The organism is Streptomyces sp. NBC_00569 (assembly GCF_036345255.1).
GTDB lineage: Bacteria > Actinomycetota > Actinomycetes > Streptomycetales > Streptomycetaceae > Streptomyces.
This window is the reverse complement of sequence record NZ_CP107783.1, coordinates 2570778-2628448: the sequence shown is the minus strand read 5'-3', so window position 1 is coordinate 2628448 and position 57671 is coordinate 2570778. Positions and strand designations below refer to the sequence as shown.

48 protein-coding genes and 1 tRNA gene (2 of these 49 cut by a window edge) are annotated in these 57671 nt (G+C 71.0%); 33 read left to right on the top strand and 16 right to left on the bottom strand.

Annotated features, from left to right (window positions below; all coding sequences use genetic code 11):
* The 3 genes in view from OHO83_RS11905 to OHO83_RS11895 are tightly spaced (at most 8 nt apart) and all read right to left on the bottom strand, a layout consistent with a single transcriptional unit that may run on beyond the window.
* Positions 1–669, bottom strand: the 5' end (the start) of a protein-coding gene (locus tag OHO83_RS11905; RefSeq protein ID WP_330279424.1) for an NAD(P)H-dependent oxidoreductase subunit E. It extends 1236 nt beyond the left edge of the window; 669 of the gene's 1905 nt are visible here — the first part of the coding sequence; it begins with the start codon at positions 667–669; the stop codon falls past the left edge of the window.
* Between the two features lie 8 nt (positions 670–677).
* Positions 678–2618, bottom strand: coding sequence for a molybdopterin oxidoreductase family protein (locus OHO83_RS11900; RefSeq protein ID WP_266675381.1), 1941 nt, complete (start codon positions 2616–2618; stop codon positions 678–680).
* Complete coding sequence (locus OHO83_RS11895) at positions 2615–3592, bottom strand: 2-dehydropantoate 2-reductase (RefSeq protein ID WP_330279423.1); 978 nt, start codon at positions 3590–3592, stop codon at positions 2615–2617. The genes OHO83_RS11900 and OHO83_RS11895 overlap by 4 nt, the downstream gene beginning before the upstream one ends.
* 191 nt (positions 3593–3783) lie before the next feature.
* Between OHO83_RS11895 and OHO83_RS11890 the strand changes: the two genes are divergently transcribed.
* From OHO83_RS11890 to OHO83_RS11875, 4 genes are all read left to right on the top strand, one after another.
* Complete coding sequence (locus OHO83_RS11890) at positions 3784–5121, top strand: OFA family MFS transporter (protein WP_329433418.1); 1338 nt, start codon at positions 3784–3786, stop codon at positions 5119–5121.
* Entirely contained in the window at positions 5087–5224 is a 138-nt protein-coding gene (locus OHO83_RS11885) for an MFS transporter small subunit (RefSeq protein ID WP_165914588.1), read from the top strand. Before OHO83_RS11890 ends, OHO83_RS11885 begins: the two co-directional genes overlap by 35 nt.
* A gap of 145 nt (positions 5225–5369) precedes the next feature.
* Positions 5370–6317 (top strand): beta-ketoacyl-ACP synthase III, encoded by a 948-nt coding sequence (locus OHO83_RS11880; protein ID WP_330279422.1) that lies wholly within the window; start codon positions 5370–5372, stop codon positions 6315–6317.
* A gap of 131 nt (positions 6318–6448) precedes the next feature.
* On the top strand, positions 6449–7126 hold the full coding sequence (locus OHO83_RS11875; protein ID WP_116507849.1) for a GntR family transcriptional regulator: 678 nt from the start codon (positions 6449–6451) through the stop codon (positions 7124–7126).
* A 57-nt stretch (positions 7127–7183) separates the two neighbouring features.
* Here the strand turns inward: OHO83_RS11875 and OHO83_RS11870 are convergent, their stop codons facing one another.
* Positions 7184–8440 (bottom strand): low temperature requirement protein A, encoded by a 1257-nt coding sequence (locus OHO83_RS11870; RefSeq protein WP_330279421.1) that lies wholly within the window; start codon positions 8438–8440, stop codon positions 7184–7186.
* Positions 8441–8649: 209 nt separating this feature from the next.
* Here OHO83_RS11870 and OHO83_RS11865 point away from each other — a divergent pair, with 209 nt between their 5' ends.
* From OHO83_RS11865 to OHO83_RS11790, 16 genes are all read left to right on the top strand, one after another.
* Entirely contained in the window at positions 8650–9831 is a 1182-nt protein-coding gene (locus OHO83_RS11865) for an ROK family transcriptional regulator (RefSeq protein ID WP_330279420.1), read from the top strand.
* A gap of 98 nt (positions 9832–9929) precedes the next feature.
* On the top strand, positions 9930–11438 hold the full coding sequence (locus OHO83_RS11860) for a sugar ABC transporter ATP-binding protein (RefSeq protein ID WP_330279419.1): 1509 nt from the start codon (positions 9930–9932) through the stop codon (positions 11436–11438).
* Positions 11439–11583: 145 nt separating this feature from the next.
* The gene (locus tag OHO83_RS11855) at positions 11584–12594 is read left to right on the top strand and encodes an ABC transporter permease (RefSeq protein ID WP_266675388.1); all 1011 of its coding nucleotides are present in this window, start codon (positions 11584–11586) and stop codon (positions 12592–12594) included.
* Positions 12595–12613: 19 nt separating this feature from the next.
* Positions 12614–13657, top strand: coding sequence for a substrate-binding domain-containing protein (locus OHO83_RS11850; RefSeq protein ID WP_266675389.1), 1044 nt, complete (start codon positions 12614–12616; stop codon positions 13655–13657).
* A gap of 55 nt (positions 13658–13712) precedes the next feature.
* On the top strand, positions 13713–14915 hold the full coding sequence (locus OHO83_RS11845; protein WP_266675390.1) for a Gfo/Idh/MocA family protein: 1203 nt from the start codon (positions 13713–13715) through the stop codon (positions 14913–14915).
* A 13-nt stretch (positions 14916–14928) separates the two neighbouring features.
* On the top strand, positions 14929–15933 hold the full coding sequence (locus tag OHO83_RS11840; protein ID WP_266675391.1) for a sugar phosphate isomerase/epimerase family protein: 1005 nt from the start codon (positions 14929–14931) through the stop codon (positions 15931–15933).
* Between the two features lie 215 nt (positions 15934–16148).
* Positions 16149–18605 (top strand): PQQ-dependent sugar dehydrogenase, encoded by a 2457-nt coding sequence (locus OHO83_RS11835; protein ID WP_330279418.1) that lies wholly within the window; start codon positions 16149–16151, stop codon positions 18603–18605.
* Positions 18606–18620: 15 nt separating this feature from the next.
* Complete coding sequence (locus tag OHO83_RS11830) at positions 18621–19979, top strand: ThuA domain-containing protein (RefSeq protein ID WP_266675393.1); 1359 nt, start codon at positions 18621–18623, stop codon at positions 19977–19979.
* Positions 19980–20074: 95 nt separating this feature from the next.
* Complete coding sequence (locus tag OHO83_RS11825) at positions 20075–21193, top strand: inositol-3-phosphate synthase (protein WP_266675394.1); 1119 nt, start codon at positions 20075–20077, stop codon at positions 21191–21193.
* Positions 21190–22098 (top strand): SCO3242 family prenyltransferase, encoded by a 909-nt coding sequence (locus tag OHO83_RS11820; RefSeq protein WP_266675395.1) that lies wholly within the window; start codon positions 21190–21192, stop codon positions 22096–22098. The genes OHO83_RS11825 and OHO83_RS11820 overlap by 4 nt, the downstream gene beginning before the upstream one ends.
* On the top strand, positions 22095–22943 hold the full coding sequence (locus tag OHO83_RS11815) for a sugar phosphate isomerase/epimerase family protein (protein WP_329433408.1): 849 nt from the start codon (positions 22095–22097) through the stop codon (positions 22941–22943). Before OHO83_RS11820 ends, OHO83_RS11815 begins: the two co-directional genes overlap by 4 nt.
* Entirely contained in the window at positions 22940–23587 is a 648-nt protein-coding gene (locus OHO83_RS11810; protein ID WP_330279417.1) for an EboA domain-containing protein, read from the top strand. The genes OHO83_RS11815 and OHO83_RS11810 overlap by 4 nt, the downstream gene beginning before the upstream one ends.
* Positions 23587–24435, top strand: a complete 849-nt coding sequence (locus OHO83_RS11805; protein WP_329433405.1) for a TatD family hydrolase — start codon at positions 23587–23589, stop codon at positions 24433–24435. Before OHO83_RS11810 ends, OHO83_RS11805 begins: the two co-directional genes overlap by 1 nt.
* A gap of 3 nt (positions 24436–24438) precedes the next feature.
* The gene (gene eboE / locus OHO83_RS11800; protein WP_266675399.1) at positions 24439–25608 is read left to right on the top strand and encodes a metabolite traffic protein EboE; all 1170 of its coding nucleotides are present in this window, start codon (positions 24439–24441) and stop codon (positions 25606–25608) included.
* Positions 25605–27029 carry a nucleotide pyrophosphatase/phosphodiesterase family protein gene (locus OHO83_RS11795; protein WP_330279416.1) on the top strand — a complete coding sequence of 475 codons (1425 nt, stop codon included), beginning with the start codon at positions 25605–25607 and terminating at the stop codon, positions 27027–27029. The genes eboE and OHO83_RS11795 overlap by 4 nt, the downstream gene beginning before the upstream one ends.
* 52 nt (positions 27030–27081) lie before the next feature.
* Entirely contained in the window at positions 27082–28239 is a 1158-nt protein-coding gene (locus OHO83_RS11790; RefSeq protein WP_266675401.1) for a sugar phosphate isomerase/epimerase family protein, read from the top strand.
* 67 nt (positions 28240–28306) lie between these two features.
* On the opposite strand, the gene OHO83_RS11785 is transcribed toward OHO83_RS11790, so the two are convergent.
* From OHO83_RS11785 to OHO83_RS11765, 5 genes are all read right to left on the bottom strand, one after another.
* A complete protein-coding gene (locus OHO83_RS11785; RefSeq protein ID WP_266675402.1) occupies positions 28307–29701 on the bottom strand; it encodes an OFA family MFS transporter in 1395 nt (464 codons plus the stop codon).
* 1 nt (position 29702) lies between these two features.
* On the bottom strand, positions 29703–31088 hold the full coding sequence (locus tag OHO83_RS11780) for an OFA family MFS transporter (protein ID WP_266675403.1): 1386 nt from the start codon (positions 31086–31088) through the stop codon (positions 29703–29705).
* Between the two features lie 122 nt (positions 31089–31210).
* Complete coding sequence (locus OHO83_RS11775) at positions 31211–33364, bottom strand: acetate--CoA ligase family protein (protein WP_266675404.1); 2154 nt, start codon at positions 33362–33364, stop codon at positions 31211–31213.
* 3 nt (positions 33365–33367) lie between these two features.
* On the bottom strand, positions 33368–34609 hold the full coding sequence (frc, locus tag OHO83_RS11770; RefSeq protein WP_266675405.1) for a formyl-CoA transferase: 1242 nt from the start codon (positions 34607–34609) through the stop codon (positions 33368–33370).
* Positions 34610–34620: 11 nt separating this feature from the next.
* The gene (locus OHO83_RS11765; RefSeq protein WP_266675406.1) at positions 34621–36303 is read right to left on the bottom strand and encodes a thiamine pyrophosphate-binding protein; all 1683 of its coding nucleotides are present in this window, start codon (positions 36301–36303) and stop codon (positions 34621–34623) included.
* A gap of 144 nt (positions 36304–36447) precedes the next feature.
* Here OHO83_RS11765 and sucC point away from each other — a divergent pair, with 144 nt between their 5' ends.
* The 4 genes from sucC to OHO83_RS11745 all read left to right on the top strand — a co-directional run bounded on the left by sucC (position 36448) and on the right by OHO83_RS11745 (position 40463).
* A complete protein-coding gene (gene sucC, locus OHO83_RS11760) occupies positions 36448–37578 on the top strand; it encodes an ADP-forming succinate--CoA ligase subunit beta (RefSeq protein WP_329433402.1) in 1131 nt (376 codons plus the stop codon).
* Positions 37579–37622: 44 nt separating this feature from the next.
* Positions 37623–38501 (top strand): succinate--CoA ligase subunit alpha, encoded by an 879-nt coding sequence (sucD, locus tag OHO83_RS11755; RefSeq protein ID WP_266675408.1) that lies wholly within the window; start codon positions 37623–37625, stop codon positions 38499–38501.
* Positions 38502–38611: 110 nt separating this feature from the next.
* The gene (locus OHO83_RS11750; RefSeq protein ID WP_330279415.1) at positions 38612–40207 is read left to right on the top strand and encodes an aldehyde dehydrogenase family protein; all 1596 of its coding nucleotides are present in this window, start codon (positions 38612–38614) and stop codon (positions 40205–40207) included.
* Between the two features lie 171 nt (positions 40208–40378).
* Positions 40379–40463 (top strand) — tRNA-Leu (locus OHO83_RS11745).
* A gap of 82 nt (positions 40464–40545) precedes the next feature.
* Here OHO83_RS11745 and OHO83_RS11740 read toward each other — a convergent pair.
* Entirely contained in the window at positions 40546–41784 is a 1239-nt protein-coding gene (locus OHO83_RS11740) for a L,D-transpeptidase (protein ID WP_266676770.1), read from the bottom strand.
* 119 nt (positions 41785–41903) lie between these two features.
* On the opposite strand from OHO83_RS11740, the gene OHO83_RS11735 reads away from it, so the two are divergent.
* From OHO83_RS11735 to OHO83_RS11725, 3 genes are all read left to right on the top strand, one after another.
* A complete protein-coding gene (locus OHO83_RS11735) occupies positions 41904–42116 on the top strand; it encodes a hypothetical protein (protein WP_330279414.1) in 213 nt (70 codons plus the stop codon).
* Between the two features lie 142 nt (positions 42117–42258).
* On the top strand, positions 42259–42780 hold the full coding sequence (locus OHO83_RS11730) for a hypothetical protein (protein ID WP_443066042.1): 522 nt from the start codon (positions 42259–42261) through the stop codon (positions 42778–42780).
* 274 nt (positions 42781–43054) lie between these two features.
* Positions 43055–43783 (top strand): Mut7-C RNAse domain-containing protein, encoded by a 729-nt coding sequence (locus OHO83_RS11725; protein WP_330279412.1) that lies wholly within the window; start codon positions 43055–43057, stop codon positions 43781–43783.
* Here the strand turns inward: OHO83_RS11725 and OHO83_RS11720 are convergent.
* Positions 43729–45195, bottom strand: coding sequence for an APC family permease (locus OHO83_RS11720; protein ID WP_266675412.1), 1467 nt, complete (start codon positions 45193–45195; stop codon positions 43729–43731). The genes OHO83_RS11725 and OHO83_RS11720 overlap by 55 nt on opposite strands.
* A gap of 196 nt (positions 45196–45391) precedes the next feature.
* Between OHO83_RS11720 and OHO83_RS11715 the strand changes: the two genes are divergently transcribed.
* Positions 45392–46000: a TetR/AcrR family transcriptional regulator gene (locus OHO83_RS11715; protein ID WP_329433398.1), complete on the top strand. Its 609-nt coding sequence runs from the start codon at positions 45392–45394 to the stop codon at positions 45998–46000.
* A gap of 57 nt (positions 46001–46057) precedes the next feature.
* On the top strand, positions 46058–48025 hold the full coding sequence (locus OHO83_RS11710; protein WP_266675414.1) for an oxidoreductase: 1968 nt from the start codon (positions 46058–46060) through the stop codon (positions 48023–48025).
* A 42-nt stretch (positions 48026–48067) separates the two neighbouring features.
* On the opposite strand, the gene OHO83_RS11705 is transcribed toward OHO83_RS11710, so the two are convergent.
* From OHO83_RS11705 to OHO83_RS11690, 4 genes are all read right to left on the bottom strand, one after another.
* Entirely contained in the window at positions 48068–48811 is a 744-nt protein-coding gene (locus OHO83_RS11705; protein WP_266675415.1) for a GntR family transcriptional regulator, read from the bottom strand.
* A 104-nt stretch (positions 48812–48915) separates the two neighbouring features.
* Entirely contained in the window at positions 48916–50082 is a 1167-nt protein-coding gene (locus OHO83_RS11700; RefSeq protein WP_266675416.1) for an acyl-CoA dehydrogenase family protein, read from the bottom strand.
* Entirely contained in the window at positions 50079–51311 is a 1233-nt protein-coding gene (locus OHO83_RS11695; RefSeq protein ID WP_266675417.1) for a CaiB/BaiF CoA transferase family protein, read from the bottom strand. Before OHO83_RS11695 ends, OHO83_RS11700 begins: the two co-directional genes overlap by 4 nt.
* Positions 51308–52531, bottom strand: a complete 1224-nt coding sequence (locus OHO83_RS11690) for an MmgE/PrpD family protein (protein ID WP_266675418.1) — start codon at positions 52529–52531, stop codon at positions 51308–51310. The genes OHO83_RS11695 and OHO83_RS11690 overlap by 4 nt, the downstream gene beginning before the upstream one ends.
* 282 nt (positions 52532–52813) lie before the next feature.
* On the opposite strand from OHO83_RS11690, the gene OHO83_RS11685 reads away from it, so the two are divergent.
* From OHO83_RS11685 to OHO83_RS11675, 3 genes are read left to right on the top strand one after another with little or no spacing between them, the layout of a single operon-like run.
* On the top strand, positions 52814–54199 hold the full coding sequence (locus OHO83_RS11685; RefSeq protein WP_266675419.1) for an MFS transporter: 1386 nt from the start codon (positions 52814–52816) through the stop codon (positions 54197–54199).
* 5 nt (positions 54200–54204) lie between these two features.
* Entirely contained in the window at positions 54205–55098 is an 894-nt protein-coding gene (locus OHO83_RS11680; RefSeq protein ID WP_329433394.1) for an FAS1-like dehydratase domain-containing protein, read from the top strand.
* Positions 55095–56009, top strand: coding sequence for an HpcH/HpaI aldolase/citrate lyase family protein (locus tag OHO83_RS11675; RefSeq protein WP_330279411.1), 915 nt, complete (start codon positions 55095–55097; stop codon positions 56007–56009). The genes OHO83_RS11680 and OHO83_RS11675 overlap by 4 nt, the downstream gene beginning before the upstream one ends.
* A 29-nt stretch (positions 56010–56038) precedes the next feature.
* Here the strand turns inward: OHO83_RS11675 and OHO83_RS11670 are convergent, their stop codons facing one another.
* Complete coding sequence (locus tag OHO83_RS11670; RefSeq protein ID WP_329433391.1) at positions 56039–56944, bottom strand: LysR substrate-binding domain-containing protein; 906 nt, start codon at positions 56942–56944, stop codon at positions 56039–56041.
* 278 nt (positions 56945–57222) lie between these two features.
* On the opposite strand from OHO83_RS11670, the gene OHO83_RS11665 reads away from it, so the two are divergent.
* On the top strand, positions 57223–57671 hold the 5' portion of the coding sequence (locus OHO83_RS11665) for an MFS transporter (RefSeq protein ID WP_330279410.1). Its footprint extends 853 nt past the window's final position; the window shows 449 of its 1302 coding nt (coding positions 1–449); the start codon lies at positions 57223–57225; its stop codon lies off the right edge, out of view.

Sequence of the window (57671 nt, the reverse complement as noted above, 5' to 3'; positions counted from 1 at the left end):
GGCGAGGGAGGCGGGCGGTTCGGGCTCTGCGGTCTCGGGGGCGGAGGCGGCGAGGACGGCGGCCTCGGGGGTGGCGGGGGCCACCACGGCTGTCGCATGAGCCTTTTCAGCCTCTCCGGCGTGCGAGGAGCGCGAGTCGGGAGGCGGGTCGCCGAGGCCCGCCGCAGGTGAACCCGCCCGCACGACGAGCGCAGCCGGAGCCCGCTCGCACAGACCCAGACAGGGACTCCGCTCGACCGAGACCCCGCTGCCGAGCCCAAGGCGTCCCTCCACCCCCGCGCAGAGCTCCGCCGACCCCTTCGCCGCGCACGCCACGTCCGTGCACACGTGCAGCACGGTCGCCGGGCGCGGTTTCACAGAGAACATCGAGTAGAACGTCGCCACCCCGTACGCCTCCGCCGGCGGCACCGTCAGCCGCCGGCACAGATAGTCGAGGGCGCCCTCGCTGATCCAGCCGACCCGGTCGTTGACCGCGTGCAGCCCCGGCAACAGCAGGTCCCGCCGCTCCCGCGCCGCACGTCCGCCGCGCGCCCAGCGCAGATCCGCGTCCGAACGGACCGTCGAGTCACCGAAGGCCGTCTCCCACGCCGACCCGGGCGGGCCGAGCAGCGCGTCCACCGCCTCGCGTTCCTCGTCGGTGGGCTTGCTGTCACCGAAGTGCAGATCCATTTCCTGCCTCAGCTCCTCACGGCCGCGACGGGCAGCTTCTCGATGCGGATCGCCGACGCCTTGAACTCCGCCGTCCCCGCGATCGGGCAGTTCGCCTCGATCGTCAGCTGGTTGGTGTCCACCTCGTCGGGAAAGTGCATGGTCATGAAGGCGAGACCGGGCCGCAGCGCCGGGTCGACCCACACGGGCGCCACCACGACGCCGCGCCGCGACGACACCCGCACCTCCTCGCCCACCACGACGCCGTACCGCTCCGCGTCCTCCGGGCACAGCTCGACGTACTCGCCGCGCCGCAGCGGAGAGGCGTAACCCCCGCTCTGGACACCGGTGTTGTACGAGTCGAGGCGCCGGCCCGTCGTCAGGCGGATCGGGAACGACTCGTCCGTCAGGTCCACCGGCGGGTCGTGCGCGACGAGCCCGAAGGGCGCCGCGGGACCACGCAGCGCCGGGTCCGACTCCCACAGCCTGCCGTGCAGGAAGCTCGACGGCAGGACCTCCAGATCGGGGCACGGCCACTGAAGGCCCTGGTGCTCCACCAGGCGGTCGTACGTCATGCCGAAGTGGTCAGGCGACAGCGAGCGCAGCTCGTTCCACACGGCCTCGGAGTCGGCGAACTTCCAGTCGTGGCCGAGCCGTGCGGCGACCTCGCAGATGATGTCGATGTCCTCACGGGCCTCGCCGGGCGGGGTGAGCGCGGCACGTACGCGCTGGACCCGCCGTTCGCTGTTGGTCGTCGTGCCGTCCGTCTCCGCCCAGGCGGCGGTCGCGGGCAGCACGACGTCGGCCATCTCCGCCGTCTTCGTCAGGAAGATGTCCTGCACGACCAGGTGGTCGAGGGCCGCGAGACGGCGTATCGCCTGCTCGCTGTCGGCCTCGGACTGGGCGGGGTTCTCGCCGATGCAGTACACGGCGTGCAGCTCGCCGTGCTCCATCGCCTCGAACATGTCGGTGAGCGTCATCCCGTACCGCGGCTGGATGGCCGCGCCCCACGCCTGCTCGAACTTGACGCGGTGCGCGGCGTCGAGGATGTCCTGGAAGCCGGGCAGGCGGTTGGGGATGGCGCCCATGTCGCCGCCGCCCTGGACGTTGTTCTGCCCGCGCAGGGGCTGGACGCCGGAGCCGTAGCGGCCGACATGCCCGGTGAGCAGCGACAGATTGATCAACGCCCGTACGTTGTCCGTGCCGTTGTGGTGCTCCGTGATGCCGAGGGTCCAGCACAACTGGGCGCGCTCGGCGGTGGCGTAGGCGTGCGCGAGGTCGCGGATGGCGGCGGCGGGGACGCCCGTGACCTTCTCGGCGAGGGAGAGGGTCCACGGCTCGACCAGCTCGGCGTACTCGTCGAAGCCGGTCGTGGCCCGCTCGATGAACGCCTTGTTGTGCAGGCCCGCGTGGATGATCTCGCGTCCGACGGCGTGGGCGAGCGGGATGTCCGTGCCGACGTTCAGGCCGAGCCAGCTCTCCGCCCACTCCGCGGTCGACGTGCGGCGCGGATCGACGGCGTACATCCGTGCCCCGTTCCTGATCCCCTTCAGGACGTGCTGGAAGAAGATCGGGTGCGCGAACCGGGCGTTGGAGCCCCACATCACGACGAGGTCGGTGTGCTCGACCTCCTCGTACGAGGAGGTGCCGCCGCCCGAGCCGAACGCGGCGGACAGGCCCGCGACGCTCGGGGCGTGACAGGTGCGGTTGCACGAGTCGACGTTGTTGGTGCCCATCACGACGCGCGTGAACTTCTGCGCCACGTAGTTCATCTCGTTCGTGGCGCGCGCGCAGGACAGCATCGCGAACGCGTCCGGGCCGTGCGTCTCCTTGGTGCGCCGGAACCCGTCCGCCGCCCTGGCGAGCGCCTCGTCCCAGGTGGCGCGGCGGAACGGCTCGTCGCGTGAGTCCCGGACGAGGGGATGGGTGAGGCGGGTGTACGTCTTCGGGGTGCGGTCCCGCTTCTTCATGCCGCGCTCCTCATGCGGTCGGCGAGCAGATCCGAGATGGCGTGGACGGTGCGGAGCGTCGGGACCGGGATGCCGGTGATCTCCGCGAGTTCCACGACGGCCGCGAGCAGCACGTCGAGTTCGAGCGGTTTGCCGCGCTCCAGGTCCTGGAGCGTCGAGGTGCGGTGGTCGCCGACGCGCTCGGCCCCGGCGAGGCGCCGTTCGACGGAGATGTCCGGCCGGCAGCCCAGCGCCCCGGCGACGGCGAGCGTCTCGGTCATCATGATCTCGATGACCCGGCGCGTGCCCCCGTGCAGACACATCTGCCGCATGGTCGCCCGGGACAGCGCGCTGATCGGGTTGAACGAGATGTTGCCGAGCAGCTTGATCCAGATGTCGCCGCGCAGTTCGGGCTCGACGGGGCACTTGAGGCCCCCGTCCTGCATCGCCCGGCTGAACGCGAGGCACCGGTCCGACACCGAGCGGTCGGGCTCCCCGATGGAGAACCTGGTTCCTTCGAGATGGCGTACGACACCCGGGCCTTCGAGCTCCGTCGCCGCGTAGACGACACAGCCGATGGCCCGCTCGGGCGCGAGCACCGCACTGACCGCGCCGCCCGGGTCCACGCTCTCGACACGCTGCCCGTCGTGCGGGCCGCCGTGCCGGTGGAAGTACCACCAGGGGATGCCGTTCTGGGCCGCGATCACGGCCGTCGAGCTGTGCAGCAGGGGCTCGATGAGCGGCCCGCACGCCGCGTACGAGTTTGCCTTGAGGCCGAGGAAGACATAGTCGACCGGGCCGATCCCCGAGGGGTCGTCGGTCGCGTGCACCCGGGCGGTGAAGTCACCGCGGGGGCTGCGCACTTGGACGCCGTGCTGCCTCATGGCCGCGAGGTGCGGTCCACGGGCTACGAGATGCACGTCGGCGCCGGCGCGGTGCAGCGCGGCTCCGACGTAGGCGCCGATCGCACCGGCGCCGAGGACTGCGACTTTCACGATGGCGAGCTCCGTTCGGTCGAGGGCTCCTGCTCTCACGGGAGGAGAGTGCGGAGGACCGTCGGACTGTCGATGGAATATTGTCTACAGTATGGAAGATGGGCCGACAAGAGGTGGCGCATCGCATACCGTGTACGGATTCCGGCGCATGCTCTTCCCAACTCCCCTACGGCTCCCTAACGTTCGGGATCATGAGGCCCCCCGTCGCGCCACCCGGCTGGAGCCGCTGGCTCGTTCCGCCCGCCGCTCTGTCCGTCCATCTCTCCATCGGCCAGGCCTACGCCTGGAGTGTCTTCAAGCCCCCGCTCGAGTCCGCCATGCACCTCAGCGGCACCGAGAGCGCCCTCCCCTTCCAGCTCGGCATCGTGATGCTCGGCCTCTCCGCGGCCTTCGGCGGCACGCTCGTCGAGCGCAACGGTCCGCGCTGGGCGATGACCGTCGCCCTCGTCTGCTTCTCCTCCGGCTTCCTGCTCTCCGCCCTCGGCGCCGCCACCGGGCAGTTCTGGCTGATCGTCCTCGGCTACGGCTTCGTCGGCGGGATCGGCCTCGGCATCGGCTACATCTCGCCCGTGTCGACCCTGATCAAGTGGTTCCCCGACCGGCCCGGCATGGCCACCGGCATCGCGATCATGGGCTTCGGCGGCGGTGCGCTGATCGCCTCGCCGTGGTCCGCGCAGATGCTGGAGTCCTTCGGCGCCGACTCCTCGGGCATCGCCCTCGCCTTCCTCGTGCACGGACTCGCGTACGCCGTGTTCATGTCGCTCGGCGTGCTGCTCGTGCGAGTTCCCCGTAGCGAGGCGGCGCCCACGCCAGGGGCGCCCGCACCGCTGGAAGGGGTGCAGGTGTCGGCCCGCAGCGCCGTGCGCACCCCCCAGTTCTGGTGCCTGTGGCTCGTGCTCTGCATGAACGTGACGGCGGGCATCGGCATCCTGGAGAAGGCCGCCCCGATGATCACGGACTTCTTCAAGGACAGCGGCACCCCGGTCAGCGTCTCAGCGGCCGCGGGCTTCGTCGCGCTCCTGTCGGCGGCGAACATGGCGGGCCGCATCGGCTGGTCCTCCGCCTCCGACCTGGTCGGCCGCAAGAACGTCTACCGCCTCTACCTGGGTGTGGGCGCTGTCATGTACCTGCTGATCGCCCGCTTCGGCGACTCCTCCAAGCCTCTGTTCATCGGCTGCGCGCTGGTGATCCTCTCCTTCTACGGTGGCGGCTTCGCCGCCGTCCCCGCGTACCTCAAGGACCTCTTCGGCACCTACCAGGTCGGCGCGATCCACGGCCGGCTGCTCACCGCGTGGTCCACCGCCGGAGTGCTCGGCCCGCTGATCGTCAACCGGGTCGCCGACAGCCAGGAAGAGGCCGGCAAGCACGGCCAGGACCTCTACAGCCTGTCCTTCACGATCATGATCGGTCTGCTCGTCGTCGGGTTCGTCGCCAACGAGCTGATCCGTCCCGTCCATGCCCGCCACCACATCCCCGCCCCGAGGGAGGCCACCGATGACGCAGCCGCAGAGCGCCGGCAGTCCGCCTAGCCGCCGCGCGCTCACCCTGTTCGCCTGGCTGTGGGTCGGGGTGCCGCTCGTGTACGGCCTGTACGAACTCGTCCAGAAGGCGAGGCAGCTCTTCACGGGATAGACCGGGGCAGACCCCGGACGCCGCAGGGTGATGTGGGGCACCCTCCAACCAGGGCGCCCCAATCCTGTCGCTTTACGTGCCCTCGTACCGGTGAGTCGCTCACCAGACTGGTGGATCCGCATCTCGAACACGAGGGGGCCCACCCATGACCGGTTCGCGCATCACCGCCGTAGGCCACTACCAGCCCGCCAGGATCCTCACCAACGAGGACCTGGTGGCCATGGTGGACACCGACGACGCGTGGATCCGCAGCCGCGTGGGCATCCGCACCCGTCATATCGCGGGTCCCGACGAGCCGGTCGACGAGCTGGCCGCGCACGCCGCGGCGAAGGCCCTCGCGACGGCGGGGCTGACGGCGAACGACATCGACCTCGTCGTGGTCGCCACCTCCACCGCCGTCGACCGCTCGCCGAACATGGCCGCCCGCGTCGCGCACCGCCTCGGCGTGCCCTCGCCCGCCGCACTCGACGTCAACGTGGTGTGCGCGGGCTTCACACACGCGCTCGCCACCGCCGACCACGCCGTTCGGGCCGGCGCCGCGACGCGGGCCCTGGTGATCGGCGCCGACAAGATGTCCGCCGTCACCGACTGGACGGACCGCACCACCTGCGTCCTCGTCGGCGACGGCGCGGGCGCCGTCGTGGTCGAGGCCTGCTCGCCCGGCGGCGAGCCGGGCATCGGCCCCGTCCTGTGGGGTTCCGTGCCCGAGATGGGCAACGCCGTGCGCATCGAGGGCGAGCCGGCGCGCTTCGCGCAGGAGGGCCAGAGCGTCTACCGCTGGGCGACACAGCAGCTGCCGCCGCTGGCCCGCGCGGCCTGCGAGCGGGCCGGGTACACGCCCGAGGATCTGGCCGCCGTCGTCCTGCACCAGGCGAATCTGCGGATCATCGAACCGCTCGCCGAGAAGATCGGCGCGGTGAACGCCGTCGTCGCGCGTGACGTCGTCGACTCGGGCAACACATCCGCCGCCAGCGTCCCGCTCGCCTTCTCCAAGCTCGTCGAGCGCGGCGAGATCCGCAGCGGCCAGCCGGTGCTGCTCTTCGGATTCGGGGGCAACCTGTCCTACGCGGGCCAGGTCGTCCACTGCCCCTGAGCAGGCGTGATTTCGCGGCGTTCACGGGTGTGACGAGCCCAACTCCCGCCCCTACTGGCCATTGTGCTCGGTAGACTGTAGACGAAAGCCAATTCATACTGGCTTCTCCGTTGCACAGGAGGGGGACCGCGATGTTGTCCACAGGACTGCCGCAGGGGGCGGTGCCCAAGCTCGAGCGCCCCGGGCCGCTGCGCGAGCGGGTCTACGAGGCGCTGCTCGAACTGATCACGACGCGTGCACTTCAGCCCGGTCAGCACCTGGTCGAGAGCGAACTCGCCGGGCACCTCGGAGTGTCGAGGCAACCCGTGCGCGAGGCGCTCCAGCGGCTGAACACGGAGGGCTGGGTCGATCTCCGGCCCGCGCAGGGCGCCTTCGTGCACGAGCCGACCGAGGACGAGGCGGACCAGCTCCTCACGGTCCGTACGCTCCTGGAGGCCGAGGCGGCCCGCCTTGCCGCAGCGAACGCCGGCAAGCCCGGGATCACCGCACTCGAAGAGCTCTGCGCCAGGGGCGAGCAGGCCGTCGCCGACGGCGACGTCGAGCTGGTCGTCGCCACGAACGCCGCCTTCCACGCCAAGGTCATGGAACTCGCGGGCAACGTCGTCCTGGGCGAGCTCGCCGGACAGGTCGACCGCCGTGTGCGCTGGTACTACCAGCCGGTGGCCCGTCAGCGCGGCAAGCAGTCCTGGATCGAGCACCGCGAGCTGATCGCGGCGATCGCGCAGCGGGACGAGGCACGCGCGACGGCGGTCATGCGGGCCCACACCGAGCACACCCGCGAGACGTACCACCGGCGCGACCAGTCGTAAGGCCGCGCCGCCCACGGATCACGGCCGGGGCGCGCCCCCGAAAGGGGCGCGGGACCGCTACATGTGCGGCTCCGCCGCGTGGGCGCGACCGGCCACGGACGACCCGTCGCCCGAAGGGACGCCCCGACAGGACCGCGCCTCCGCGGCCAGCATCGCCACCAGGATCACGACGAGCGCGACGAGTTCCGCCACGGCGGCCACGTGCGTCCCGAGCAGCGCCGCGCCGAGCACCACCGGCACGGCCGCCGCTCTGAAGGCCAGCGGGGAGAGCCGCATCGCGGTCCTGAACGCGACATCGCCGGCCAGGAACAGCGCGACACCTCCCGCGAGCGCGAGCGCGGGCCCGGTGTGCAGATGCTCACCGAGGTGCCCGAGGGACTTCTTCACGCCCGCCGCGAGGAACGCGACACCGAGCAGCATCGGCAGGAAGGCGTAGTAGTACGCGTTCATCGCGAGGCGGAACCGGCGGGCCGGTGACGTCGCCCGGAACGTCTCCTCGGCCGCGCCCTCGTCCCGTACGAAGTACGTCCACCACAGCGCGACCGCGACCGCCAGCGCCAGGAACGCGCCCCCGAACAGGCCCACCGTCAGCGGCCGGTCGCCGATACCGATGCCGATCGCGATGACGGATTCGCCGAACGCGATGATCAGGAGCAGGCCGTGGCGCTCCACGAAGTGCCCCGGCTCCAGTCCGCCGAGCTGGCCCCTGAGGTCGTCCGGCGTGCGCCCGCCCCGGCGGCGGGGGCCGGTCTGGGCGAGGAACGGCGTCACGATCTGGAGCACGATCGCGAGCACCCACCACGCGTCGGCGGCGAGCCCGTGGAAGAACCCGGCCGTCGTCACGGCGAGCGCGGCCAGCGCGTTCGGCACCGCGTACCAGATCACGTCACGGCCGTGGCTGCGCGTGTACAGCGCGCTGTGCACCACGACCACGAGCAGGAACCCGAGGCCGAAGAGCACGCCGCCGTCGGTGAAGGCGCGCGGGATGGCGAGCGCGCACACGAGGAACGCGCCCATCCCGACGATGAGCAGCAGCCGGCGTGAGGGCCGGTCGGGCGGCACCTGGTTGGTGAGGTAGGCGTAGGCGCCGTACATCCAGAACAGCACGACGAAGATGAGGACGACCCGCCCCGCCGTGGCGAACGACAGGTCGTGCGCGAGCAGCACGGTGATCTGCGTCAGGGTGAAGACGAAGACGAGGTCGAAGAAGAGCTCCAGCGTGCTGACCCGCAGTTCCGCGGCGGGCTGATCCGCTCGCCGAGCGGCGGGCCGTTCCTCTCCCCGGCCCGCCGGCGCGCGCGTGCTCTCCGTCATACCAACCCCCTTGTGACGTCCGTCAGTTGTGCGAGCGACAGGGTACGCGGATCCCCTCGCCCGACTCTTTGTCCTGTCACTGGAGAAAGTCATGGGCAATTGCTGCGCAACTTCTTCCCACTCCCGGCAAGCACTGCTACGTTCCACTCGAAAGCCCGAAGACGGGACGACAGGCGGCCCGGTGAGGCGGTGAGGGGCACGTGAGACGCATGACGGCTCGACCCGCGAACGCGCACCAGGCGCGTCTGCTGCGTCTGCTGCGTGACGGCGGACCCAACTCCCGTGCCCAGCTGGGCGATCAGATCGACCTCTCGCGGTCGAAGCTGGCCGTCGAGGTGGACCGGCTCCTGGAGACGGGCCTCGTCGTGGCCGACGGACTCGCCGCCTCGCGCGGCGGGCGCCGCTCCCACAACATCCGGCTCGCCCCCGAACTACGGTTCCTCGGCGTCGACATCGGCGCGACCTCGGTCGACGTCGCCGTCACCAACGCCGAACTGGAAGTCCTCGGGCACATCAACCAGCCCATGGACGTCCGCGAGGGACCGGTCGCCGTCTTCGAGCAAGTGCTCGCGATGGCGGCCAAGTTGAGGGCCTCCGGACTCGCCGAGGGGTTCGACGGAGCCGGGATCGGCGTCCCCGGACCCGTCCGGTTCCCCGAGGGCGTGCCGGTCGCGCCGCCGATCATGCCGGGCTGGGACGGGTTCCCCGTCCGCGAGGCCCTCAGCCAGGAACTCGGCTGCCCGGTCATGGTCGACAACGACGTGAACCTGATGGCGATGGGGGAGCAGCACGCGGGCGTCGCCCGCTCCGCGCGCGACTTCCTCTGCGTCAAGATCGGCACGGGCATCGGCTGCGGCATCGTCGTCGGCGGAGAGGTCTACCGCGGTACGACGGGCAGCGCCGGCGACATCGGCCACATCCAGGTCGAGCCCGAGGGACGCCAGTGCGCCTGCGGCAACAAGGGCTGCCTGGAGGCCTACTTCAGCGGCGCGGCACTCGCCCGCGACGCCGAGGAGGCCGCCCGCGAGGGCCGTTCCGGCGAACTCGCGGCCCTGCTCGAAGGGGCCGGGAAACTCAGCGCCGCCGACGTGGCCGTCGCGGCGGCCGCCGGTGACGCCACCGCACTCGATCTCATCCGCGAGGGCGGCAACCGCACCGGACAGGTCATCGCCTCACTCGTCAGCTTCTTCAATCCGGGCCTCGTGGTGATCGGGGGTGGCGTGACCGGCCTCGGCCACACGCTGCTCGCCGCCCTGCGGACCCAGGTCTACCGCCAGTCGCTGCCCCTGGCGACCGGCAACCTCCCCATCGTCCTGGGCGAGCTCGGCCCCACCGCCGGAGTCATCGGCGCGGCCCGCCTGATCAGCGACCACCTGTTCTCGCCGGCGTAACACCGCCCGGCACGACACCGCACGCGATCACCACACCAGTACGGCGTTCAGCTCCGCCCTGCCCTGACACCGGCCCGCATCCGCCGAGGGGATCACTCATGGCACCGGAACCACCCCTGCTCACCATGTCCGGCATCACCAAGTCGTTCCCCGGCGTCCGCGCCCTCGACGGCGTGGACCTGGAGGTCCTGGCCGGTGAGGTGCACTGCCTCCTCGGCCAGAACGGCGCGGGGAAGTCCACCCTCATCAAGGTCCTCGCCGGCGCCCACCAGCCCGACGACGGCACGATCACCTGGCGCGGCGAGCGCACGGTGCTCAAGTCGCCCATCGCCGCGATGCGCCTCGGCATCGCCACCATCTACCAGGAGCTCGACCTGGTGGAGGGGCTGTCCGTCGCCGAGAACGTCTACCTCGGACACGAGCCGACCACCGCCGGTTTCGTGGTCCGCGGACGCGACGCCCGCACCACAACTGCCGTACTCCTCAAGCGACTTGGACACGGCGAGATCGGTCCGGGCACGCTCGTCGGTGACCTCTCGGCGGCCCAGCAGCAGATCGTTTCCATGGCCCGCGCGCTCTCCCACGACGTCCGCCTCATCGTCATGGACGAACCCTCGGCCGCCCTCGACCCGGACGAGGTCGACAACCTCTTCCGCATCGTCGACTCCCTCACCGCCGACGGCGTCGCCGTCGTCTACATCTCGCACCGCCTGGAGGAGATCCGCCGGATCGGCGACCGCGTCACCGTCCTCAAGGACGGCCGCGCGGTCGCGGGCGGACTGCCCGCGAAGGAGACGCCGACCCGCGACGTGGTGGCCCTCATGACCGGCCGGAACGTCGAGTACGTGTTCCCCGAGCGACCCACGGGGCCCCCGCTCACCGATCCGGTCCTCACCGTCAAGAACCTCTCCCGGAAGGGCGAGTTCGCGCCGCTCGATCTCGAACTGCGGCCCGGCGAGATCGTCGGCCTGGCGGGCCTCGTCGGCTCGGGACGCTCCGAGATCCTGGAGACGATCTACGGGGCGCGCAAGGCCAGTACCGGACACGTCGTCGTCGACGGACAGGTGTTGCGGCCCGGCAGCGTACGCGCCGCCGTCCGCGCCGGTCTCGGCCTGGCCCCGGAGGAACGCAAGGCGCAGGCCCTCCTCATGCTGGAGTCCGTCACCCGCAATGTCTCCGTCTCCTCCATGTCCCGCTTCTCGTACGGAGGCTGGCTCGACCGCGGCAAGGAACTGGAGGCCGCGCGGGCCGCGACCCGCGAGCTGTCCCTGCGCCCCGACAACCCGTCCGCGCCGGTACGCACCCTCTCCGGGGGCAACCAGCAAAAGGCCGTCCTCGCCCGCTGGCTCCTGCGCGGCTGCCGTGTCCTCCTCCTCGACGAGCCGACCCGGGGCGTGGACGTCGGCGCCCGCGCCGAGCTCTACGCCGTCATCCGCCGCCTCGCCGACGACGGCCTCGCGGTCCTCCTGGTCTCCAGCGAGGTCCCCGAGGTCCTCGGCCTCGCGGACCGGGTCCTGGTGCTGAGGGAGGGCGCGGTGGTCCACGAGTCGCCGGCGGCGGACCTGGACGAACACAGGGTCCTGGACCTGGTACTGGCGGGGGCATGAGGCGCCCCGTCAGGGGCGCGGGGAACTGCGCGCTCAGCGACGACGAACCCGCACTCGTGCAACGGCGAGTGAGCCCCGACGGGGGCGCGGGGAACTGCGCAAACGCCCGCCACAACCGACTCGCACCCGAAGGGAGCCCGGCACCATGACCCAGCCCGCATCCCCCGCCCGGCCCGCCACCTCGAAGACCACGCCCGCCGGCCCCCGCCCGAGAGGGTTCCGCCCGGACGTGCGGACCCTGTCGCTGGTGGGCGTGCTCGCCGTCCTGGTCCTGATCGGCGGCATCACCCAGCCCGACTCGTTCCTCGACACCAACAACGTGCAGCTGATCCTCACGCAGGCGTCCGTCATCGGTGTCGTCACCGTCGGCATGACCTTCGTGATCATCTCCGGCGGCATCGACCTGTCGGTCGGCGCGATCGTCGCCCTCGCGAGCGTCTGGGCGACCACCGTCGCGACGCAGGACTACGGCTTCGCCGGAATCCTGTTCACCGCCGTCGTCGTGGGCGTCGGCTGCGGACTGGTCAACGGGCTGCTGATCGCGTACGGCGGCATGGTCCCCTTCATCGCCACCCTCGCGATGCTCGCCTCGGGCCGCGGCCTCGCCCTCCAGATCACCGACGGCAAGACGCAGACGGTGTCCGTGGAGAGCGTCCTCAAGCTCGGCGAGCGCGACGCCTACATCCTCGGCATCCCGCCGCTCGTCCTCGTCTTCGCCGCCGTCACGGTCATCGGCTGGCTGGTCCTGAACCGTACGACGTTCGGCCGCCGCTCCGTCGCCGTCGGCGGCAACGCCGAGGCCGCGCGGCTCGCCGGCATCGACGTACGCCGCCAGCGCCTCTACCTCTACCTCCTGTCGGGCCTGTGCTGCGGCATCGCGGCCTTCCTCCTGATCGTCCTCGCCGGTTCCGGACAGAACACCAACGGCAACCTCTACGAACTCGACGCCATCGCCGCCGCGATCATCGGCGGCACCCTGCTGACCGGCGGCCGGGGCACCATCACCGGCTCCGTGCTCGGCGTACTGATCTTCACCACGATCACCAACATCTTCGCGCTCAACAATCTGCAGAGCGACGTCCAGGAGATCGCCAAGGGGGCGATCATCGTCGCCGCGGTCCTGGTCCAGCGACGCACCTCCACCACCACCTCTTGACCCGGGAAGGGCCATCGACATGCCAGAGACCACGAGCCGCAGAGGACTGCTCTTCGGGGCGGCAGCCGCCGTCACCACGGGCGGACTGCTCACCGCCTGCACGAGCAACGAGCCCAAGGACGCGAAGCCCGCGGCGAACGACAAGCCCGCCGCGGACGACAAGCCGGGCAAGCACGTCACCATCGGGTTCGCGGGACCCCAGGCCGACCACGGCTGGCTGAACGCGATCAACGACAACGCCACGGAACGCGCCAAGAAGTACTCCGACGTCACCCTGGAGGCCACGGAGGGCTCGAACGACACCGCCGCGCAGATCGGGCAGGTCGAGACGCTCATCAACAAGAAGGTCGACGTCCTGGTGATCCTGCCGGCCGACGGCAAGGCCCTCACCCAGGTCGGCCTGAAGGCGATGCGCGCAGGGATCCCCGTCGTCAACCTCGACCGGATCTTCAACACCCCGCAGGCGTACCGCTGCTGGATCGGCGGCGACAACTACGGCATGGGCCTGAGCGCCGGCAACTACATCGGCGAGCAGCTCAAGGACAAGAAGAACGCCAAGGTCGTCGAGCTCGCGGGCCTCGACAACCTGGAGCTCACCAAGCAGCGCTCCCAGGGCTTCGACGACGCCCTGAAGAACTTCCCGAACATCAAGAAGGTCGCCCGCCAGGCCGCCGAGTTCACCGTGGAGTCGGGCCAGGCGAAGATGTCGCAGCTCCTCCAGGCGCAGAAGAACTTCGACGCCGTGTGGAACCACGACGACGACCAGGGTGTCGGCGCCCTGCGCGCCATCAAGCAGGCCGGCCGCGACGACTTCCTGATGGTCGGCGGCGCGGGAGCCCTCTCCGCCATGCAGGCCATCGAGGCCGGCAACAGCGTCCTCAAGGCGACCGTCCTCTACCCGCCGACCATGGCCGCCTCCGCGATCGACCTCGCGCGCGCCCTCGGCCAGGGAAAGGGCGTCAGCGGCATGGCCGAGTTCGAGATCCCGGCCCACGTGACGCTCTTCTCGGCGGTCGTCGACAAGGACAACGTCGCCCAGTACATGCCGACCGGCTTCAAGTGATGGATGCCCCCACAGAGCATCTCGCGGGACCGGCGTCGACGAGGAGGACTACTGCATGGGCACGACTCAGGAGCCCGGGGCCGGACCGCGCCCCCTGGGTGTCGGCATGGTCGGCTACGCCTTCATGGGCGCCGCCCACTCCCAGGGCTGGCGCACCGTGGGCCGCGTCTTCGACCTGCCGCTGCGACCGGTCCTCGCGGCCGTCTGCGGCAGGGACGGACAGGCCGTCCGAGCCGCGGCCGACCGGCTCGGCTGGGCCGCGGCCGAGACGGACTGGCGGGCGCTGATCGCCCGGGACGACGTCGACGTCGTCGACATCTGCACCCCGGGCGACAGCCACGCGGAGATCGCCGTCGCGGCCCTGGAGGCGGGCAAGCACGTGCTGTGCGAGAAGCCGCTGGCCAACACGGTGGACGAGGCCGAGGCGATGCTCGAAGCGGCCGAACGGGCCCGCGCCCACGGTCAGCTGGCGATGACCGGCTTCAACTACCGGCGCGTCCCCGCCACCGCGCTCGCCCGCCGCATGGTCGAGGAGGGCCGCCTCGGCGCCCTGCGCCACGTCCGCGTCTCCTACCTCCAGGACTGGCTCGTCGACCCCGACTTCCCGCTCACCTGGCGGCTGAAGAAGGAGTACGCGGGCTCGGGCGCCCTCGGCGACCTGGGCGCGCACGCCGTCGACCTCGCGCAGTACCTGGCGGGGGAGCCCCTCGTCGGGGTCTCCGCGCTCACCGAGACGTTCGTGCGGGAACGGCCGATCCTGGAAGGGGCGTCGGCCGGACTCGCGGCGGGCGGCGGCGGGGCCGGGCGCGGGCCCGTGACGGTGGACGACGCGGCGCTGTTCACGGCCCGCTTCGCCTCCGGGGCGCTCGGCTCCTTCGAGGCGACCCGCTTCGCCTCCGGCCGTAAGAACGCCCTGCGCATCGAACTCAACGGTGAGAAGGGCTCGCTGGCCTTCGACTTGGAGCGCCTCAACGAGCTCTCGTTCCACGACCACACCGAACCCGGGGACAGCGCCGGCTTCCGCCGCATCCTCGTCACCGAGCCCGGCCACCCCTACCTGGAAGCCTGGTGGCCGCCGGGCCACGGTCTCGGCTACGAGCACACCTTCGTGCACCAGGCCCGCGATCTGGTCCATGCCATCGCGGCCGGCCGGCAGCCCGAGCCGTCCTTCGCCGAGGGCCTGCGCGTGCAGCGCGTGCTCGCCGCCGTGGAGGAGAGCGCGCTCAAGAACTCCGTCTACACCCCCATCCCGGTCTGAGGAGGCACGGCTCATGCCACGCCAGTTCACCCTGTTCACCGGACAGTGGGCCGACCTGCCGCTCGAAGAGGTGTGCAGGCTGGCCCGCGACTTCGGCTACGACGGCCTCGAACTCGCCTGCTGGGGCGACCACTTCGAGGTCGACAAGGCCCTCGCGGACCCCGGCTACCTCGACTCGCGCCGCGCCCTGCTCGACAAGTACGGCCTCAAGTGCTGGGCGATCTCCAACCACCTGGTGGGTCAGGCGGTGTGCGACGCGATCATCGACGAGCGCCACCGGGCGATCCTGCCGGCCCGTATCTGGGGCGACGGCGAGGCCGAGGGCGTACGACGGCGGGCCGCGGCCGAGATGGAGGACACCGCCCGGGCTGCGGCGGCCTTCGGTGTCGACACCGTCATCGGTTTCACCGGCTCGTCCATCTGGCATCTGGTCGCCATGTTCCCGCCCGCGCCCGAGTCGATGATCGAGCGCGGCTACCAGGACTTCGCCGACCGGTGGAACCCCATCCTCGACGTCTTCGACGAGAACGGCGTCCTGTTCGCGCACGAGGTCCACCCGTCGGAGATCGCGTACGACTACTGGACCACGCAGCGCGCTCTCGACGCCGTCGACCACCGGGCCGCCTTCGGCCTGAACTTCGACCCCAGCCACTTCGTGTGGCAGGACCTCGACCCGGTCGGCTTCCTGTGGGACTTCCGTGACCGGATCTACCACGTCGACTGCAAGGAGGCCCGGCGCCGCCTGGACGGCCGCAACGGCCGCCTCGGCTCCCACCTGCCCTGGGGCGACCCGCGGCGCGGCTGGGACTTCGTCTCCGCGGGCCACGGCGACGTGCCCTGGGAGGACGTCTTCCGGATGCTGCGCTCCATCGACTACGAGGGGCCCGTCTCGGTCGAATGGGAGGACGCCGGGATGGACCGGCTCCAGGGCGCCCCGGAGGCGCTCAGGCACCTCAAGGCCTTCGACTTCGAGCCGCCCACGGCGTCCTTCGACGCGGCCTTCGGCGGCTCGGACTGACAGACCGTCGGCCACGTTTGTCCTGCACGGGGAGAAAGTCGACTCCTTTGCTGTGCAAGGGCTTTCCGTCCCGGACAAACGTGGCTACGGTCGCATGTTGTACAGGACACGCACAGTTCCGGGGTGACGGCGCACCCCGGCGTACCGATCGCACCCGCAGAGCGCATGCGCGACACGCCCCCGTCCGTACGCACGCCCTTTTCCGGAGGAACTCCGTGCACAGGAAACGCCCGAGATTCCGCAAGGCACTCGCACTCCTCACCGGCTCACTTCTCGCCGGAGCCTCACTCGCGATCGGCGCCCCGCACGCCGGCGCGGCGCCCGCGCCCGACGCCGCGGTCGCCGCCGCGGAGGACTTCCAGCAGGTCACCCTCGCCAAGGGCGCCGAAGAGGTCGGCGAGCCCATGTCGCTCGCCGTCCTGCCGGACCGCAAGGTCCTGCACACCTCGCGCGACGGCATCCTGCGCCTGACCGACGAGAACGGCACCACCAAGGTCGCCGGCAAGCTCGACGTCTACTCCCACGACGAAGAGGGCCTCCAAGGCGTCGGCGTGGACCCGAAGTTCAGCGACAACCGCTTCATCTACCTCTACTACGCGCCGCCGCTCGACACCCCCGCGGGCGACGCCCCGAACGACGGCACGGCCGCGGACTTCAAGCCCTTCGACGGCCACAACCAGCTCTCGCGCTTCGTGCTCAACGCGGACGGCACGCTCGACAACGCCAGCGAGAAGAAGATCCTGGAGATCCCCACCTCGCGCGGCATCTGCTGCCACGTGGGCGGCGACATCGACTTCGACAAGGAGGGCAACCTCTACCTGTCGACGGGCGACGACTCCAACCCCTTCTCCTCCGACGGCTACACGCCGATCGACGAGCAGCCCACCCGCAACCCGGCCTACGACGCCCGGCGTTCGGCCGGCAACAGCAACGACCTGCGCGGCAAGGTCCTGCGCATCAAGGTCAACGACGACGCCACGTACTCCATACCCGACGGCAACCTCTTCGCCCCGGGCACGGACAAGACCCGCCCCGAGATCTACGCGATGGGCTTCCGCAACCCGTTCCGGATCAGCGTCGACAAGCCGACCGGCATCGTCTACGTCGGTGACTACGGACCCGACGCCGGCACCGCCGACCCGAAGCGCGGCCCCGCGGGCCAGGTCGAGTTCAACCGCATCACCAAGGCCGGCAACTTCGGCTGGCCGTACTGCACCGGCGACAACGACGCCTACATCGACTACGACTTCGCCACCAAGACGTCCGGCGCCGCCTTCGACTGCGCCGCGCCGAAGAACACCTCGCCCCACAACACGGGCATCGTCGACCTGCCGCCCGCGCAGCCGGCCTGGATCCCCTACGACGGCGGCTCCGTGCCCGAGTTCGGCACCGGCTCCGAGTCCCCGATGGGCGGCCCGGTCTACCGCTACGACGCGGCGAGCACCTCGCCCGTGAAGTTCCCCGAGGCCTACGACGGCGACTTCTTCGCCGGTGAGTTCGGCCGGCAGTGGATCAAGCGGATCGAGCAGGACGGGGACGGCAAGGTCACCTCGATCAACCCGTTCCCGTGGACCGGCACGCAGGTCATGGACATGGCCTTCGGACCGGACGGCGCACTGTACGTCCTGGACTACGGCCTGTCCTGGTTCGGCGGCGACGAGAACTCCGGCCTCTACCGCATCGAGAACGCCACCGACGGCCACTCGCCGGTCGTCGACGCCAAGGTCGACAAGACCTCGGGCCAGGCCCCGCTGAAGGCCCGCTTCTCCTCGACCGCGACCGACGCCGACAGCGACGCGCTGACGTACTCCTGGAACTTCGGTGACGGCACCACCGGCACCGGCGCCGCGCCCAGCCACACGTACAAGAAGAACGGCACCTACACCGCGACCGTCACCGCCAAGGACGCGACGGGCCGCACCGGCAGCGCCGACACCCACCTCGTCGTCGGCAACACCGCGCCCACGGTGACCCTCGAACTCCCCGCGGACGGCCAGCTGTTCACCTTCGGTGACGAGGTGCCCTTCAAGGTGAAGGTCACCGACCCCGAGGACGGGACGATCGACTGCTCCAAGGTCAAGGTCACGCACATCCTCGGCCACGACAGCCACGGCCACCCGATCACCTCGGCCAACGGCTGCTCCGGCACCATCAAGACCTCCGCGGACAGCGAGCACGACCCGAACGCCAACATCTTCGGGGTCTTCGACGCCGAGTACACCGACAAGGGCGCCAACGGCCAGCCCGCGCTGACCACCCACGACCAGAACGTCACCCAGCAGAAGCACCGCCAGGCCGAGCACTACGGCGACTCCAAGGGCGTCAGCATCGTCGCCCACACCCCGGCGGAGGGCGGCAAGACCGTCGGCGACATCAACAACGGCGACTGGATCTCCTTCAAGCCGTACGTCCTGAGCAACGTCAAGTCGTTCACCGCGAGCGTCGCGTCCGCCGGCAAGGGCGGCACGCTGGAGATCCGCAGCGGCTCCGCCACCGGACGCCTCCTCGGCAGCGCCAAGGTCGAACCCACCGGGTCCTGGGAGACGTACAAGGACGTCACCGGCACCATCAGCAAGGCGCCCGCCAAGACCACGACGCTCTTCCTGGTCTTCAAGGGTTCGGGCACCGACGCCCTCTTCGACGTGGACGACTTCACCTTCACCACCGGCTGAGGAAGGAGCAGGACTGTGCGCACCTCCACCCGTATCGCGCTCGCGGCCTCCGCGGCCGCCCTGCTCATCGGCTGTGTCTCCGCTCCCGCGTCCTCCTCACCGGGGGACGCGGGGGCGGGGGGCCGGGTCCTGGTCTTCTCCAAGACCGCGGGCTTCCGCCACGACTCGATCCCCGAGGGGATCGCCGCCGTGCAGGAACTGGGCGCGGCAAGCGGCTTCGCCGTCGACGCCACCGAGGACGCCGGCGCCTTCACCGACGCCAATCTGCGCCGCTACGACGCCGTCGTCTTCCTCTCCACCACCGGTGACGTGCTCGGCGCCGACCAGCAGAAGGCCTTCGAGCACTACATCGCGAAGGGCGGCGGCTACGTCGGCGTCCACGCGGCCGCCGACACCGAGTACGACTGGCCCTTCTACGGCGGCCTCGCCGGCGCCTACTTCCAGAATCACCCGGCGATCCAGCCCGCCACGGTCAAGGTCGAGGACCGGGGCAACCCGGCCACCGCCCACCTCGCCCCGACGTGGAACCGCACCGACGAGTGGTACAACTACCGCACCAACCCGCGCGAGCACGCCCACGTCCTCGCCTCGCTCGACGAGTCGTCGTACACCGGCGGCACCATGGCGGGCGACCACCCCATCTCCTGGTGCCAGAACTACCGGGGCGGCCGCTCCTTCTACACCGGCGCGGGCCACACCAAGGAGTCGTACGCCGACCCGGCCTTCCGGCAGCACCTGCTCGGCGGGATCCGCTGGGCGAGCGGTGCCGCGCAGGCCGACTGCCGTCCCGAGAGCGGCTACACGTCCCTGTTCGACGGGACCGCCGAGTCGCTCAAGGACTGGAAGCAGGCCGGACCCGGCTCCTTCGCGCTCTCGGACGACGGCACGCTCACCTCGTCCGGCGGCATGGGAATGCTCTGGTACGCGGGCCGCTCGCTCGGCTCGTACTCCCTGAAGCTCGACTGGAAGATGGCCGGGGACGACAACTCCGGTGTCTTCGTGGGCTTCCCGGAATCCGACGACCCCTGGTCGGCCGTGAACAACGGCTACGAGGTCCAGATCGACGCGACCGACGCACCCGACCGCACCACCGGGTCCGTCTACAGCTTCCAGTCGGCCGACGTGAAGAAGCGCGACCGCGCGCTGAACCCGCCGGGGGAGTGGAACACGTACGAGATCCGGGTCGAGGGCGAGCACCTGCGGATCTGGCTCAACGGCGTGAAGGTCAACGACTTCACCAACACCGACCCCGCCCGGAGCCTGCGCGACGGGTACGTCGGGATCCAGAACCACGGCAACGACGACCAGGTGTCCTTCCGTGACATCCGGGTCAAGGACCTGCCCGTGAAGCCGGGCGCCGGGTCCGGCCACTAGACGACGGCGGGCGGGGGACGCCGGACCCCCGCCCGTCGTCCCGCACCACCACCGCAACTCCGGCTCCAGGTTCGCGTACGACAAGGAGGCTGCCCATGTCCGCCGAACCCACTTCCCCCACCGCCCGCTTCGGAATCTGGCTCATCGGGGCCCGTGGCTCCGTCGCCACCACCGCGGTCGCGGGCTGCGCCGCCGTCGGCGCGGGCCTGCACCCCCCGACCGGCATGGTCACCGAGACCGAACCCTTCGCGGGCGCCGGTCTGCCAACGTTGTCGTCGCTCGTCTTCGGCGGGCACGACACGGTCGACTGTCCCCTGCCCAAACGTGCCGAGCACCTCGCCGCCGGAGGCGTCCTGCCGCACGGCCTGCCGACCGCGGTCGGCGCCGAACTCGCCGCCGCCGACCGGGAGATACGCCCTGGAGGCCCTCAGCCGGGGGACTCCCGGTCCGACGACGAACTCATCGCCGACTTCGCCGCCGACATCCGTGACTTCGCCGACCGCGGCGGCCTCGCCGGCGCCGTCGTCGTGAACGTGGCGTCCACGGAACCCGCCCCCGACAGCAGCCGGCTGCCCGCCAGCTCCCTCTACGCGGCGGCCGCCCTCCGCGCGGGCTGCCCGTACGTCAACTTCACGCCCTCCACCGGCCTGCACCACCCCTCGCTCGCGGATCTCGCCGCCACCAGCGGCCTGCCCCACGCGGGGCGCGACGGCAAGACCGGCCAGACCCTCCTGCGGTCCGTGCTCGCGCCGATGTTCCTCCAGCGTTCCCTGTCCGTGCGGGCCTGGTCCGGCACGAACCTCCTCGGCGGCGGCGACGGTGCCGCGCTCGCCGACCCCGGCGCCGCCGCGGCGAAGAACGCGGGCAAGGAACGCGTCCTCGCCGACGCGCTCGGGGCCGCGCCCGAGGGCGAGGTCCACATCGACGACGTGCCCGCGCTCGGCGACTGGAAGACGGCCTGGGACCACATCGCCTTCGACGGGTTCCTCGGCTCCCGCATGATCCTCCAGACGATCTGGCAGGGCTGCGACTCCGCGCTCGCCGCCCCCCTCGTCCTCGACCTGGCCCGCCTTCTCCTGCGCGCCCACGAGAAGGGAGTCGAGGGGCCCCTGCCCGAACTCGGCTTCTACTTCAAGGACCCCGACGGCGACGCGTCCCCCGCGCTCGCCGAGCAGTACGCGACGCTGGTCGCTTTCGCGGGAAGCCTGCGGTGACCGGCCGCGCGCAGCACCTGCGGGCCTGGGCCGAACTCCTGCGTCTGCCCGCCCTGTTCACGGTCCCCGGCGACGCGCTCGCGGGCGCGTCCGCGGTGGGCCTGCGCCCCGGCCGAGGCACCTTCCTCGCCATCGGGTCGTCCCTGTGCCTCTACGAGGCGGGGATGGCCCTCAACGACTGGGCGGACCGCGCCGAGGACGCCGTGGACCGCCCGCACCGCCCGCTGCCGTCAGGGCGAATCCGCCCCGCAGCGGCCCTCGCGGCAGCGGGCGGCCTCACCGCCGCGGGCCTGGCCCTCGCGGCCCGGGCGGGCCGCCCCGCGGCCCTGGCCGCGGGCGCGCTCGCGGCGACGGTGTGGGGTTACGACCTGGGCCTGAAGAAGACACCGGCGGGACCCGTGGCGATGGCGGCGGCGAGAGGGCTCGACGTGCTGCTGGGAGCGGCGGCGACCTCCGGCCGTCTGCATCGCAGGGCTCTGCCCGCGGCCACGACGCTGGCCGCCCACACGCTCGCCGTCACCGCGGTGTCCCGCAACGAAACCCAGGGCGGCGACGTCAAAGCCCCCCTGGGCGCGCTCGCCGCGACCCTCGCGCTGACCCGGATCACCGGGCGCGCCCCACGACTCCCGGCAGGCCGGCGGGTAGCAGCCGCCCCCGGCCTGCCGGGTACCACCACCGCCGCCCTGGCCGCCGCCTACGCGGCCACCGCGGCCCGCCCCTACTTCCACGCCGCCCTCAACCCCTCGCCGCCCCTGACCCAGCGGGCGGTGGGCGGCGGCATCCGCGCCATGATCCCCCTCCAGGCCGCCCTCGCGGCCAGGGCCGGCGCCCCCGGGACGGCTCTGATCACCGCCGCCCTCGCGCCGCTCGCGCAGCGCATCGCACCGAAGGTGAGCGTCACATGAGCATCCGCTGGGGATACGGCACGAACGGCCTGACCGACCTCCGCCTGGAGGACGCCCTCGCGGTCCTCGCCGACCTGGGCTACGACGGCGTCGGCCTCACCCTCGACCACATGCACCTGGACCCCCTGGTCCCCGACCTGCCCACCCGCACCCGGCAGGTGGCGCGCGTCCTCGACCGGCACGGCCTCGGCGTCACCGTCGAGACGGGCGCCCGCTACGTCCTCGACCCGCGCCGCAAGCACGGACCCTCGCTCCTCGACCCCGACCCGGACGCGAGGGCCGCCCGCACCCGGCTGCTCATCAGGGCCGTGCAGGTCGCCGCCGACCTCGGCGCCCACGCCGTGCACTGCTTCAGCGGCATCACCCCCGACGGCACGGACGACGGCACCGCGTGGAAGCGGCTCGCCGACGCGCTCGCCCCCGTCCTCGACGCGGCCTCCGCCGCCGGCGTCCCGCTCGCCATCGAGCCCGAGCCCGGCCACCTCCTGGCCACACTCGCCGACTTCCACTACCTCCGCGAGGAGTTCGGCGGCCCCGAAGCGCTCGGCCTCACCCTGGACATCGGCCACTGCCAGTGCCTGGAGCCGCTGCCGCCCGCCGACTGCGTGCGCGAGGCCGCTCCCTGGCTGAAGCACGTACAGATCGAGGACATGCGACGGGGCGTCCACGAACACCTCCCGTTCGGCGACGGCGAGATCGACTTCCCGCCGGTGCTCGAAGCCCTCGAAGCCACCGGCTACCAGGGACTGGCGGTCGTGGAACTGCCCCGCCACTCCCACGCGGGACCCCGACTCGCCGAGGAATCCCTGCGGTTCCTGCGCGCCGCCGAAAGGGGCACCCCATGACCGACACACCTCCCGGCATCGCGGCCCTCCGTGCCCACACCGACGCCTGTCTCGGCGAGACGGCCCGCACATGGCTCGACAAGGCCGCGGCGGAGGCCGCCGCCGGTGAGCGTGGAGATCAACAGGCGTACGCCTCATGGGAGTTGAGGTTCGCCGAAGCCGGGCGCCGTTGCGGTGGCGAGCACGCCGACAGCGCCCGCATCGTCCTCCTGCACGCGGCCCGCGCCGACACCGCCACCCTCACCCGCCTCTACGAACAGGGCGCCGCCGCCGAACGCCGCGCCGTCCTCGCGGCCCTGCCCCACCTCGTCGCGGGACCCGAAGCGCTGCCCCTCGTCGAGGACGCGCTGCGCACGAACGACACCCGGCTCGTCGCCGCCGCCGTCGGCCCCTACGCCGCCGAGCACCTCACCGCGCACCACTGGCGACACGCCGTACTGAAGTGCCTCTTCACCGGCGTCCCGGTGTCCGCCGTCGCCGAGCTCGCCGAACGCGCCCGCGGCGACGCCGAACTCGCCCGCATGCTCGGCGACTACGCGAACGAGCGCACCGCCGCGGGCCGTCCCGTCCCCGACGACCTGCACCGCGTACTGGCCCTGACCCCCCTGGTCGTGCCCCCTCCCCCCAAGGCCGAGGAGTCCTGATGCGCATCTTCGACCCGCACATCCACATGACGTCGCGCACCACCGACGACTACGAGGCCATGTACGCCGCGGGCGTCCGGGCGATCGTCGAGCCGTCGTTCTGGCTCGGCCAGCCCCGCACCTCGCCCGCCTCGTTCTTCGACTACTTCGACGCACTCCTCGGCTGGGAGCCCTTCCGTGCCGCGCAGTACGGGATCGCCCACCACTGCACCCTCGCCCTCAACCCCAAGGAGGCGAACGACCCGCGCTGCGCACCCGTCCTCGACGCGCTGCCCCGCTACCTCGTCAAGGACAACGTCGTCGCCGTCGGCGAGATCGGCTACGACTCGATGACCCCCGCCGAGGACACCGCGCTCGCCGCCCAGCTCCAGCTCGCCGCCGACCACGAACTCCCCGCCCTCGTGCACACCCCGCACCGCGACAAGCTCGCCGGCCTGCGCCGCACCCTGGACGTCGTACGCGAGTCGGCCCTGCCGCTCGACCGGGTCCTCATCGACCACCTCAACGAGACCACGGTGAAGGAGGCCAAGGACGCGGGCTGCTGGCTCGGGTTCTCCGTCTACCCCGACACCAAGATGGACGAGGAGCGGATGGTCGCGATCCTCACCGAGTACGGACCCGAGCAGGTTCTCGTCAACTCGGCCGCCGACTGGGGCAAGAGCGATCCCCTCAAGACCCGCAAGGTCGCCGACGCGATGCTCAAGGCCGGCTTCACCGAGGACGACGTCGACCGCGTCCTGTGGCGCAACCCCGTCGCGTTCTACGGCCTCAGCGGCCGGCTCTACCTCGACGTCGAGGGGACCGGCGCCACCCACGAGGGGAACTCCATCCTGCGCGGCGGGGCGTGAGCGATGCGCTTCCGCCACCCCGACGGGTCCACCGTCCACCTCGCCTACTGCACCAACGTCCACCCCGCCGAGACCCTCGACGGCGTGCTCGCCCAGCTGCGCGACCACTGCGAGCCCGTCCGCAAGCGCCTCGGCCGCGACCGGCTCGGCATCGGCCTGTGGCTCGCCAAGGACGCCGCGCGCGCCCTCACCACCGACCCCGTCGCCCTGCGCGGCCTGCGCACCGAACTCGACCGGCGCGGCCTCGAGGTCGTCACCCTCAACGGCTTCCCCTACGAGGGGTTCGGCGCCGAAGAGGTCAAGTACCGCGTGTACAAACCCGACTGGGCCGACCCGGAGCGCCTCGCGCACACCGCCGACCTGGCCCGCCTCCTCGCCGCGCTGCTCCCCTCCGACATCACCGAAGGCACCATCTCCACGCTGCCCCTCGCATGGCGCACCGCCGTCGACCCGGCCCGCCGGGACGTCGCGTACGCCGCGCTCACCTCCCTCGCCGAACGGCTCGACGCCCTGGAGGAGCTGACCGGCCGCTCCGTCCGCATCGGCCTCGAACCCGAGCCGGGCTGCACCGTCGAGACGACCGGCGACGCGATCGCCCCGCTCACGGCCGTGGCCCGCGACCGCATCGGTGTCTGCGTCGACACCTGCCATCTCGCCACCTCCTTCGAGGACCCGGCCACCGCGCTCGACGCGCTCGCCGCCGCCGGGATCCCCGTCGTCAAGTCCCAGCTCTCCGCGGCCCTGCACGCCGAGCACCCCGAAAGGGCCGAGGTCCGCGAGGCGCTCGCCGCCTTCGACGAACCCCGCTTCCTGCACCAGACCCGCACCCTCACCCCCGAAGGGCTGCGCGGCACCGACGACCTCGGCGAGGCGCTCGCCGGCGGCGCGCTCCCCGACACCGCGCCCTGGCGCGCCCACTTCCACGTACCCCTGCACGCGGCGCCCGCGGCCCCCCTCACCTCCACGCTCCCGGTGCTCAAGGACACGCTCACGCGTCTGGTCGGCGGCGCGCATCCGCTCACCCGGCACCTGGAGGTCGAGACGTACACCTGGCAGGCGCTGCCGCCCGAGCTGCGCCCCCGCGCCCGCACCCAGCTCGCCGACGGCATCGCCGCCGAACTCACCCTGGCCCGCGACCTCCTGACGGACCTCGGCCTGAAGGAACTCCCATGACAACTCCCGAGACGGACACGACAGCCGACCGGACGGAGCCGGGCCCGAACCCGCTGCTCGTCCTGGACGTCGTGGGCCTCACCCCGCGCCTCCTCGACCACATGCCCCACCTCAAGTCGCTCGGCCGGACGGGTTCCCAGGCGCACCTCGGCACGGTCCTGCCCGCCGTCACCTGCGCCGCCCAGTCGACGTTCCTCACCGGCACGATGCCGTCCGAGCACGGCATCGTCGCCAACGGCTGGTACTTCCGCGAGCTGGGCGACGTACTCCTGTGGCGTCAGCACAACGGACTCGTCGCCGGCGACAAACTCTGGGACGCGGCCCGCCGCAGCCACCCCGGGTACACGGTCGCCAACATCTGCTGGTGGTACGCCATGGGCGCCGACACCGACATCACCGTCACTCCCCGGCCCGTGTACTACGCCGACGGCCGCAAGGAACCCGACTGCTACACCAGGCCGCCGGCCCTGCACGACGAACTCACCGAGAAACTCGGCACGTTCCCCCTCTTCCACTTCTGGGGCCCGGGCGCCGACCTCGTCTCCAGCCGGTGGATCGTCGACGCGACCCGCCACATCATCGCCACCCGCCACCCCGACCTGGCGCTGGCCTACGTCCCCCACCTCGACTACGACCTCCAGCGCTTCGGCCCCGACGACCCGCGCTCGCACCGGGCGGCGGCCGAACTCGACGCCACCCTCGCGCCGCTCCTCGACGACGCGAAGGCCGAGGGCCGCACCGTCGTCGCCCTCTCCGAGTACGGCATCACCCGCGTCGAGCGTCCCGTCGACATCAACCGCGCCCTGCGCCGCGCCGGACTCCTCGAAGTGCACACGCAGGACGGCATGGAGTACCTCGACCCGATGACGTCGCGTGCGTTCGCGGTCGCCGACCACCAGATCGCGCACATCTACGTGCGCCGCCCGGAGGACCTCGACATGGTCCGCGAGGCGCTGAAGGACGTGCCCGGCATCGAGCAACTCCTCGACGACGAGGGCAAGAAGGCCCACCATCTCGACCACCCGCGCTCCGGGGAACTCGTCGCCGTCGCCGAGCCCGACGCCTGGTTCACGTACTACTACTGGCTCGACGACGACCGCGCGCCCGACTTCGCGCAGCTCGTCGAGATCCACCGCAAGCCCGGCTACGACCCCGTCGAGCTGTTCATGGACCCCCAGGACCCCTACGTCAAGGTGAAGGCCGCCGGAGCCCTGGCCCGCAAGAAACTCGGCATGCGCTACCGCATGGCGGTCGTGCCCCTCGATCCCTCACCCATCCGCGGCAGCCACGGCCGCCTCCCCTTGAGCGACGACAGTCCCGACGGTCCGCTCATCCTGTGTTCCACCCCCCGCGCCGTCACCGGCCGTGTCGCGGCCACCGACGTGAAATCGCTGTTGCTCGACCTGGCCGGTCTCGCATGAGCCCGGTGCGCATCCGCACACGCCCCGCACCCACCCGAGAAAGAGAGAGACCGTGACCGCGTTCAACGATGAATCCGGACCCGGCGACGCCCTGCGCCGCGCTCTCGGCGTCAGCCGCCGCAGCTTTCTGAGCACCTGCACCGCAGCGGGGGCCGCCGCCATCGCCGCACCCGTCTTCGGCGCATCGCCCGCCCTCGCCCAGAGCGCGCACAACGGCGGCGGGGGCGGCGGCCACGCCCTCGTCCCGGCGTCCAAGCGCGGCATCATCCTCTACACCGTGCGCGACGCCACGGGCAGGGACCCGCTCGCCTCCAACCTGCCGTCCGGGTTCCGCGAGGTCTTCAAGGAACTGGCCCGTCACGGCTACAAGCAGGTCGAGTTCGCCGGCTACGGCCAGCACGCGAACGCGCCCGGCGGCGCCAACCTCGAAACCGTCGAGGGCGCCAAGCTGCTGCGTTCCTGGCTCGACGAGTACGGCCTGCGCGCCCAGGGCAACCACGGCTTCATCCCGGGGTCGTGGCCGCTCAGCCAGCCCGACCTCGACACGTTCAAGAAGCACCTGGAGATAGCCAACATCCTCGGCATGGACCACATGGGCACCGGTGGCGACCCCACCGGCAGCGCCTACCGGTCCGACTGGGACGCCGCCGCCGACAAGTGGAACGCGCTCGGCAAGATCGCCCACAGCGCGGGCCTCAAGCTGTACACCCACAACCACGACGCGGCGTACGGGTTCCTGCTCGACGGCGGGCCCCTCGACGCGCAGGGCCGGCCGACCGCCAGCTCCGGCATCCGCAAGCTGGAGTACTTCCTCAAGGTGACCGACCCGAAGACGGTCTGGCTGGAGATGGACATCTTCTGGGCGCACGTGGCCCAGTACAAGTTCCACACCTACACCGCCCATGACGGCTCCCAGCAGGAGAACGTCTTCGACCCGGCGGCGCTCGTACGCCGCAACAACAAGCGCTACCCGCTGTTCCACGCCAAGGACGGCACGGTCAACACGACGAACGGCATGGGCTACGACATGGTGCCGTTCGGCACCGGAGTCATCGACTACGAGAGGTTCTTCACCCGCGTCGGGGCGATGAACTACCACAACCCGATGGTCGAGCAGGACAACGCGCCCAGCGACACCGACCTCGGCCAGTCCCTGAAGTACGCGAAGATCGGCTACGACAACCTGGCCGGGCTGCGCAAGAAGCACTGACGCCGGCACGGCAGCAATGAGTGGGGCCCGGCCGGACGGCCGGGCCCCACTCAGCAGTGAACTCCCTCTAGGCGCCGATGACTCCCTTCAGGGTCGGAGCCGCCTTCTCCCGGCCGGGCTGCCGCAGCAGCAGCGCGAAGGCCGCGGCCACCATCGAAATCGCGCCGGCCAGCGCGTACGCCCCGTTGTAGCCCCACGCGGCGACCACCATCGAACCGAGGCCGCCGCCGAACAGGCCACTGATGAGCTTGCCGCTGTAGACCAGCCCGTAGTTGGTGGCGTTGTAGTTCTCCCCGAAGTAGTCCGGGGTCAGCGCCGCGAACATCGGGTAGAACGCGCCGCCGCCGAAGCCGGACAGGAAGGCGAACACGAGGAACAGCCACTCACTCTTGATGTCGCCCGCCCAGATCACGCCGAACTGGGCGAGCCCGAGCACGACGATCACGAGCACGAGGCTGAGCTTCCGGCCCCAGATGTCCGACATCCAGCCCACGACGGCACGGCCGACTCCGTTGATGACGGCCATGACGCCCATCGAGGACGCCGCGACCAGCGGACCGAAGCCGACTTCCTTGGCGAAGTCCACCTGGAACGAGATGCCGAAGATCGACACACCGGCCGTCAGCACCAGGCTCAGCCACATGATCGGCAGCATGCCGGTCCTGATGGCCTCCTTGGGCGTGTACTGGCGCACCGCGGGTGGGTTCTTGGCGAGAGACTTCGCGCTCTTGCCCGAGCCGGAGGTGGCGAGCGGGTCGATGTCGTGCGGCCACCAGTTCTTCGGCGGGTCCCTGAAGTAGAACGCGCAGACCAGCACCACGACCAGGACGTAGGCGCCGATCATGTCGAGGACCCGGTGGTAATTCGACGTGTCGAACGCGTAGTTGAAGATGAAGATGAACGGCAGGGACCCGTAGGCGAAGCCGCCGTTGACGAAGCCCGTCTTGCCGCCCTTCCGCTCCGGGAACCATTTACCGACCATGTTGATACAGGTCGAGTAGACGAGCCCGGAGCCCAGGCCGCCGATGACGCCGAAGCCGAGGATCGCCAGCCACACATTGCTCAGATGTGACAGGGCGAGAAAGCCGAGCATGCACAGGAACGAGCCGGTCATCATGGCCCGCTTCGCGGACAGGATGCCCTTCTCCCGCATCCATCCCGCGGGGAAGGCGATGCCCGCCTGGAAGAACACCCAGATGCTCAGGATCCAGAAGGTGTTCGACTGCGTCCAGCCGTGTGCGCTGGACAGCGTGTCCTCCGCCGAGCCGTACGCGTACTCGGAAACGCTGATGGCCATCATCGCGACCCATGGCAGATACACCATGAACTTACGGGAATGGCCGAGGATGTCGCGGTCCGTCTCGCCCAGGCGATAGACGCGGCCGTTCTCGTCGGTGATCTCTCGGTACTTGCTACCAGTGGTCGTCGCTGAGTTGCCTGCGGCGATGGGCTCCGCCGTCATATCAAGCCATCTCCTCACCGAGCGGTTGCGGATTGGGTCGGATGCCACGGGATGTGCGCCTGCCGGGTGGCGACAGGAAGAGCGCGACGAAGCCGGCGAAGATCGAGATGCAGCCCGCAAGGATGAAGGCACCGGAGTGCCCCCAGGCGCCGACGACCACGGATCCCATGCCGGCGCCGAGGCCGGAGACGAGCTTGGAGCTGTAGACCATGCCGTAGTTGGACGCGTTGTTGTTCTCGCCGAAGTAGTCGGCGGTGAGTGCCGCGAACATCGGGAAGATGGCGCCGCCGCCGAAGCCGGAGATCGCGGAGAAGACGAGGAACAGCGGCAGAACCTTGGTCTCGGCCGACCAGATGATGCCGAACTGGGCCAGGCCCAGGATGAGGCAGACGGCCAGCAGGCACTGCTTGCGGCCGTACCGGTCGGAGAGCCACCCGATGACACCGCGCCCGGTGCCGTTGACGATCGCCTTGAGCGACATCGCGGTGGCCACGATTCCGCCGGCGAAGCCCGCCTCGTTGCCGATGTCCACCTGGAAGGCGATGCCGAAGATGTTCACGCCCGAGGTGCAGGCCAGACAGAACCACATCAGCGCCACCCGGCCGGTCCTCCACGCCTCCAGAGGCGTGTACTGCTTGACGGCCGGCGGGTTCTTCAGCAGGGAACGGCGGGCACGCGGGTCCTTCGGCGGATTGAGCGGGTCGATGTTCGCGGGCCACCAGTTCTTCGGCGGGTCTTTGAAGAAGGATCCGGCGACCGCGACCATCGTGGCCAGGAGGACCCCCACCGAGACCAGCACCCAGCGGAAGTTGGTCAGGTTCATGAAGCCGGTGAAGAGGAAGACGAACGGCACCGAACCGTAGGCGAAGCCGCCGTTGACGAAGCCGGTCTTGCCGCCCCTGCGCTCCGGGTACCACTTGCCCACCATGTTGACGCAGGTGGCGTACACCATGCCCGCGCCCATGCCGCTGAATACGCTGAAGCCGATGTAGGCGAAGACGACGTGCGGCGCGAACGCCAGCGAGAGGTAGCCCAGCAGCGTGCCCGACGCGCCGATCAACATCGCCCAGCGGGCCGGCAGCCTGCCGCTCTCACGCAGCCTTCCCGCGGGGAAGGCCACAGCGGCCTGGAAGAACACCCAGACCGTCATCATCCAGAAGATGTGCGCGCTGTTCCAGTCGTGCGCGGTGTGCAGGGTGTCCTCGGCGGACGCGAACGCGTACTCGGCGGAGGAGATCCCCATCATGCCCACCCAGGGCAGGATCACCATCCACCTGCGCTTGCGGCCCATGATGTCGATATCGGTCTCGCCAACCCGGAATACCCGGCCGTTGGCGTCCGTCACCTCCCTGTAGGGGACGGAGATCGGTAGATCGGTTGCGGTCATGACGGTCGCACCCCTTGCGTCGAAAGATCTGGCCAGCGCCCCCTGTCCAAATTCCTTTCGCGTGCGCATGGGTCCCGGGGCCGGCCTGCGCGCACCGCCGGCCGGCCCCCAGTCCGGTCACCTCATGAACCGCCCCCCAACAGTCCCGCCGCACGGGCCCACCGGTACTTCGCACCGAGTGCGGCCACCGGCTTCTCGGTCGTGTACGGGTACGCCACGACCCCGCGCTCGTAGAGGTACTGGCAGGCCTCCTCGACCTCGACGTCGCCCGCGAGCGACGCCACCACGGGCTTCTCGATGCCCCGCGCGCGGAACTCCTCGACCACCCGTGCCGTCAGCTCCGCGAAGACCATCGGCGGGGTGACGATCGTGTGCCAGTAGCCGAGGACGAGGGAGTGGATCCGCGGGTCCTCCAGGCCGAGCCTGATGGTCGCCTCGTACGTCGACGGCGGCTCACCGCCCGTGATGTCGATCGGGTTGCCCGCGGCGCCGAAGGGCGGGATGAACGCCTTGAAGGCGGCGTCCAGATCCTCGGGGATCTCCATCAGGGACAGGCCGTTGTCGACGATGGCGTCCGAGAGCAGCACGCCCGAGCCGCCCGCGCCGGTGATGATGACGACGTTGTCGCCCTTGGGCGTCGGAAGCACGGGAAGCGCCCGCGCGTACTCGAGCATCTCGTTGAGGCCCGGTGCCCTGATGACACCGGCCTGCCTGAGGATGTCGTCGTACACCGCGTCGTCGCCCGCGAGGGCTCCGGTGTGCGAACCGGCCGCCTTCGCGCCGGCGCTGGTGCGCCCCGCCTTGAGGACCACGACGGGCTTCTTGGGCACCGTCGCCCGCGCGGCCTCCACGAAGGCCCGCCCGTCCTTGAGGTCCTCCAGATGCATGGCGATGCACTGGGTGTTGGGGTCCTCGCCGAACCATGTGAGCAGGTCGTCCTCGTCCAGGTCGGACTTGTTGCCGAGCCCGACGATCGCGGAGACACCGGTCTTCGTCGTGCGCGCGAAGCCGAGGATCGCCATGCCGATGCCCCCGGACTGCGAGGTCAGCGCCACCCCGCCCTTCACGTCGTACGGCGTGCAGAACGTGGCGCACAGGTCCTGCCACGTCGAGTAGTAGCCGTAGATGTTCGGCCCGAGCAGGCGGACCCCGTACCGCTCGCCGATCGCCACGATCTCGTCCTGGAGGGCCTGTTCACCGGTCTCCGCGAACCCGGAGGGGATCAGGACCGCGTTGGGGATCCCCTTGCGTCCCACCTCTTCGAGGGCCGAGGCCACGAACTTGGCGGGGATCGCGAAGACCGCCACATCCACCTCACCCGGGACGTCCGTGACACTCTTGTACGCCTTGCGGCCCAGGATGTCATCGGCCTTGGGGTTCACCGGATGGATCTCGCCGGAGAAACCCCCGTCGATGAGGTTGCGCATGACCGAATTGCCGATCTTGCCCTGCTCGTTGGACGCGCCGATCACCGCGACCGAGCGCGGCTGCATCAGCCGGCGCATCGACCTGAGGATCTCCTCGCGCGAGTACGTGCGCCGCTGCTTCGGCGCCCCGTCGGCGAGGATCACCCGGATGTCGGCGGCGACCGCGCCCTCCGGCGTCGCGATCACCGGGTTGAGGTCGACCTCGGCGATCTCCGGGAAGTCGGTGACCAGTTGGGACACCCGGCGGATCTGCTCGGCGAGCGCCCACCGGTCGACCGGCTGCGCGCCGCGCACCCCGCGCAGCACCTCGGCCGCCCGGATCGAGTCCAGCATCGACACGGCCTCATCGGCGCCGACCGGAGCGAGCCGGAACGTCACGTCCTTGAGCACCTCGACCAGCACACCGCCGAGCCCGAACGCGACGACCTTCCCGAACGTCGGATCGGTGACGGCCCCGACGATGACCTCCTGGGAGGAGGGCCCGGTCGGCAGCAGCTCCTGCACCTGGACGCCCTCGATCCGGGCGTCCGGCGCGTAGGCCCGCGCGTTCTTCACGATCGTGCAGAACGCGGCCCGTACGTCGGCGGCGCCCTCCACGCCCACGATCACGCCGCCCGCGTCGGTCTTGTGCAGGATGTCGGGGGAGACGATCTTCATCACGACGGGTCCGCCGAAGCGCGCCGCGTACGCGACCGCCTCGTCCACGTCCGCCGCCAGCTCCTCGCCGGGTACGGAGATCCCGTACGCGTCGGCGATCACCTTGCCCTCGGGGGCGGTGAGAGCGCTGCGGCCCTCCGCGCGCACGGACTCGAGCAGCGCCCGTACCGTGAGCTCACGGTCCTCGGCCATCAATCAGATCACTCCGTTCGACTTGAGCAGGCGCAGTTCCTCGTCCCCGAGCCCCAGCTCCCCGACGAACACCTCGGCGTTGTGCTCGCCGAGCAGGGGTGAACTGACCACTTCCACGGGGGAGTCGGAGAGCTTCAGGGGGGAGCCGACCGTGGTGAACGTGCCGCGCTCCGGATGGGCCACCTCGACGACCATCTCGTTCGCGACGAGCGACTCGTCCTCGATGATCTCCTTGGTGGACAGGATCGGCCCGCACGGGATGTTGTGCGCGTTGAGCCGCTCGAGCACCTCCCACTTGGGCAGCGTCGAGGACCACTCCTCGATGAGCTGGAACATCTTGTTGAGCTTGGGCAGGCGCGCCTCCGGCGTCGCCCACTCGGGGTCGCCGGCCAGCTCGGGCCGCCCGATCAGCTCGCTCAGCGGCTGCCAGCCGACGGGCTGCACGATGACGTACACGTAGTCGTTCGGGCCGCCCGGCGCGCACTTGACCGCCCAGCCCGGCTGCCCGCCGCCGGACGCGTTGCCCGAGCGCGGCACCTCGTCCGCCTCGGCGGTGTCCTGGGAGTTCGGATACTCGGCCAACAGGCCGTGGGTGAGGCGCTGTTGGTCGCGCAGCTTGACCCGGCACAGATTGAGCACCGCGTGCTGCATGGCGACGTTCACGCGCTGGCCGCGCCCGGTGTTCTCGCGCTGGAACAGCGCCGCGAGGATGCCGGCGACGGCGTGGATGCCGGTGCCGGAGTCGCCGATCTGCGCGCCGGTGGCCAGCGGGGGACCGTCCTCGAACCCGGTGGTCGCCATCGAGCCGCCCATGGCCTGCGCCACGACCTCGTACGCCTTGAAGTTGGTGTACGGGCCGTCGCCGAAGCCCTTGATGGAGGCGTAGACGATGCGCGGGTTGATCTCCTGGATGCGCTCCCAGGTGAAGCCCATCCGGTCGACGGCGCCCGGGCCGAAGTTCTCGACCATGACGTCGGAGCGCCGGATCAGCTCGGTCAGGAGCTCCTTGCCGCGCTCGGTCTTCGTGTTGAGGGTGATGCTCCGCTTGTTGCAGTTGAGCATCGTGAAGTAGAGCGAGTCGACGTCCGGCAGGTCACGCAGCTGCTTGCGCGTGATGTCCCCGGTCGGTGCCTCCAGCTTCACCACGTCCGCGCCGAGCCAGGCGAGGAGCTGGGTCGCGGAGGGCCCGGACTGCACATGGGTCATGTCGAGGACACGGACGCCCTCAAGAGCCTTGGTGGTCATGGCAGGGCTCCTCACTTGTACATGGTCTGGTTCATGGTTCCGGGGGCGTACGCGTCCGGGTCGACCCACACGTTGATCAGCGAGGGCTTCCCGGACTCGCGGGCCCGCCGGAGCGCGGGCGCGATGTCGGCGGGGTCGCGGACCTCTTCGCCGTAACCCCCCAGCATCTGCGCGAACTTGTCGTAGTGGACGTCGCCGAGGGTGTTGCCGACGCGCTCGCGCTCGTCGCCGTACTTGGCCTTCTGGCCGTAACGGATCTGGTTCATCGACGAGTTGTTGCCGACGATCCCGACGAAGGGCAGGTTGTAACGGACGAGGGTCTCGAAGTCCCAGCCCGTCAACGAGAACGCCCCGTCGCCGAAGAGCGCGACGACCTCCTTGTCGGGCCGCGCCTGCTTGGCGGCGAGGACGAACGGGATGCCGACGCCGAGCGTGCCCAGCGGCCCCGGGTCCATCCAGTGGCCCGGCGACTTGGGCTGGACGACCTGCCCGGAGAAGGTGACGATGTCGCCGCCGTCGCCGATGTAGATGGAGTCCTCGGTGAGGAAGTCGTTGATCTCGCTGACCAGGCGGTACGGGTGGATCGGCGAGGCGTCGGAGCGCAGGCTCGGCAGGCGCTTCTCGATGGCGGTCTGCTCGGCGGCCCGCAGTTCGTCGAGCCACTCCTTGCGCTTGGCGCCCCCGCCGTTCAGCCGTCCGGAGGCGGCCTCGGTGACCGACTTCAGGACGAGGCCCGCGTCACCGACGATGCCGAGGTCGATGTCGCGGTTCTTGCCGACGGTGCGGTAGTCGAGGTCGATCTGCACGACGGTCGCGTCGGGGGAGAGGCGCTTGCCGTAGCCCATGCGGAAGTCGAAGGGCGTGCCGACGATGATGATGAGGTCGGCGTTCGAGAAGGCGTAGCGGCGCGAGAGCTGGAAGTGGTGCGGGTCGCCGGGCGGCAGGGTGCCGCGGCCCGCGCCGTTCATGTACGCGGGCACGTTGAGGGCGCGTACGAGCTCGATGGCGTCCTTGGTGGCACGGGTCGTCCACACCTGGCTGCCGAGCAGGATCGCCGGCTTCTCGGCGTGCACGAGGAGGTCGGCGAGCTTCTCGATCGCCTCGGGGTCACCGGCCGAGCGGGTCGAGGCCCGGTACTGCCCGGCCTGGGGCACGCGGGCCTTGTCCACCGGCACCTTGGCGTCGAGGACATCGCGCGGGATCTCCAGGAAGGACGGGCCGGGGGCGCCGTGGTAGCACTCGCGGAACGCCATCGACACCATGTCGGCGGCGCGCGCGGTGTCGGGCACCGTCGCGGCGAACTTGGTGATGGGCGTCATCATGTCGACGTGCGGCAGGTCCTGGAGCGAGCCCATCTTGTGCTGGGTGTGCGCGCCCTGGCCGCCGATGAGGAGCATGGGTGACTCCGCGCGGAACGCGTTCGCGACACCGGTGACGGCGTCGGTGGTGCCCGGGCCCGCGGTGACGACGGCGCAGCCGGGCTTTCCGGTGATGCGCGCGTACCCGTCCGCCGCGTGGGCGGCGACCTGCTCGTGACGGACGTCGACGACTTCAATGCCTTCGTCGACGCAGCCGTCGTAGATGTCGATGATGTGACCGCCGCACAGGGTGTAGATGACTTCCACACCTTCTGCCTTGAGCGCCTTGGCGACCAGATGACCACCGGAGATGAGTTCCTGGCTGTCGTCGGGCATGGCGAAGTCCTGTCCCTTCGTAGGGGAGTCGTGCGCTGTCGCAGTACATTGCATACAGTCGACGAATACTGTATGAAGCTTGTTATCCCGCATCCGGTGGGTGGTGTCCAGGGGGCGTGCGGCACTTTTACGGCAGGAGCCGAGATGGACCTGTACGAGCACCAGGCAAGGGAACTCTTCGAAGAACACGGCATCTTGGTGCCGAAAGCCGAGGTCACGGAGTCACCCAGGGAGGCCCGCGAGATCGCGCGCAGGCTGGGCGGCCGCGTCGTCGTCAAGGCGCAGGTGAAGACCGGCGGCCGAGGCAAGGCGGGCGGCGTCAAACTCGCCGCCGACCCGGCCGCCGCCGAACTGACGGCACGCCAGATCCTCGGCATGGACATCAAGGGCCACACCGTCGGCAAGGTGATGCTGGCCCAACCGGTCGACATAGAGAGCGAGTTCTACGTCTCCTACGTCCTCGACCGCGCGGCCGGACGCTTCCTCGCCATCGCCTCCGCGGAGGGCGGCATGGACATCGAGGAGGTCGCGGCGAACCGGCCCGAGGCCGTCGCCCGCATTCCGGTCGACCCGGCCGAGGGAGTCACCACGGCGAAGGCCGCACAGATCGCCCAGGCCGCCGGCCTCCCCGACCGGACCGTCGACGTCCTGGTCCGTCTCTGGGACGTCCTCACCCGCGAGGACGCCGTACTCGTCGAGGTGAACCCCCTCGTCCGCACGAGCGGCGGCCAGATCCTCGCCCTCGACGGCAAGGTCACCCTCGACGACAACGCCCGCTTCCGCCAAGAGCGTTGGGGCACCCAGGAAGCCGCCCACGACGACGCCCTCGAAGCGGCCGCCGCGGCCAAGGGCCTCAACTACGTCAAGCTCGACGGCGAGGTCGGCATCATCGGCAACGGCGCCGGGCTCGTCATGTCGACCCTCGACGTGGTCGCGGGCTGCGGCGCCCGCCCCGCCAACTTCCTCGACATCGGCGGTGGCGCCTCCGCTCAGATCATGGCCGACGGCCTCTCCGTCATCCTCTCCGACCCGGCGGTGAAGTCCGTCTTCGTGAACGTCTTCGGCGGCATCACCGCCTGTGACGCCGTCGCCGACGGCATCGTCCAGGCCCTGGAGTCCGTCCGGCTGACCAAACCGCTCGTCGTCCGCCTCGACGGGAACAGCGCCGTGGAGGGCCGCGCCATCCTCGACGGCCGCGCCCACCCCCTCGTCGAACAGGCCACCACCATGGACGGCGCCGCGCGCCGGGCCGCCGAACTCGCCGACGCGCGCTGAGGAGCCCGTGACATGGCGATCAACCTGACCAAGGAGAGCGGGACATGGCGATCTATCTGACCAAGGAGAGCAAGGTCCTCGTCCAGGGCATGACCGGTGCCGAGGGCATGAAGCACACCCGGCGCATGCTCGCCGCCGGCACGAACGTCGTCGGCGGCGTCAACCCGCGCAAGGCCGGCCGCAGCGTCGACTTCGACGACCGCGCCGTCCCCGTCTTCGGCTCCGTCGCCGAGGGCATCGCGGCCACCGGCGCCGACGTCACCGTCGTCTTCGTACCGCCCGTCTTCGCCAAGGCCGCCGTCACGGAGGCCGCCGACGCGGGCATCCCCCTCGCCGTCGTCATCACGGAGGGCATCCCCGTCCACGACGCCGTGACCTTCCACGCGTACGCCGCCGCGAAGGGCACCCGCATCATCGGCCCCAACTGCCCCGGCCTGATCACCCCCGGCCAGTCCAACGCCGGCATCATCCCCGCCGACATCGCCAAGGCTGGCCGCATCGGCCTCGTCTCCAAGTCCGGCACCCTCACCTACCAGCTCATGTACGAACTGCGCGACATCGGCTTCTCCACCTGCGTCGGCATCGGCGGCGACCCCGTCATCGGCACGACGCACATCGACTGCCTCGCCGCGTTCCAGGACGACCCGGACACCGACCTGATCGTCCTCATCGGGGAGATCGGCGGCGACGCGGAGGAGCGCGCCGCTGCCTACGTACGCGACCACGTCACCAAGCCCGTCGTCGCCTACATCGCCGGGTTCACCGCCCCCGAGGGCAAGACCATGGGCCACGCGGGCGCGATCGTCTCGGGCTCCTCCGGCACGGCGCAGGCCAAGAAGGAGGCCCTGGAAGCGGCCGGGGTCCGCGTCGGCTCCACCCCGACGGAAACGGCCCGCCTGGTCCTCGACCGCTTGGCGCAGTAACGCCCCACCGCGGGAGTGGGGAGCGAGCCCAGCGGGCAACCTCCCCACTCCACCGCACACCAGCCATGCACCCCCCGCCCCGACTGTGCACCGTGAGCGGAGAACCCGAAATGGCAGACAACTCCACGAACCGCACCCCCGGCCCCGGCGCCACCGGCCCGGACACTCCCGTGGCGACCACCCTCAAGGCCGGCACCTCCTGGCACGACGCCTGGCAGCGCTGCCTCGCCGTCGCCCCCGAGGCGTTCCGCGACGACCGCGTACTCAACCTGTGGAACGGCACCTGGAAGGCCGACGGCCGCGCGCTGCCCGCCACTACCCCCGTCGACGGCAGCCCCATCGCCGGACCGCCCCGCCTCGACGCCGCCACCGCCCACCAGGCGGTGCGCGCCTCCCTCGACCAGCACCGCGCCTGGCGGCACATCCCGCTCGACGAGCGCCGCGCCCGCGTCGGCGCCACCCTCGACGCCCTCACCCAGCACCGCGAACTCCTCGCGCTTCTCCTCGTCTGGGAGATCGGCAAGCCCTGGCGCCTCGCCCAGGCCGACGTCGACCGCGCCATCGACGGGGTGCGCTGGTACGTCGACGGCATCGAGCCCATGGTCGAGGGCCGCGCCCCGCTCGACGGCCCCGTCTCGAACATCGCCAGCTGGAACTACCCGATGAGCGTCCTCGTGCACGCGGTCCTGGTCCAGGCACTCGCCGGCAACGCGGTCATCGCCAAGACCCCCACCGACGGCGGCGTCGCCTGCCTCACCCTGGCCTGCGCGCTCGCCGCCCGCGAGGGCATCCCCGTCACCCTCGTCAGCGGCAGCGGAGGCGAACTCTCCGAAGCGCTGGTGCGGGCCCCCGAGATCGGCTGCGTCTCGTTCGTCGGCGGCCGCGACACCGGCGCCGCCGTCGCCACGGCCGTCGCCGACCTCGGCAAGCGCCACATCCTCGAACAGGAGGGCCTCAACACCTGGGGCATCTGGAACTACTCCGACTGGGACAAGCTCGCGTCCGTGATCCCCAAGCTCTTCGACTACGGCAAGCAGCGCTGCACCGCGTACCCGCGCTTCGTCGTCCAGCGCAGCCTCTTCGACGACTTCCTCGCCGCGTACCTCCCGGCCGTACGGACGCTGCGCATCGGCCACCCCCTGGCAGTGGCGAACCCCCGAGACCCCTACCCCCAGCTCGACTTCGGGCCGCTCGTCAACGCGACCAAGGCGAAGGAGCTCGCCGACCAGGTCGCGGAGGCCATCGACCGCGGCGCCGTGCCGCTGCACCGCGGCGCCCCGGACCCCGCCCGCTTCCTGCCCGGCCAGGACACGAGCGCGTACGTCCACCCGGTCACCCTCCTGAGCCCACCTCCCTCCTCGCCCCTCCATCACGCCGAACCGTTCGGCCCCGTCGACACCATCGTCCTGGTCGACACCGAGGCGGAGCTGCTCGCCGCGATGAACGCCTCCAACGGCGCGCTCGTCGCCACCCTGTCCACGGACGACGACGCGACGTACGACCGCCTCGCCCCACAGATCCGCGCCTTCAAAACAGGCCGGGGCAAGCCGCGCTCGCGCGGCGACCGGGACGAGCTCTTCGGGGGCTTCGGAGCGTCGTGGCGCGGAGCGTTCGTGGGCGGCGAGCTGCTGGTGCGAGCGGTGACGAGAGGCCCGGAGGGTGAGCGCCTGCCGGGCAACTTCCCGGAGTACCACCTGATGCCGTAGGCGACCCGGCATCACCGAGCGGCACACCTCCGTGACAGCGAGTGGTGTGCCGCTCACGTGTGCGCCCACGTGTGTGCCCACGACAGATACGCAGGTGAAAGGCACTCCGAAAGCTTGGTATCGTTGTCCATGTCGCCGCGGGGAACACCCCGGCCGGGCGACAGACACCTTGTCCGGGTGGCGGAATGGCAGACGCGCTAGCTTGAGGTGCTAGTGCCCTTTATCGGGCGTGGGGGTTCAAGTCCCCCCTCGGACACAAGAAGCAATAACGCAAGCAAGGGCCCCGACCGGATGGTCGGGGCCCTTGCTTGTGCTGATGCGAGCGGAGTGACGCCGCGTCAGCCGGTCGTGCCTCCCGCGACCCACTCGCTCCACGGCATGTTCCAGTCACTGAGGCCGTTGCCGGGGGCCAGCTTGGTGTGGTCCGTGGAGTTCTTGATGATCACGACGTCGCCGGTCATCGAGTGGTCGAAGAACCATGCGGCCGGCTGCGTGCCGTCGTCGCCGGCCCTGGCGTCCTTCAGGCCCACGCACCCGTGGCTGGTGTTGACCTTGCCGAAGACCGAGTCGGCACCCCAGTAGTTGCCGTGGATGAACGTGCCCGAGTCGGTCAGGCGCATGGCGTGCGGTACGGCCTCGATGTCGTACGAGGGCTTGCCGTCCTTCTCCGTGAGGCCGACGCTCGCACCGTTCATGTGGATCTGCCGGTACTTCTCGGAGATGACCATCCGGCCGTTGTACGTCGGGTGCTCATCGCTGCCGGACGAGATCGCGATCGTCTTGATCGTCTTGCCGTCCTGTACGACGGTCATCCGCTTCGTTTTGGCGTCGACCGTGCTGACCTGGCTCCGGCCGACCTTGAACGTGACCGTCTTCTGGATGCCGTGGTCGGTGAGTTTGACGGTGACGGTGGAGCCGGCCTTCCAGTAGTTCTGGGGGCGGAAGTCCAGGCGGCCGTCGTTGAGCCAGTGACCGGCGACGCGCTGGCCGCTGCTGGAGCTCACCTGGATCTTCGACGCCATGGCGGCCTTGTCGCTGATCGCCCTGTCGAAGGTGACCGTCACCGGCATGCCCACGCCGACGGTCGAGCCGTCCTCGGGGGAGACGTGCCCGATGAAGTCGCCCGCTGGGGAGACTGTGGTGATCGAGGCGTTCTCGGTGGCGGAGCGGCCCTTGGCGTCCGCGGCCTCCGCGGCGATCTGGTACCTGGTGGCTCGCTCCAGCGGCTTGTCCGGCTGCCAGGACGTGCCGTCCGCGGCCAGGGTGCCCGGAATCTCGGTACCGGTCGCGACGGCGGCCATGGTCACCTTGGTGAGCTTGCCGTTGCTGACGGTGACCTTGACGGGGTCGTCGATCCCGACCTGGTGGGCACCTTGCCCGGGCGTGATCTTTATTCGGGCGTCGGAAGCGTCCTGCGCGCCGGCCTGCTGTCCCTTCGTCTGCGAGTGAGGGTGATCACCATGGCCGTTTCCCCCGGTGGCAGCCTGGCTCGCCCCGCCGAGGGCCGTGAGTGCGAGTACCCCGCCGAGCACGCCGGCCGTAGCCGTCAGAGCGGTGGTCCGCTTACGTACCGTGATCAAACCGTCTCCCGTCCACTGGTCGTCGAATGCCTGGGGCCGGTCGCCAGTGGAGAGCGACCAGCCCCGAGCGAACCATTTATGCATTTATTCGACCGGAAATGGGCAAATTGTGGCGAATGCAACGCATCGTGCCGGGCACGTTCTCCGGCTGGGACGAGGACAGGGGGCAGGGGCAGGGACAGGTGCTCGGCCATCCGCAGGAACCCGACGTTGAAGTCCTGCTGCGTCGGCGAGAACGGGACGTTCTTGCCCCGCCCGTCCGACAGGACGGTGATCGCCGGGTAGGCGATGTAGTGCAGGGCGTGATCGTCGGCCACGCGGCCCGCTGAGCGCGCCTCTTGGGGTGAATCGGGGCTTGCGGCTCTTGCCATACAGGTCGCCCGCATGTCCGCCGCGTACACGTGATCGGATACGCTGCGGCGCGATGTATGACGTGTACACCTCTGGTGTGCGAGCCCCTGAAGAGGAGAAATGTCCGTGAAGCAGCGCCCGGCACTCGCCGGCCTGACATTGATGCTCGTGGCCGTTCTGAGTGCGTGCGGTGGGGGTGCGGACAAGGGCGACGGTCACGGCGGGGGCAAGGGCGGTGGGTACTCCAGGCCGCACTCAGATCAGGTGCGTGGTCTCTACGACGCCGTGCGGCATCTTCCGCGCAAGACCGTCAAGGGCACCCGCGCGCACATGGTCAAGGAGTGTGATCCGGCCACCCGGAAGGTCAAGCACACCTCGCGCAGCGGCAGTGGCAAGCGTAAGACGACTCGTACCTGGTACACCACCGAGCGCTACAAGCAGTGCCACAAGGTCCGCAAGGGCAGCGAGACGTACACGCGTGTCGTGCGGACCGAGCGGTGGTGTGTGCGGCTCGACGACGTGAACGGGAAGCCCGCCAAGGACGACCTCTGGTTCCGGGTCAGCCACGCCACGTACAGCGACGTCCATGGCAAGGACGAGCACGCGCGCGTGAAGTTCGAGCCGCGGGCGCGCGGCTGCTGACGCGGTCGGCTCACCGAGTGGCCGGCTGCAGTCGCTGCGCCAGGTGACGGGCGTAGCGGCAGGGTTGGCCGTGGAGAGCATTGCGCAGCGTGCCGAAGAGGGTGACGTGCCCCGGTCGGCCCCGGCTCGTCGAGCCGAGCAGGACGGGTGGCCATTCGTCGGCCGGCAACGGAGGGTCGCGCGGGTCGTCAGGCGGTTCGGCGCGCGGCGCCCCCGCTTCGTGCGAGGGAATAACCGCAGGTCCCCGCCCCTGCGCGCATGGCATCCTGAGCCGATGAACGGACCGGAGATCCTCGTCAGTGTCGTGCCCGAGTTGGAGTTGTTCGTTCCGCATGCGCGGCGCGGGGGCGCTGCCGTTCCGCTCGTCACCGACGGCGTGTCCACGCTGGGGCATGTGATCGAGTCGCTCGGCGTGCCGCTGACGGAGGTCGGGGTGCTGGTCGTGGACGGGCGTGAGGCGGCCTTCGGGCACATTCCCGTGGCCGGGGAGCGGGTCGAGGTCCGGGCCGTCGTCCGGCCGCAGCGGGTCGGGGGAGCACCGCTGCGGTTCCTGCTCGATGTCCATCTCGGCACGCTGGCACGGCGGTTGAGGCTGCTCGGGGTCGACGCCGCGTACGAGTCCACGGACATCGGCGACCCCGCGCTCGCGGCCCGCTCCGCCGCCGAGCGGCGCGTCATGCTCAGCAGAGACCGCGGGCTGCTGCGGCGGCGCGAGCTGTGGGCCGGCGCGTACATCTACAGCGACCGGCCCGACGAGCAACTACGCGACGTACTGGGCCGGTTCACGCCCGAGCTGCACCCCTGGACCCGGTGCACCGCCTGCAACGGGCTGCTGAAGGATGCGCGTAAGGAGGACGTCGCCGACCTGCTCGAAGGCGGGACGCGCGGCACGTACGACGTCTTCGCCCAGTGCCGCGCGTGCGGGCGCGTGTACTGGCGGGGTGCCCATCACGACCGGTTGGAGGGGATCGTGGAGCGCGCGGTCGCCGAGTTCGGGGGCTGAGGGGCCGCCTCGTCCTGCGGCGTCAGCGGCGGTTCGATGCGCCAGGCGATCCGTTCCCCGTCCTGGACCACCCTGCGGTACGCGTACAGGACCACCGAGATCAGCAGGATGCCGACGGCGAGGAAGGACTCCGTCGCGCCCCCGTAGCCCGCGAGGGACGGATGCGTGACGCCCACCGAGACGATCACGATGTTGAACGCCAGGATGACCCAGGCGACCGGGATCCAGGCGCGGGCACGGCGGATCGGGCGGGGCCAGTCGGGACGGTCCTTGCGCAGGAGCAGGAAGCCCGCGACCGCGAGTGTCATGGCCACCAGATAGCCGAAGTTGCTGGCGATGAGAATGCTCAGGGGTTCCCCGAGCAGGACCACGATCGCCGCGTTGACGAGGGCGTCCAGGGTGAGGGCCCGGCCCGGCACGCCCCAGCGGTTCACCTTGTCGAGCTGCCGTACGGTCATGCCCTCTCGCGCCAGGCCGTACAGCGCCCGGCCCCCGTCCGCCGTGCACGACACCATGCCGAAGAACATCGAGACGATCAGGATGAGGACGCCGACGTCGGAGAAGCCGCCGAGCGCCTGGGTGAAGGCGGTGGCGAACGCGCCGACCGGGTCCGAGCGCAGCGTCTCCTCGCCGACGCTGCCGACCGTGGCGAGCGGGACGACGAAGAAGACACCGAGGGAGATGAGGGACGTCAGCCGCAGCGCCTTCGCCGTGTCGCGCGCCGTGTCGCGGTACTCGGGCGCGAACGACGCGCAGATCTCGGTGCCGTACGTCGTCCAGGCCGTGACGTAGAACCACACGATCAGTGTCATCCAGCTGCCGCCGTGGTACCAGGTCAGACGGGACGCGTCCCAGCTGCCCGGGTGCAGGAACGGGGCGATGACGACCACCGCGAGACCGCACATCACCAGGGCCGCGACGGCCTTGGAGACGCTCGCGGCCAGCCGCGCGCCGAAGTAGTTACAGGCCCAGCCGCCGGCGATCGCCAGGACCGCGAGCGCCTCCGGAAGGCCGATGCGGTGGCCGGGGAACGGGATCGACGGGGCGTGCGGGAACCACTGGGCGGTGATGAGGTGGCCGATCGCCGCGCCGTTGACCGCGATGCTGAACGACCAGCCGATCCAGTAGCCGTACGACGCCACGGCGCCCAGCGGGGCGAAGTAGCGCTTCCAGCCCTCGGTGGCGTACCTGCTGATGCCGCCGGACATGCCGGGGAACATCGCGGCGGTCTCGGCGAACAGCATGTTCTGCGCGAACGCGACGAGTGCCCCGACGCACCAGATGGTGATCGCCGTCCAGCCTCCGATCGCGCCCACGGTGTAACCCACCGTCAGGAGCAGGCCGTTGGGGATCACCATGGCGATGGCGAGGCCGTCGCGCCAGGTCAGGGACTTGTGGAGCTGTTGGCTCAAGGGGGCCACCTGTCTCGGTCGGGGGCTCACGGGAGAAGGTCCGGCGCGGCGAAAAGTGATGCCGCCGTGCTGTGTCGGCGGTCACAATAATTCGTTATTGTTGGCCGGGATAGGGGTTCGGCAGTGGCCAATTCCAGAGGGACCGGTTCCCGGGCGACGGGTTCCGGAGCGACCGGCACAGAGACGAGGGGCGGGCATGGGGGAGAAGGAGAGCGGCGGCGACGCGGGCGAGGCGCAGCGTGAGCGGATTCTGCGGGCGGCCGCCCTGGTGATGGCCGAACGCGGCTTCGACGCGGCGCGCATGAGGGACGTGGCGCGCGGCGCCGGCGTGTCCATCGGGCTGCTCCAGCACTACTTCGACACACGCGACCTGCTGTTCCGCGAAGCCTTCGAGTGGTCGATCGGCGAGCTCATCGCCCGCTGGCGCAAGGGCGCGTCCGCCGAGCCCGACCCGTGGCGCCGCTTCGAACTCCTCGTGCGCGAACTGGCCGACGACCCCGACCTCCAGCGTCGGTGCGCGACCTGGACCGAGTTCTGCGCGAGCGCCGCCCGCAGGCCCGAGCTGCGCGACGGGGTGCGCCGCGCCCACCAGGACTGGCGCGAGCTCGTCCTCGGCATCGCCGAATCGGGCGTCGCCGCGGGGAAGTTCGCGCCCGTCGTGCCCACCGACGTCGCGGTGCGGTCCGTGCTCGCCGCCGTCGACGGCTGCGACATGGCCGTGGCGTCGGGCAGCGGCATGGGGGCGGAGGGCTACGCCGCCGTCATCCTCGCCACGGCCCGCTCGGTCCTCGGTGTACGCGACTGAGCTGTTTCCCTCTCACCTCACTCCATCCGAGCCGCAGTTCACAGGAGGCACCGCGCCATGACGTCGACCGCATTCCCGCACCTGTTCAGCCCGCTCGCCATCGGCGGCGTGACGCTGAAGAACCGCGTCCTGTCCTCCGGCCATGACACGGTCCTCGTCGAGGGCGGGCAGGTCACCGACGATCTGGTCGCCTATCACGAGGCGCGCGCGGAGGGCGGCGTCGGGCTCATCGTCGTACAGGTGGCGGGAGTTCACGAGACGGCGCGGTACACGACGCATGTCCTCATGGCCACGGACGACTCGTGTGTCGAGGGGTACCGGCGGCTCGCCGAGGCCGCGCACCGGCACGGCGCCAAGGTCTTCGGGCAGCTCTTCCATCCGGGACGCGAGATTCTGGAGTCGCGCGACGGCTCCGCGCCCGTCGCCTGGTCCGCGTCGGCGACGCCCAGCGAACGCTTCCATGTGATGCCGCGCGCCATGACCGAGGCCGAGATACGCGAAGTCGTCGACGGGTACGGAGAGGCGGCCCGCAGGTTGCGCGCCGCCGGGCTCGACGGGGTGGAGGTCGTCGCCAGCCACGGCTACCTCCCGGCTCAGTTCCTCAACCCGCAGGTCAACGTGCGCGCCGACGGGTACGGGGGTGACGCGGACGGCCGGCTGCGGTTCCTGCGCGAGGCCCTCGCGTCGGTACGGGCGCACACCGGACCCGGCTTCGTGGCCGGACTGCGCATATCCGGCGACGAGTTGAGCCACGACGGCCTCACCGCCGAGCTCGCCGTCGAGGCCGCGGCCCGCCTGGACCGCGAGGGTCTCGTCGACTATGTGAGCGTCTGCGCCGGCTCGTCGGCGACGATCTCCGGGGCCGTGCACATCGCGCCCCCGATGACACAGCCCGCCGGATACACCGCACCCATCGCGGCACGTGTGCGGGCGGCGGTCGAGGTGCCGGTCATGGTCGCCGGGCGCGTCAACCAGCCCCAGGAGGCCGAGCAGATCATCAAGGAGGGTCAGGCCGACGCCTGCGCCATGACCCGCGCTCTGATCTGCGACCCGGACATGCCGGGCAAGGCGAGCGACGGCCGCACGGAGGAGATCCGGGCCTGCATCGGCTGCAACCAGGCCTGCATCGGCCACTTCCAGCGCGGCTACCCGATCTCCTGCATCCAGCACCCCGAGACCGGCAGGGAGCGCCGGTTCACGCGGCTGCCCCTGCCCACCAGGCGCCGGAAGGTACTCATCGCCGGTGGCGGTCCCGCCGGGCTCAAGGCCGCAGCCGTGGCCGCGTCCCGTGGGCACGACGTCACCCTGCACGAGGCGGCGCGGCGCGTGGGCGGCCAGGTGCTGCTCGCCCAACTCCTGCCGGGACGTGCCGAGTTCGGTGGTGCGATCACCAATCTGGAGGGTGAGGCGCGGCGGGCCGGCGCGCGGATCGTCACCGGGTCCCGCGTCGACGCCGAGCTGCTCGACCGTGAAGAGGCGGACACGCTCGTCGTCGCCACGGGCGCGGTGCCGCGCCGGCCCGCGCTCGAACTCCTCGACGACCCCGTCGTGCTGGACGCCTGGGACGTCGTCCGCGGCACCGTCGACGTGCCCAAGGGCCGGATCGTCGTCGCGGACTGGCGCGGTGACTGGATCGGCATAGGTGTGGCCGTCCAACTCGCCCGGCAGGGGCGGAAAGTGACGCTGTGCACGACCGGCTTCGGTGCCGGTGAGCATCTTCAGCAGTACGTGCGCGCGTCGATGCTCGCCGAGGCCGCGCGGGCCGGCGTCGAGACCGTGCCGACGGTGCGCCCCTACGGCGCCGACGCCGACACGGCGTACTTCCAGCACACCCTCACCGAGGAGCCGGTGATCATCGAAGGGGTCGCGGCCGTCGTCCTCGCCCAGGGGCACGACCCCGTGGCTGAACTCGCCGGCCTGGCGAACGGACGGGTGGGTGAGGTCCTGATGGCGGGGGACTGCGTGTCACCGCGGACCGTGGAGGAGGCCGTGCTGGAGGGGCTGACGGTCGCGTCGTCGCTCTGAGACACGCGGACACGACCGGTCACCGGCCGCGCCGTGCGTGCCTCAGCGCGGATGGCGGCGCAGCCGCACCCGGTACGAGTAGTGCTCGGGAACGAAGTGGCTGACGGCCAGCTCGACCGGGCGGCCCGACGCCGACAGGTAGAGGCGGTCGATCCGGAGCAGCGGATGCTGCGGCGGGCAGTCCAGCTGGGCCGCCACCTCGGCCGACGCGACGGCGACCGTGACGGACTGCTCCGCCTCCGCGATCGGCTCGGGCAGCCGGCCGTCGAGGAGGCCGATGATGGTGACGCGGCTGTCCGTGCCCGCCTTCGTCAGCTCCGGGCGGTCCGCGACGAGCGCGCCCACGTCCGGCGGCAGATGCACCGTCGTCAGGCAGAACGGGGTGTCCTCGTGCAGCCGCAGGAACGAGAGGTGGTCCACGCGGTCGGAGCCGACGCGCAGCCTGCCCGCCGCGTCCACGTCGACCCGGCGGCGCAGCGGCGACACCAGGCGCATCGTCGTGTCGAGGGAGAGCGCCATGAGGTCCTCGACCGAGCCGAACTGCCGCAGATACTGCTCCTCGCGGGGTGCGGCGAACGTGCCGCGCCCCGGGACCCGGTGCACCAGGCCCTCCGTGACCAGGTCCTGGAAGGCGCGCCGCACGGTCTGCCGGCTGAGCCCGTGCGAGGCGGCGAGCTCCGCCTCCGTGGGCAGCCGCACCCCCTCGGGGTAGTCGTGCCGCAGGATCGCCTCGCGCAGCTCGCGCGCCAGGCGTACGTAGGCGCTGTCACGCCCGGGGGCCGCCATCTGTGTCCCCCTCGTCCGCTCTGTGCGTGTCGTACGCGTCATGTCTGCCGTTCACCGCCCTGCCTGTGCCGTGAGTCTAATGGCCGTACAAGGCGGTGCGCAGGTCAGACGTCCAGACCGCCCCGCGAGACCAGCTGGCGCACGATGACGTTGCGCTGGATCTCGTTGGTGCCCTCGCCGACGATCATCAGGGGCGCGTCGCGGAAGTAGCGCTCGACGTCGAACTCGGTCGAGTAGCCGTAGCCTCCGTGGATACGGACCGCGTTCAGGGCGATCTCCATGGCCGTCTCCGACGCGAAGAGCTTGGCCATGCCCGCCTCCATGTCGACGCGGCGGCCCGCGTCCGCCTCGCGGGCGGCGTACAGGGTGAGCTGGCGCGCCGCGGTGAGCGAAGTCGCCATATCGGCCAGGTAGTTGCCGATCGACTGGTGCTTGTAGATGGGCTCGCCGAACGTCTCGCGCTCCTGCGCGTAGCGCAGTGCGTCCTCGAACGCGGCCCTGCCGACGCCGAGCGCGCGCGAGGCGACCTGGAGGCGGCCCGTCTCCAGGCCCTTCATCATCTGCCCGAAGCCCTTGCCCTCGACGCCGCCGAGCAGCGCGCCGGCCGGGACGCGGTAGTCGTCGAAGGTCAGCTCACAGCTCTCGACGCCCTTGTAGCCGAGCTTCGGCAGGTCGCGCGAGACGGTGAGCCCCGGGCCGTGCTCGGCGAGCAGGATGGAGATGCCGCGGTGCTTCGGCTCGGCCGCCGGGTCCGTCTTGCACAGCAGCGCGATCAGCTGCGAGCGGCGGGAGTTGGTGATCCAGGTCTTGCCGCCGTTGACGACGTACGAGTCCCCGTCGCGCCGCGCGACCGTGCGCATCGCCTGGAGGTCGGAGCCGCCGCCCGGCTCGGTGAGGGCCATCGTCGAGCGGATCTCGCCGGTCGCCATCTTCGGCAGGTAGCGGTTCTTCTGCTCGTCGGTGCCGAAGTGCAGCAGCAGCTTGGAGACGACGGTGTGGCCGCCCATGGCGCCGGCGAGGCTCATCCAGCCGCGTGCCAGCTCCTCCGTGATCAGCACGTAGCAGGGCGTGGAGACGGGCGTGCCGCCATACTCCTCGGGGATCGCCAGGCCGAAGATGCCCAGGTCCTTCATCTGCTCGATGAGAGCCTCGGGGTAGGTGTCTGCATGCTCCAACTCGCGTACGACCGGCTTCACCTCGCGGTCCACGAAGTTCCGCACGGTCTCGACGATCAGCTGCTCGTCGGTGGAGAGGGTGTCGAGGGTGCTCACTTCGCGGACGCTCCTTGTTCGTGGTCGTGCGTGGTGTCGATGACGCCCTGCGCCCGCAGCCGCTCGATGTCGGCGGTGCTGCGGCCCAGGGCGGTGAGGATCCGTTCGGTGTGCTCTCCCGCGGCGGGCACGGGGTCCATCCGGGGGGTGACGCCGGAGAGGTCCGCCGGGGGAAGCAGGGCCTGTACGGGTCCCTGCGCGCCCGGCACGGCGATGTCGCGCCAGCGGTCGCGCTCGGCGAGAGCGGGGTGGGCGAGGAACTCGGCGATGGAGTTCACACCCGCGTTGGCGATGCCGGCCTTGTCGAGGAGCGCCATGGCGTCCTCGCTGCCGAGCTCGGCGAAGCGCGCGGAGACGGCCGCGTTGACCTCGTCGCGGTGGGCGACGCGGTCGGCGCCGGTGGCCATGCGGGGGTCGTCGGTGAGTTCGGGACGGCCGAGGACCGTGGTGCACAGGGCCTGCCACTCCCGCTCGTTCTGGATGGAGAGCAGCACCTCCTTCCCGTCGGAGGCGGTGAACGGGCCGTAGGGCGCGATCGTGGCGTGCTGGGCGCCGATGCGCGGCGGCTGCGTGCCGCCGTAACGCGTGTAGTAGGCGGGCTGGCTCATCCACTCGGCGAGCGCCTCGAAGAGGGAGACCTCGACGGCGGGCGCGCGCCCGGTGGTGGCCCGCGTGTAGAGGGCGGAGAGTACGCCGCTGTACGCGTACATGCCCGCCGCGATGTCGGCGACGGAGATGCCCACGCGGGCGGGCTCGTCGGGCGAGCCCGTGATGGAGAGCAGCCCGGTCTGGCACTGCACGAGCAGGTCGTAGGCCTTGCGCTGCGACCAGGAGCCGCTGGTGCCGTACCCGCTGATGGTGCAGGGGATCAGGCGGGGGTGGCGGGCCTGGAGCGCAGCGGGGCCGAGGTCCATGCGGTCGGCGGCACCCGGGGCGAGGTTCTGGACGAACACGTCGGCGTCCGCGAGGAGTTCCTCCAGGATGTCCCGGCCCTCCTGCGACTTGAGGTCCAGGGTGAGGGACTCCTTGGAGCGGTTGAGCCACACGAAATAGCTGGCCTGGCCGTGCACGGTGGTGTCGTAGCGGCGGGCGAAGTCGCCTCCGCCGGGACGCTCGACCTTGATCACGCGGGCGCCGAGGTCGGCGAGCTGGCGGGTGGCGAAGGGCGCGGCGACGGCCTGTTCCAGGCTGACGACCGTGATGCCTTCGAGGGGGAGCGGATCGGTCATGCGGGGTCCTTCCCGGGAAGTTCGGTGAGGAGCAGGGCGCGGGCCGACTCCCAGGTCGTGTCCTTGAGCAGAGCGGGTACGTCGCTGCCGCACGCGATGAACTTCTCCACCAGCTCCTCGTCCGTGGGCGGGCGCTGGGGCGAGCCCGGGGGATGGGCGAGGGCGGAGCGCAGGACCCGGCCGTCGGTGAGTGTCACCGCGAGGTCGACCTCGCCGTCGAGGAGCCCGGCACCGCCCTCGGTGTGCTCTGTCTCGACGGTGGCCATCAGACGCCGGGCCTCGGGCCGGCCCACCGCGTCGTCCGTGAAGGCCCCGAAGCCGGGGAAGCCGTCGAGGAGGGCCGTCGCCACCGCGTACGGGAGGCTGAACTTGCCTTCGAGCCCGGTGTCCGGGTCGTCGTGGATGAGGGGGTGGACGGTGGCCCCCGGCGTGGTGACGCGCACGGCCGTGACGTCGTCGGGGCCGCACTCGGCGCGCAGGTCGCGCAGCGCCGCGATCGGGCGCTGCATCGCGTAGCAGCAGGGGAACATCTTGATGGCGAGGCCGCCGGGTACGGCGGGACCGCCGCTGTGGGGCACACCTCCGCCGGCGCCGTCCGCTCCTTGCGCGCCCACCAGCTCCAGCCACGCGTCGACCGCCCGCGGGTCGGCCGTGGCGCCGGCCCGGGCGAGGCGCGCCGCCCGCACCCCCGCCTCCGCCGCGAAGCCGACCTGGAGCGACTTGCTGTGCGTGCCGAACGCGGCCTGGACCCCGCTCGCGCCGGGCACCGCGAGCGCCATGGCCGTCGCGAGCCTCTCGGGAGTGAGGCCCCAGGCGACGCCCGCCGCGACGGCCGCCGCGGGGGCGCCCGCCGTGCAGGTGGCGTGCCAGCCCGCGGCGTAGTGCGACCAGCCGAGCAGCGTGCCGAGCCGGGCCATGACGCCGGCCCCGGCCAGATAGGCACGCGCGTCGCCGCCCGCCGCGAGGACCGCGGGGACGATCACGACGCTGATGTGTGTCGTGGACTCGATGTGCAGGTCGTCGAAGTCGAGGACGTGCCCGACCGCGGCCCAGCGCGCCGCGTCCGGCAGCTCGGCGGCCAGCGCGCTCACCGGGTGGTCGCGCGCGGCGAGCGTGACCGCGACCGTGTCCAGGAGGGAGCGGCGGGCGAGCGCCAGGTCCTCGGCGTCGGGTTCGTATCCGTACGCCCACTCGGCGAGCGATTCCGCGATGGCCGGCATGGCTTCCCTTCGTACATGTCCTGCACTGCGTGATTACTTTGTACGGCCAAATCGCGGGGTCGTCAATGCCGCCACCGCAGGGCAACTTAAAGCTTTCACATGCAACTTCATCCCTGGGGGGTTGACTGGACGCCCGGCGGGGCGGACGCTGGGCCGCGTTTTGTACGGCACAATCCGTCATTGAGGCGGCCACATCGATCGGTCTGTCCAGCCACCCGTTCAGGTACCTGGCAACCCACCTGTCCACCGGCTGTCCAGCCGCCTGTCCCCCGGAGGTCTCGCATGGGCGATGCGCATCCCCTGCTCGCCGCGCTCAGCGGCGCCCGGCACGGTGCCCTGCACCGGCGGGTGCTGCTCACTGTCAGCGCCATGTTCTTCTTCGACCTCGCCGACCTGAACACGTTCGCGTTCGCCGCGCCCGCCATCCGCCGGGCGCACCTCTTCACCGTCGACGACATCGCGTTCGTCACCGCCCTGGGCTTCGCCGGTATGGCGGCCGGCGCGATCCTCGGCGGCCGGTTCGCCGACCAGGTGGGCCGGCGGCGGGTCATGGCGGGGTCCGTGGTGCTCTTCTCCGCGGCCTCCGTGGTCAACGCACTGGTCACCGGGGTGGGCGCGATGGCCGCGGCCCGCTTCGCGACCGGGTTCGGCCTCGGCGCCATGACCTCCGTCGCGATCACCTACCTCTCCGAGGTCACCCCCGCCGCACGCCGCGGCCGCGCCCAGGCGACGGCGCTCGGCACCGGCCTGATCGGCATCCCCGTCGTGGCGTTCACGGCCCGCGGCCTGACCGCCGACGACCCCGGCGGCTGGCGCGCCCTCTTCGTCATCGGCGCCCTCGGCGTCCTGCTCGTACCGCTCCTGATGCGCCTGCCCGAGTCGCCGCGCTGGCTCCTCGCGCGCGGCCGCAGCGCCGAAGCCGTGCAGGTCACACGCGCCTTCGTGCCCGACTGGGAGCCGTCCGCGGAGGCGCTCGCCACGCCGCCCGCGCCGGCGGACCGGCCGCGGTTCTCCGAACTCTTCGCCGCGGGCCAGCGGCGCAACACCGTGGCCCTCATGGTCCTGTGGCTCTTCGGGCTCGTCGGTTTCTACGGGTTCCAGTCCTGGGTGCCGACGCTGCTCGCCGACCACGGCCAGGACTTCGCGAAGAGCATGTCCATGTCCGCGGTCACCACCATCGGGGCGGTGCCCGGCGCGTTCCTCGCCTGGCCGTTCATCGACCGCTACCCGCGCAAGCACCTCGCGGTGGTGCTCGGTCTCGTGGTGGCGGTCCTCGGCATCGGGTACGGACTCAGCTCGTCCGTCGTGGCCGTCGTCGTGTTCGGCACGCTCGTCGCCGCGCTCAGCCAGACGTTCATCGCGGTGCTCTACTCGTACACCCCCGAGGTCTTCCCCACCCGCCTGCGCACGGCGGGCGCCGGGCTCGGCAACGGCGTCGGCCGGATCGGCAACGTCATCGCGCCGCTGGTCGTCGCGGCGATCTACACCGCGCCGGGGCTCGGCTATGTCGCCGTGTTCGTGTTCATCGCGGGATGCTGGCTGGTCGCCACGGCCACCGTGTTCTTCTTCGGTGTCGACACCCGCGGCCGGTCCCTGGAGACCCTGCACGACGCGGCGGCGGCACCGGCGGCTTCCGCGGCACCCGTTTCGCAACGCATCGGAGAATGAGGACCATGCCCCAACCAGACGTATCCCAGGGCGAGTTCGCGCTCGCACGGTATCTGGACGCCTGGGCGCCGGCGCCCGTGACCTTGGACGATCCCGTCGCCGCCGCGCCCGTCGCCGCGCTGAGCCAGGTGCTCGACCAGGAGGCGGCCGTGGCCGCCGAGGGGGAGCCGTTGCCGCCGCTGTGGCACTGGCTTCACTTCCTCGAATGGCCCGCACAGCGGGAGCTGGGGGCCGACGGGCACCCCGCGCACGGCCACTTCCTGCCGCCCCTCCCGGACCGCAGGCGCATGTTCGCGGGCGGCCGCGCGGAGTTCACCGCGCCGCTGCGGGTGGGCGTGCCCGCCCGGCGTACGAGTTCCCTCGCCAAGGTCGAGATCAAGCGCGGCCGCACCGGCGAGATGGCGTTCGTGACGATCCGTCATGAGATTGTGCAGGAGGGTGAGACGCGGCTCACCGAGGAGCAGGACCTCGTCTACCGCACGGGCGAGGACGAGGGGCGGAGCGGGGGCTTCGGCCTCGACCTCGGTGAGGCCGAACCGGCCGACGCCGACTGGCAGTTGATCCTGCGCCCCTCACCGACCCTGCTGTTCCGCTACAGCGCGCTCACCGCGAACGCCCACCGCATTCACTACGACGAGCCGTACGTGCGCGACGTCGAGGGCTACCCGGGCCTCGTCGTCCACGGGCCGCTCCTCGTGCAGCTGATGCTGGAGCTCGCCCGGCGCGAGGCCCCGGAGCGGGAGATCCATACGCTCTCCTACCGGCTCCGCAAGCCCGTGTTCGCCGGCGAACAGGTCTGTGCGCTCGGCGACGTGGCGGACGACGGAGGGTCGGCGGGACTGCGGATCGCCACGCGTCGGGACGAGCGGCACGCGACGGCGGAGGTGACTTTCAAGTGAGCGCTGAGCACACGGCTGTCGAGCCTGCGAGTACCGACCCCGCGAGTACCGACCCCGCGAGTACCGAACTCGCCGACCCCGCGCGCCTCGGCCGGGACCGCACCCGCCTCGCCGCCGCCCGCAGCCTGCTCTTCGCCCCGGGGCACCGTCCGGACCGGTTCGAGAAGGCGGCCGCGGCCGGGGCCGACGCCGTGATCATCGACCTGGAGGACGCCGTCGCGGCCGACGGCAAGGACGCGGCCCGCCGGCACGCCGCCGACTGGCTCGCGCGGGGCAGGGACGCGGTGGTGCGGATCAACGCGCCCGGCACGCCCTGGTGGGACGCCGACCTGGACCTCGTCACCGCGTTCGGCTGTCCGGTGATGCTGCCCAAGGCCGAGGACCCCGACGTGATCGCGCGGATCGCGGAGGTCTGCGCCGTGATCCCGCTCGTCGAGACGGCAGCCGGGATCGAGCGCGCCCTCGACGTGTGCTGCGTGCCCGGCGTCGTCCGTGCGGCGTTCGGCAGCGTCGACCTCGCCACCGAGCTGGGCGTGCGCCACGACGACACCCTGGCGCTGGCGTACGCGCGGTCCCGGCTGGTCATGGCGTGCACCGCCGCCGGTGTCGCGCCCCCGCTGGACGGCGTCACCACCGCGCTCGACGACGCCGACGCGCTCGCGCAGGACATCCGGCACGCCCGACGGCTCGGCTTCGGAGGCAAACTGTGCATCCATCCGAGGCAACTCCCCGCGGTGGCCGAGGGGTTCGCACCGTCGGACGAGGAGCTGGCCTGGGCCAGGAAGGTGCTCGCGGCGGGCGACGCGGTGTCGGCCGTCGACGGTGTGATGGTCGACAAGCCGGTCCAGGAGCGGGCGCGACGGCTGCTCGGGGTGGAGCTCACCCCCTGCCCCGCGGGCGGGACGGCGTAAGGCGGAGGATCGGGGGGCGCCCGGCGATGTCACGTCGCCGGCAGGTCCCGGAGCCCGTCGGCGAACGTGCCGACCAGGTCGACGAGCGCTGCCACCGCCGGATCGGTGTCGTCCGCCCGCCAGGCGAGGCCGAGCGGGAGCGCCGGGGCGTCAAGGACCGGGACCAGCGTCACTCCCGGCACCGCCAGGTGCCCGGCGGAGTCCGGAGTGAGCCCGATGCCGACGCTCGCCCCCACCAGGGAGAGAAGGGTATGGGTGTCGGGCGCGTCCTGGACGATGCGCGGGGTCGCGCCCTGCGCCAGGAACGCCGACAGCACCAGGTCCCGCACGATCGAGCCCCGGCCGGCCGGGTAGCTGACGAAGGGCACGTCCCGCAGGTCGGTGAGGGTCAGCGACTCCCGTGCGGCGAGCGGGTGTTCGGAGGGCACGGCCGCGACCAGCGGGTGCCGCAGCAGCTCCCGCACCCGCAGCCCGGTGTCCGGCAGCGGGAGCCGCACCAGACCCGCGTCCGCCTCCCGCAGGTGCAGGCGCTCGGCCAGCTCGCCACCGTAGTAGGGGCCGACGACGTCGAGTCTGACGGTGGGGTGCCGCAGCCTGAACTCGCGTGCGATGGCGAGGAGTTCGCGATACGACGTGGGGCCGCTGAACGCCAGCCGCACCACCCCGGTGACCCCCTCCGCCGCCCGGTGCGCCGCGAGCTTCGCGGCCTCCAGGGAGTCGAGCGCGGACCGCACCTCGGTGAGGAACGCCGCCCCGGCGGCGGTGAGCTCGACGCTGCGGGTGGTGCGGTGCAGCAGCTCGACGCCGACGTCCTGCTCGAGCCGCTTGATCTGTTGGGAGAGGGGTGGCTGCGACATGTGCAGCCGGGCCGCGGCCCGGCTGAAGCTGAGCTCCTCGGCGACCGCGACGAAAGCCTGCAGGCGGCGCAGTTCCATGCCCTTCCACCCTCCGCCTCCGCCGGAGGCCGTTTCGTTCCGACGCGTCGAGATTATGTCGCCCCGGCGAATAAATCGATGGCCAACAATGTGTTAGTTGCATCACGCATCCGGTGATACGGTAAATGTCATCAGACGCGAAAACGGCCGCATGGAGCCGGAATTCAATAAGCGCGCCATTAGCCCAAGTACCCACGTGAGACGGGCTTTCGGTGAATCCGAATTGCCCCCGAAGGAGTGTGGCAAGGGTGAGACGCTGACTCGTCGCAGACGAGAAGATGGGGCGGCGGGCGGGAATTGCCGCATTCATCGGAACCACCATCGAGTGGTACGACTTCTACATATTCGGGACCGCGTCGGCGATTGTCCTCGGGAAACTTTTCTTCCCCGAGGCGTCACCCGCCGTCGGCGTCCTCGCGTCCTTCGCGACGTTCTGGATCGGCTTCGTCGCCCGCCCCCTCGGCAGCATCGTCTTCGGGCACCTGGGCGACCGCATCGGGCGTAAGAACACCCTCATCGCGACGCTTCTCCTCATGGGCGTCGCCACCGCGGGGATGGGCCTGCTGCCCACGTACGACACCGTCGGCGTCCTGGCCCCGGTCCTGCTCGTGCTGCTGCGCGTCGTGCAGGGCGTCGCCGTGGGCGGCGAATGGGGCGGCGCCGTCCTCATCGCGACCGAACACACCGAGCGGCGCCGCGGGTTCCTCTTCGGCGCCTTCGCCCAGCA

Bases quoted from the DNA above. Each gene is read 5' to 3' on its own strand.
- OHO83_RS11900 (WP_266675381.1), bottom strand. From the start codon at position 2,618: ATGAAGAAGCGGGACCGCACCCCGAAGACGTACACCCGCCTCACCCAT.
- OHO83_RS11890 (WP_329433418.1), top strand. From the start codon at position 3,784: ATGAGGCCCCCCGTCGCGCCACCCGGCTGGAGCCGCTGGCTCGTTCCG.
- OHO83_RS11885 (WP_165914588.1), top strand. From the start codon at position 5,087: ATGACGCAGCCGCAGAGCGCCGGCAGTCCGCCTAGCCGCCGCGCGCTC.
- OHO83_RS11880 (WP_330279422.1), top strand. From the start codon at position 5,370: ATGACCGGTTCGCGCATCACCGCCGTAGGCCACTACCAGCCCGCCAGG.
- OHO83_RS11875 (WP_116507849.1), top strand. From the start codon at position 6,449: ATGTTGTCCACAGGACTGCCGCAGGGGGCGGTGCCCAAGCTCGAGCGC.
- OHO83_RS11870 (WP_330279421.1), bottom strand. From the start codon at position 8,440: ATGACGGAGAGCACGCGCGCGCCGGCGGGCCGGGGAGAGGAACGGCCC.
- OHO83_RS11865 (WP_330279420.1), top strand. From the start codon at position 8,650: ATGACGGCTCGACCCGCGAACGCGCACCAGGCGCGTCTGCTGCGTCTG.
- OHO83_RS11860 (WP_330279419.1), top strand. From the start codon at position 9,930: ATGGCACCGGAACCACCCCTGCTCACCATGTCCGGCATCACCAAGTCG.
- OHO83_RS11855 (WP_266675388.1), top strand. From the start codon at position 11,584: ATGACCCAGCCCGCATCCCCCGCCCGGCCCGCCACCTCGAAGACCACG.
- OHO83_RS11850 (WP_266675389.1), top strand. From the start codon at position 12,614: ATGCCAGAGACCACGAGCCGCAGAGGACTGCTCTTCGGGGCGGCAGCC.
- OHO83_RS11845 (WP_266675390.1), top strand. From the start codon at position 13,713: ATGGGCACGACTCAGGAGCCCGGGGCCGGACCGCGCCCCCTGGGTGTC.
- OHO83_RS11840 (WP_266675391.1), top strand. From the start codon at position 14,929: ATGCCACGCCAGTTCACCCTGTTCACCGGACAGTGGGCCGACCTGCCG.
- OHO83_RS11825 (WP_266675394.1), top strand. From the start codon at position 20,075: ATGTCCGCCGAACCCACTTCCCCCACCGCCCGCTTCGGAATCTGGCTC.
- OHO83_RS11815 (WP_329433408.1), top strand. From the start codon at position 22,095: ATGAGCATCCGCTGGGGATACGGCACGAACGGCCTGACCGACCTCCGC.
- OHO83_RS11810 (WP_330279417.1), top strand. From the start codon at position 22,940: ATGACCGACACACCTCCCGGCATCGCGGCCCTCCGTGCCCACACCGAC.
- OHO83_RS11805 (WP_329433405.1), top strand. From the start codon at position 23,587: ATGCGCATCTTCGACCCGCACATCCACATGACGTCGCGCACCACCGAC.
- eboE (WP_266675399.1), top strand. From the start codon at position 24,439: ATGCGCTTCCGCCACCCCGACGGGTCCACCGTCCACCTCGCCTACTGC.
- OHO83_RS11795 (WP_330279416.1), top strand. From the start codon at position 25,605: ATGACAACTCCCGAGACGGACACGACAGCCGACCGGACGGAGCCGGGC.
- OHO83_RS11785 (WP_266675402.1), bottom strand. From the start codon at position 29,701: ATGACGGCGGAGCCCATCGCCGCAGGCAACTCAGCGACGACCACTGGT.
- OHO83_RS11780 (WP_266675403.1), bottom strand. From the start codon at position 31,088: ATGACCGCAACCGATCTACCGATCTCCGTCCCCTACAGGGAGGTGACG.
- OHO83_RS11775 (WP_266675404.1), bottom strand. From the start codon at position 33,364: ATGGCCGAGGACCGTGAGCTCACGGTACGGGCGCTGCTCGAGTCCGTG.
- frc (WP_266675405.1), bottom strand. From the start codon at position 34,609: ATGACCACCAAGGCTCTTGAGGGCGTCCGTGTCCTCGACATGACCCAT.
- OHO83_RS11765 (WP_266675406.1), bottom strand. From the start codon at position 36,303: ATGCCCGACGACAGCCAGGAACTCATCTCCGGTGGTCATCTGGTCGCC.
- sucC (WP_329433402.1), top strand. From the start codon at position 36,448: ATGGACCTGTACGAGCACCAGGCAAGGGAACTCTTCGAAGAACACGGC.
- sucD (WP_266675408.1), top strand. From the start codon at position 37,623: ATGGCGATCTATCTGACCAAGGAGAGCAAGGTCCTCGTCCAGGGCATG.
- OHO83_RS11750 (WP_330279415.1), top strand. From the start codon at position 38,612: ATGGCAGACAACTCCACGAACCGCACCCCCGGCCCCGGCGCCACCGGC.
- OHO83_RS11735 (WP_330279414.1), top strand. From the start codon at position 41,904: ATGCAACGCATCGTGCCGGGCACGTTCTCCGGCTGGGACGAGGACAGG.
- OHO83_RS11730 (WP_443066042.1), top strand. From the start codon at position 42,259: ATGTCCGTGAAGCAGCGCCCGGCACTCGCCGGCCTGACATTGATGCTC.
- OHO83_RS11725 (WP_330279412.1), top strand. From the start codon at position 43,055: ATGAACGGACCGGAGATCCTCGTCAGTGTCGTGCCCGAGTTGGAGTTG.
- OHO83_RS11715 (WP_329433398.1), top strand. From the start codon at position 45,392: ATGGGGGAGAAGGAGAGCGGCGGCGACGCGGGCGAGGCGCAGCGTGAG.
- OHO83_RS11710 (WP_266675414.1), top strand. From the start codon at position 46,058: ATGACGTCGACCGCATTCCCGCACCTGTTCAGCCCGCTCGCCATCGGC.
- OHO83_RS11705 (WP_266675415.1), bottom strand. From the start codon at position 48,811: ATGGCGGCCCCCGGGCGTGACAGCGCCTACGTACGCCTGGCGCGCGAG.
- OHO83_RS11695 (WP_266675417.1), bottom strand. From the start codon at position 51,311: ATGACCGATCCGCTCCCCCTCGAAGGCATCACGGTCGTCAGCCTGGAA.
- OHO83_RS11690 (WP_266675418.1), bottom strand. From the start codon at position 52,531: ATGCCGGCCATCGCGGAATCGCTCGCCGAGTGGGCGTACGGATACGAA.
- OHO83_RS11685 (WP_266675419.1), top strand. From the start codon at position 52,814: ATGGGCGATGCGCATCCCCTGCTCGCCGCGCTCAGCGGCGCCCGGCAC.
- OHO83_RS11680 (WP_329433394.1), top strand. From the start codon at position 54,205: ATGCCCCAACCAGACGTATCCCAGGGCGAGTTCGCGCTCGCACGGTAT.
- OHO83_RS11670 (WP_329433391.1), bottom strand. From the start codon at position 56,944: ATGGAACTGCGCCGCCTGCAGGCTTTCGTCGCGGTCGCCGAGGAGCTC.